The organism is Symploca atlantica LB2515 (assembly GCF_052546295.1).
In genome coordinates this window covers 3,664,803-3,722,473 of record NZ_JBQWMT010000001.1, presented here as the reverse complement: position 1 = coordinate 3,722,473, position 57,671 = coordinate 3,664,803, and the positions used below count along the sequence as shown (strand labels likewise).

Annotated in this window: 42 protein-coding genes, 1 other RNA gene and 1 pseudogene (2 of these 44 cut by a window edge); 20 read left to right on the top strand and 24 right to left on the bottom strand. The window is 43.5% G+C overall.

Annotated features, from left to right (window positions below):
- Window positions 1–404, bottom strand: the 5' portion of a protein-coding gene (locus ACT7WV_RS15450) for a DUF3611 family protein (RefSeq protein ID WP_445103730.1). It extends 163 nt beyond the left edge of the window; 404 of the gene's 567 nt are visible here — the first part of the coding sequence; the start codon lies at window positions 402–404; its stop codon lies beyond the left edge, outside the window.
- A 724-nt stretch (window positions 405–1,128) separates the two neighbouring features.
- Between ACT7WV_RS15450 and ACT7WV_RS15445 the strand changes: the two genes are divergently transcribed.
- Window positions 1,129–1,482 carry a PadR family transcriptional regulator gene (locus ACT7WV_RS15445; protein WP_445105663.1) on the top strand — a complete coding sequence of 118 codons (354 nt, stop codon included), beginning with the start codon at window positions 1,129–1,131 and terminating at the stop codon, window positions 1,480–1,482.
- 311 nt (window positions 1,483–1,793) lie between these two features.
- Window positions 1,794–2,342: a cofactor assembly of complex C subunit B gene (locus ACT7WV_RS15440; RefSeq protein WP_445103729.1), complete on the top strand. Its 549-nt coding sequence runs from the start codon at window positions 1,794–1,796 to the stop codon at window positions 2,340–2,342.
- 147 nt (window positions 2,343–2,489) lie between these two features.
- Here ACT7WV_RS15440 and ACT7WV_RS15435 read toward each other — a convergent pair whose 3' ends face one another.
- The gene (locus tag ACT7WV_RS15435; RefSeq protein WP_445103728.1) at window positions 2,490–2,807 is read right to left on the bottom strand and encodes a DUF3155 domain-containing protein; all 318 of its coding nucleotides are present in this window, start codon (window positions 2,805–2,807) and stop codon (window positions 2,490–2,492) included.
- Between the two features lie 390 nt (window positions 2,808–3,197).
- On the opposite strand from ACT7WV_RS15435, the gene ACT7WV_RS15430 reads away from it, so the two are divergent.
- Complete coding sequence (locus tag ACT7WV_RS15430; RefSeq protein WP_445103727.1) at window positions 3,198–4,727, top strand: GAF domain-containing sensor histidine kinase; 1,530 nt, start codon at window positions 3,198–3,200, stop codon at window positions 4,725–4,727.
- Window positions 4,728–4,798: 71 nt separating this feature from the next.
- Here the strand turns inward: ACT7WV_RS15430 and ACT7WV_RS15425 are convergent, their stop codons facing one another.
- Both ACT7WV_RS15425 and ACT7WV_RS15420 read right to left on the bottom strand, forming a co-directional pair.
- The gene (locus ACT7WV_RS15425; protein ID WP_445103726.1) at window positions 4,799–6,043 is read right to left on the bottom strand and encodes an S-layer homology domain-containing protein; all 1,245 of its coding nucleotides are present in this window, start codon (window positions 6,041–6,043) and stop codon (window positions 4,799–4,801) included.
- A 688-nt stretch (window positions 6,044–6,731) separates the two neighbouring features.
- Entirely contained in the window at window positions 6,732–7,154 is a 423-nt protein-coding gene (locus ACT7WV_RS15420; protein ID WP_445103725.1) for a tellurite resistance TerB family protein, read from the bottom strand.
- 1,518 nt (window positions 7,155–8,672) lie between these two features.
- Here ACT7WV_RS15420 and ACT7WV_RS15415 point away from each other — a divergent pair.
- Window positions 8,673–10,049 carry a transporter gene (locus ACT7WV_RS15415; protein ID WP_445103724.1) on the top strand — a complete coding sequence of 459 codons (1,377 nt, stop codon included), beginning with the start codon at window positions 8,673–8,675 and terminating at the stop codon, window positions 10,047–10,049.
- Window positions 10,050–10,126: 77 nt separating this feature from the next.
- Here ACT7WV_RS15415 and ACT7WV_RS15410 read toward each other — a convergent pair whose 3' ends face one another.
- Entirely contained in the window at window positions 10,127–11,410 is a 1,284-nt protein-coding gene (locus ACT7WV_RS15410) for a valine--pyruvate transaminase (protein ID WP_445103723.1), read from the bottom strand.
- Between the two features lie 363 nt (window positions 11,411–11,773).
- Between ACT7WV_RS15410 and ACT7WV_RS15405 the strand changes: the two genes are divergently transcribed.
- Both ACT7WV_RS15405 and ACT7WV_RS15400 read left to right on the top strand, forming a co-directional pair.
- The gene (locus tag ACT7WV_RS15405; protein WP_445103722.1) at window positions 11,774–12,124 is read left to right on the top strand and encodes a hypothetical protein; all 351 of its coding nucleotides are present in this window, start codon (window positions 11,774–11,776) and stop codon (window positions 12,122–12,124) included.
- A 6-nt stretch (window positions 12,125–12,130) separates the two neighbouring features.
- Entirely contained in the window at window positions 12,131–12,970 is an 840-nt protein-coding gene (locus tag ACT7WV_RS15400; RefSeq protein WP_445103721.1) for a Tab2/Atab2 family RNA-binding protein, read from the top strand.
- 105 nt (window positions 12,971–13,075) lie between these two features.
- On the opposite strand, the gene ACT7WV_RS15395 is transcribed toward ACT7WV_RS15400, so the two are convergent.
- The gene (locus ACT7WV_RS15395) at window positions 13,076–13,732 is read right to left on the bottom strand and encodes a DUF938 domain-containing protein (RefSeq protein ID WP_445103720.1); all 657 of its coding nucleotides are present in this window, start codon (window positions 13,730–13,732) and stop codon (window positions 13,076–13,078) included.
- A 46-nt stretch (window positions 13,733–13,778) separates the two neighbouring features.
- On the opposite strand from ACT7WV_RS15395, the gene ACT7WV_RS15390 reads away from it, so the two are divergent.
- A complete protein-coding gene (locus ACT7WV_RS15390; protein WP_445103719.1) occupies window positions 13,779–14,399 on the top strand; it encodes a heme-binding protein in 621 nt (206 codons plus the stop codon).
- A gap of 279 nt (window positions 14,400–14,678) precedes the next feature.
- On the opposite strand, the gene ACT7WV_RS15385 is transcribed toward ACT7WV_RS15390, so the two are convergent.
- From ACT7WV_RS15385 to ACT7WV_RS15375, 3 genes are all read right to left on the bottom strand, one after another.
- Window positions 14,679–14,819 (bottom strand): GNAT family N-acetyltransferase, encoded by a 141-nt coding sequence (locus ACT7WV_RS15385; protein WP_445103718.1) that lies wholly within the window; start codon window positions 14,817–14,819, stop codon window positions 14,679–14,681.
- 17 nt (window positions 14,820–14,836) lie between these two features.
- Entirely contained in the window at window positions 14,837–14,974 is a 138-nt protein-coding gene (locus ACT7WV_RS15380; protein ID WP_445103717.1) for a hypothetical protein, read from the bottom strand.
- 481 nt (window positions 14,975–15,455) lie between these two features.
- Window positions 15,456–16,958 (bottom strand): phytoene desaturase family protein, encoded by a 1,503-nt coding sequence (locus ACT7WV_RS15375; RefSeq protein ID WP_445103716.1) that lies wholly within the window; start codon window positions 16,956–16,958, stop codon window positions 15,456–15,458.
- Window positions 16,959–17,119: 161 nt separating this feature from the next.
- Between ACT7WV_RS15375 and ACT7WV_RS15370 the strand changes: the two genes are divergently transcribed.
- Both ACT7WV_RS15370 and ACT7WV_RS15365 read left to right on the top strand, forming a co-directional pair.
- A complete protein-coding gene (locus tag ACT7WV_RS15370; RefSeq protein WP_445103715.1) occupies window positions 17,120–18,556 on the top strand; it encodes a glycoside hydrolase 100 family protein in 1,437 nt (478 codons plus the stop codon).
- 659 nt (window positions 18,557–19,215) lie between these two features.
- Window positions 19,216–20,205 carry a sulfotransferase family protein gene (locus ACT7WV_RS15365; RefSeq protein WP_445103714.1) on the top strand — a complete coding sequence of 330 codons (990 nt, stop codon included), beginning with the start codon at window positions 19,216–19,218 and terminating at the stop codon, window positions 20,203–20,205.
- 152 nt (window positions 20,206–20,357) lie between these two features.
- Here ACT7WV_RS15365 and ribBA read toward each other — a convergent pair whose 3' ends face one another.
- Complete coding sequence (ribBA, locus tag ACT7WV_RS15360; protein ID WP_445103713.1) at window positions 20,358–22,028, bottom strand: bifunctional 3,4-dihydroxy-2-butanone-4-phosphate synthase/GTP cyclohydrolase II; 1,671 nt, start codon at window positions 22,026–22,028, stop codon at window positions 20,358–20,360.
- 213 nt (window positions 22,029–22,241) lie between these two features.
- On the opposite strand from ribBA, the gene argC reads away from it, so the two are divergent.
- Window positions 22,242–23,300 (top strand): N-acetyl-gamma-glutamyl-phosphate reductase, encoded by a 1,059-nt coding sequence (gene argC / locus ACT7WV_RS15355; RefSeq protein ID WP_445103712.1) that lies wholly within the window; start codon window positions 22,242–22,244, stop codon window positions 23,298–23,300.
- A gap of 230 nt (window positions 23,301–23,530) precedes the next feature.
- On the opposite strand, the gene eno is transcribed toward argC, so the two are convergent.
- Window positions 23,531–24,823 (bottom strand): phosphopyruvate hydratase, encoded by a 1,293-nt coding sequence (gene eno / locus ACT7WV_RS15350; protein ID WP_445103711.1) that lies wholly within the window; start codon window positions 24,821–24,823, stop codon window positions 23,531–23,533.
- A gap of 296 nt (window positions 24,824–25,119) precedes the next feature.
- Here eno and gloA point away from each other — a divergent pair, with 296 nt between their 5' ends.
- Window positions 25,120–25,548 carry a lactoylglutathione lyase gene (gloA, locus tag ACT7WV_RS15345; RefSeq protein WP_445103710.1) on the top strand — a complete coding sequence of 143 codons (429 nt, stop codon included), beginning with the start codon at window positions 25,120–25,122 and terminating at the stop codon, window positions 25,546–25,548.
- Window positions 25,549–25,872: 324 nt separating this feature from the next.
- On the opposite strand, the gene ACT7WV_RS15340 is transcribed toward gloA, so the two are convergent.
- Window positions 25,873–27,456: an alanine/glycine:cation symporter family protein gene (locus ACT7WV_RS15340; protein ID WP_445103709.1), complete on the bottom strand. Its 1,584-nt coding sequence runs from the start codon at window positions 27,454–27,456 to the stop codon at window positions 25,873–25,875.
- A gap of 193 nt (window positions 27,457–27,649) precedes the next feature.
- Between ACT7WV_RS15340 and ACT7WV_RS15335 the strand changes: the two genes are divergently transcribed.
- The 4 genes from ACT7WV_RS15335 to proB all read left to right on the top strand — a co-directional run bounded on the left by ACT7WV_RS15335 (window position 27,650) and on the right by proB (window position 32,210).
- The gene (locus tag ACT7WV_RS15335; protein ID WP_445103708.1) at window positions 27,650–28,222 is read left to right on the top strand and encodes a DUF3727 domain-containing protein; all 573 of its coding nucleotides are present in this window, start codon (window positions 27,650–27,652) and stop codon (window positions 28,220–28,222) included.
- Between the two features lie 649 nt (window positions 28,223–28,871).
- Window positions 28,872–29,948, top strand: a complete 1,077-nt coding sequence (mltG, locus tag ACT7WV_RS15330) for an endolytic transglycosylase MltG (RefSeq protein WP_445103707.1) — start codon at window positions 28,872–28,874, stop codon at window positions 29,946–29,948.
- A 317-nt stretch (window positions 29,949–30,265) separates the two neighbouring features.
- Window positions 30,266–30,829, top strand: coding sequence for a YqeG family HAD IIIA-type phosphatase (locus tag ACT7WV_RS15325; RefSeq protein WP_445103706.1), 564 nt, complete (start codon window positions 30,266–30,268; stop codon window positions 30,827–30,829).
- A gap of 265 nt (window positions 30,830–31,094) precedes the next feature.
- Window positions 31,095–32,210 carry a glutamate 5-kinase gene (proB, locus tag ACT7WV_RS15320; RefSeq protein WP_445103705.1) on the top strand — a complete coding sequence of 372 codons (1,116 nt, stop codon included), beginning with the start codon at window positions 31,095–31,097 and terminating at the stop codon, window positions 32,208–32,210.
- A 103-nt stretch (window positions 32,211–32,313) separates the two neighbouring features.
- On the opposite strand, the gene ACT7WV_RS15315 is transcribed toward proB, so the two are convergent.
- The 3 genes from ACT7WV_RS15315 to ACT7WV_RS15305 form a co-directional block, all read right to left on the bottom strand.
- Window positions 32,314–33,339 (bottom strand): helix-turn-helix domain-containing protein, encoded by a 1,026-nt coding sequence (locus ACT7WV_RS15315; protein WP_445103704.1) that lies wholly within the window; start codon window positions 33,337–33,339, stop codon window positions 32,314–32,316.
- 756 nt (window positions 33,340–34,095) lie between these two features.
- Window positions 34,096–34,463, bottom strand: a transfer-messenger RNA (tmRNA) gene (gene ssrA, locus ACT7WV_RS15310).
- Between the two features lie 82 nt (window positions 34,464–34,545).
- Complete coding sequence (locus ACT7WV_RS15305; RefSeq protein ID WP_445103703.1) at window positions 34,546–36,120, bottom strand: serine/threonine protein kinase; 1,575 nt, start codon at window positions 36,118–36,120, stop codon at window positions 34,546–34,548.
- A gap of 526 nt (window positions 36,121–36,646) precedes the next feature.
- Between ACT7WV_RS15305 and ACT7WV_RS15300 the strand changes: the two genes are divergently transcribed.
- Window positions 36,647–38,737 carry a serine/threonine protein kinase gene (locus ACT7WV_RS15300; RefSeq protein ID WP_445103702.1) on the top strand — a complete coding sequence of 697 codons (2,091 nt, stop codon included), beginning with the start codon at window positions 36,647–36,649 and terminating at the stop codon, window positions 38,735–38,737.
- 105 nt (window positions 38,738–38,842) lie between these two features.
- On the opposite strand, the pseudogene ACT7WV_RS15295 reads toward ACT7WV_RS15300, so the two are convergent.
- Both ACT7WV_RS15295 and ACT7WV_RS15290 read right to left on the bottom strand, forming a co-directional pair.
- Window positions 38,843–39,316, bottom strand: a pseudogene (locus ACT7WV_RS15295) (ATP-binding cassette domain-containing protein); the annotation flags it as partial.
- Window positions 39,317–39,360: 44 nt separating this feature from the next.
- Window positions 39,361–41,325 carry a BamA/TamA family outer membrane protein gene (locus ACT7WV_RS15290; RefSeq protein ID WP_445103701.1) on the bottom strand — a complete coding sequence of 655 codons (1,965 nt, stop codon included), beginning with the start codon at window positions 41,323–41,325 and terminating at the stop codon, window positions 39,361–39,363.
- 197 nt (window positions 41,326–41,522) lie between these two features.
- On the opposite strand from ACT7WV_RS15290, the gene ACT7WV_RS15285 reads away from it, so the two are divergent.
- Window positions 41,523–42,788 carry a lipid-A-disaccharide synthase-related protein gene (locus tag ACT7WV_RS15285; protein WP_445103700.1) on the top strand — a complete coding sequence of 422 codons (1,266 nt, stop codon included), beginning with the start codon at window positions 41,523–41,525 and terminating at the stop codon, window positions 42,786–42,788.
- A gap of 38 nt (window positions 42,789–42,826) precedes the next feature.
- On the opposite strand, the gene ACT7WV_RS15280 is transcribed toward ACT7WV_RS15285, so the two are convergent.
- The 3 genes from ACT7WV_RS15280 to ACT7WV_RS15270 form a co-directional block, all read right to left on the bottom strand.
- Window positions 42,827–43,777 (bottom strand): arsenic resistance protein, encoded by a 951-nt coding sequence (locus ACT7WV_RS15280; RefSeq protein WP_463424263.1) that lies wholly within the window; start codon window positions 43,775–43,777, stop codon window positions 42,827–42,829.
- A gap of 233 nt (window positions 43,778–44,010) precedes the next feature.
- Entirely contained in the window at window positions 44,011–44,271 is a 261-nt protein-coding gene (locus ACT7WV_RS15275; protein WP_445103698.1) for a hypothetical protein, read from the bottom strand.
- Between the two features lie 165 nt (window positions 44,272–44,436).
- Window positions 44,437–47,046 (bottom strand): GAF domain-containing protein, encoded by a 2,610-nt coding sequence (locus ACT7WV_RS15270; protein ID WP_445103697.1) that lies wholly within the window; start codon window positions 47,044–47,046, stop codon window positions 44,437–44,439.
- Window positions 47,047–47,415: 369 nt separating this feature from the next.
- Between ACT7WV_RS15270 and ACT7WV_RS15265 the strand changes: the two genes are divergently transcribed.
- Together ACT7WV_RS15265 and ACT7WV_RS15260 are read left to right on the top strand one after the other, a co-directional pair.
- On the top strand, window positions 47,416–49,380 hold the full coding sequence (locus tag ACT7WV_RS15265; RefSeq protein ID WP_445103696.1) for an AAA-like domain-containing protein: 1,965 nt from the start codon (window positions 47,416–47,418) through the stop codon (window positions 49,378–49,380).
- On the top strand, window positions 49,377–52,853 hold the full coding sequence (locus ACT7WV_RS15260; RefSeq protein ID WP_445103695.1) for a GAF domain-containing protein: 3,477 nt from the start codon (window positions 49,377–49,379) through the stop codon (window positions 52,851–52,853). The genes ACT7WV_RS15265 and ACT7WV_RS15260 overlap by 4 nt, the downstream gene beginning before the upstream one ends.
- Window positions 52,854–52,960: 107 nt before the next feature.
- Here the strand turns inward: ACT7WV_RS15260 and ACT7WV_RS15255 are convergent, their stop codons facing one another.
- The 4 genes from ACT7WV_RS15255 to ACT7WV_RS15240 all read right to left on the bottom strand — a co-directional run bounded on the left by ACT7WV_RS15255 (window position 52,961) and on the right by ACT7WV_RS15240 (window position 56,617).
- A complete protein-coding gene (locus ACT7WV_RS15255; protein WP_445103694.1) occupies window positions 52,961–53,569 on the bottom strand; it encodes a DUF3318 domain-containing protein in 609 nt (202 codons plus the stop codon).
- Between the two features lie 256 nt (window positions 53,570–53,825).
- Complete coding sequence (locus tag ACT7WV_RS15250) at window positions 53,826–54,332, bottom strand: hypothetical protein (protein ID WP_445103693.1); 507 nt, start codon at window positions 54,330–54,332, stop codon at window positions 53,826–53,828.
- A 715-nt stretch (window positions 54,333–55,047) separates the two neighbouring features.
- A complete protein-coding gene (locus ACT7WV_RS15245; protein WP_445103692.1) occupies window positions 55,048–55,944 on the bottom strand; it encodes an alpha/beta fold hydrolase in 897 nt (298 codons plus the stop codon).
- A 154-nt stretch (window positions 55,945–56,098) separates the two neighbouring features.
- Complete coding sequence (locus ACT7WV_RS15240) at window positions 56,099–56,617, bottom strand: hypothetical protein (RefSeq protein ID WP_445103691.1); 519 nt, start codon at window positions 56,615–56,617, stop codon at window positions 56,099–56,101.
- A 153-nt stretch (window positions 56,618–56,770) separates the two neighbouring features.
- On the opposite strand from ACT7WV_RS15240, the gene ACT7WV_RS15235 reads away from it, so the two are divergent.
- On the top strand, window positions 56,771–57,671 hold the 5' portion of the coding sequence (locus tag ACT7WV_RS15235; protein WP_445103690.1) for a histone deacetylase family protein. Its footprint extends 17 nt past the window's final position; 901 of the gene's 918 nt are visible here — the first part of the coding sequence; it begins with the start codon at window positions 56,771–56,773; its stop codon lies off the right edge, out of view.

Here is a 57,671-nt window from a genome sequence, read left to right as displayed (position 1 = left end):
ATGCCAATTACCGCTTGGGCACCCAAAATAGTAAATAACATACCTACTAAATTGACAATCAACCCCAGCCTGATCACTTGCAGGGTATCGGCTTTACTTGGTCGCGACGGTGCGCCAGGAATTACCAACTGTCTGGAAATGCGGGTGTAACGGAAGGCTAAATAAATTCCTACGCCTAGCGTTACTAGCCCACAAATAGCAAAAAAGATGCCTAATCCAATTCCCTGGACACTGTCTTTAGCAGTACGATTGCTGCCAAAAGCGGCAAATACCAGCAAAATTACCGCCGAAACAAAGGCTAGTACTGACTGGCTCCAGAAGGTAACCCAGCCGAAGGTGCGAAGCGTCAGGGCAACTCGCTGAAGTGCTGGGGGAAGTGAAGAAATGTCAAGCTGTTCTCGCATCGGACTTGGAATTTGTGATTAATAACCTATCTCCATTTCATTCTCTTTCATCTTTTCGAGTGAGGGAGAACTCTGGCTAGTGTACTTAAAACGGCGACCAACTACTTTGACCAGAAAAAGAAATGTGAAGTATTCAGTGCATTCCAAAAAGTTTTAATTTGCCCTAATTGAGATTCAGAAAACTACGGTTGTCTGGTAGCTGTAGCGCGCTGAACATCAGCTTTTAAGTAAAAATTTCCCCACTACTCACCGATTGTATCCCGATTTTGTAGTAGTACTCCTGAATACTAGTTAAGCAGACAAAAACCAGTTGGTAGCTCTGCAATTGTGATCGTCGGCTATCTTAGCAACAGAGAGATTTTCTCTATCTCCTGTATTGCCGAGGGCAGCTTGAGAGCAACGGGTAATGGGTGCATCTACGGTCTAGCTTCTCTTTGAAGACAATGTAGTTGCTGTTGTACTTGCCATTAAGTGACTTCGCTAGAATTGATCTTGATTATTCAGGAGCGTTGCATCAGAGGTCACCGAACAGGCGATCAAATAACGCACTCCTCAAGGCTTTTCAGCTATAAAGTTTGAGGACGATTGACCACCAACGGTCGCTCGTTTTTGATAGACATCAGCAGGTGCGTTTGAGTTTTCAGGGGTATTGAAGCCGTCGTTAGTTTCAGGAAAACTCTCCCATTCAAATCCGGTTGGCTGGGATATTCAGCGAGCTATGCAGATGAAATTTGAGGATATTTATCAGTTTTTTCAAGACCCTCCTCCTAACTATCTCAATAAAGAATTAGCGGTATGTTATGTTCTGTCTGTCCTATTGCAAGGGGAATCCTATGGAACCCTATTAATCCAACAACTGGAAAGGGATTACCCAACGTATCGACTCTCTGACACTGTCCTTTACAGTGCACTGAAGTTTCTCGAAGAGGCAAAGGCGATTTCAGGATATTGGAAAAAAGTCGAAGGACGAGGACGTCCCCGCAGAATGTATCAAATTCGCCCAGAGTGGCGTAAGCAAGCGACTGAACTTGCCAGTTTATGGCGAGACTATATGACCCAAGAGCGCCAAGCTATCTAGTAATTTCTAGTAGCCTATTGCTTGCCAAGGCTCTATAACGGGAAGGGTTTGTGCCACAGAACAGGGTTGTCAAGACATGTAACTGCTAAAAAAACTAAATATTTCCGGATAAATCTAGACTTTTTGTCCAGATTCACAGCTGACCGTGGATGAGCCTCAGAAGCGGTTAGTTGGTAGTCCGACCTCAAAATTTCACCGAAAACTCAGGTGAAATAGTTAACTCCTGGCTAAAGAGCAACTTTTTTTAGGCAGCCAATGGCTATCAAATTGTAAATTAGTAGCAATCATCTGCATGTCTTTGATAAAAATCCGTGAATACAGCTACTCTCCCCTCGATATTCCTTCTGACTCTTTTGTTGGCAGTAGGTTTATTTTTCTTCATCCGAGCCTCCGTGAAGGATCGAACGCAGCAAGTAACTCTTTTGGCTCAAGAACCAGAAGAATCACTTCTAATGCGACTACAGCAATATTTTGATCAGAGAGCCTACCGGGTGGCTGCAGTCGATGCTGCTACCCATCAAGTAACATTCCAAGGCTTTGTGCGACCTAGCTGGTTCCTGGCAATTTTTCTAACCCTACTGGCGGCTTGTGGCTTCTTCTGTTTATCGCTGGTTCTTTCTTTGCTTTACCCAACGTTAACTAGTGTTTTTCTAGGATTAGTTTTACTGGCACCTGCCGCTGGAATTTTTTACTGGAAAAAAGCGGGGCGTCTTGAGCAGGTTTTCCTCAAAGTTGAAAACACGCCCACCCAAGCAGATAATCAACAAAGTCTTCTGACTGTCACTGCTCACCGAGATGAACTAACACAACTAAAACAAGCTCTCCGCCTTGAACCCTGCCCAGAGTCTTTCACCCTCTAAACAGGTCTATAGGGGAAAAGTCCCTAAAACAATAGAGGCTTCTCCTGACAGCAAAGATAGTGAAGCTAAAGATTAGCCCTACTCAAACACAATGGTGTGAGTAGGGCTAAACGATGCCCCCTACAACCAGCTTTTATCAGCGATGTATTAACCGATATGAGCTGCAACTTTAGCTGTTTCTACAGGGGAATCAAGTATTCGCAGACTAGGAAATAGAAAATGATTTTCTTCAACATATTGGGCTCCAAAAAGCCCTTTCTCTGCCCAGAAGTAACGGTCTGTAGTGTGTTCATTGCGCTTTACTAGTAGTAGAGCAGGCGGATGTATGTTTGCCGATTGAATATACTTTCGCGCTGCCGTAACTGGTTTATCTTCGCCGCTTTCGAGATTATACTGAGGCACATGCTCTAGAATCTTACGCCCTTCTTGACGACGGCGACTTTTGCGCTTGCGTCTTCTTGCCAAGCTCTTTACCTCCTATTTGTGCTGACAGTTGTAATGCTAGTTACAAAAGCCGTGCAGAATTATATCTGCTTGAGTTCAAAATATCAAATCGACTCAATGGGCGTATGCAAATCCTAGAACTACATCAGGGAAAGCGTTTGACTCATGTAAGGCAAGTATAAATAAGAAAGTTGCTACACAAAAAGTTAATATAATTAACAATGGGTAATAAATATGGCATCAGCTAAACTATTTTACCCTGCTTCCTGAACTTTTGCAGTGCAGTTAGCTGCCTTGAAGATTTGAAAAAGGTATTTATGGTAATTTTTCCGACTGGTTCGACATTATAGAAGTGGAGCCAGTATTTGGTTTCTCTCAAGAGTGCTGCCAGAGATAAGTCATCCTAACCTCATGTACATTCGAGCCAGTTCAGAATTTTTTGCACTATGTCAGTCCCAAGTAACTGTATTAACCCAAGGTATGGGAGCTGCCTTGTGTGTTGTGTATCTCACAGAAGAACTGGTAAAAGGAGGTCAGACAAAGCTGATGCCTGTGGTGGTTTATCCCGAAGCAACTGCGGTATGGCCGGAGGATCATGCTGAACTAGCTTTACCCGAGCAAGTAGACAAAATTGATAAAATTCCCCGCCTATCAAAAGCAATACCCCTGCTTCTTCCTCAGCCATCGGATGACAACCAAGAAGAAGAAGAGGTTAAAACTTTACCAAACTGGCAGGAAAATTTATTGTCGCGGCAGCGCCAAATTGTAGTGCCTCTGATTGATGAAGATGTGGTGCTTGGTTTATTAGTTACCAGTCGCGAAGACCGCTCCTGGAATGACCAAGAAAAAGCAACAATTGAAAAAATAGCTCGGACTTTAGCGATCGCCTACATCTTAGATCAGCGTAGAGCTTGGTTTGAGCAACAGCTGGCTCAGCAAGAACTATACCAAGAAAAACAACGGGATTTGCTTCATGACCTACTCCATCAATTTCGCAACCCCATGACAGCTATCAAGACGTTTGGTAAGCTGCTTCTCAAACGACTACAACCAGGGGACAAAAACCAAGAAGTTGCTGCTAGTATTGTGCGGGAGAGCGATCGCTTACAAGAGTTGCTGCAACAGTTCAGCGCTAGCATCGACTATAACCAACAAGATATAGCTCCACCTGCTCTTCCGGCAGCAATTACGGCCAAAGTCTACCCTCTGCCAACCAGGGAAAACCATCAACTGACTTATCCAACTTGCAACTCCCAACAACCCACGACTATTGAAGAATTACCGATTCTTGCCAATAAGGTCATTTCCTTAGAATCGCTTTCGGTAACCGAAGTTTTAGAGCCGCTTTTAATTTCTGCCAGGGTGATTGCACAAGAGCAAGATTTGGAGTTGCGCTCTCAAATTCCCTCTGACTTGCCTCCTGTGATTGGCAACGCCAAGATGTTACGTGAAGCGCTCAGCAATATTATTGACAACGCTCTCAAATACACGCCAGCAGGTGGTACAATTAACGTTAGAGTTGGTATTGGTCAAAAAGCACTTCAAGATAAAACCATTACCATTAGCTCTAAGTCTTCTACCAAAGAAGATGATAGTACCACTCAAGGGCAAGACCTTGTCATAGCAAAAACATCTGAACGGTATCCAGATTACTTAGCAATCTTAATTAGCGATACTGGTGAAGGTATTCCACCTCAAGACCTAAACCACCTTTTTGAACGGCATTATCGGGGTGTCCAGGCCTCAACAGAGATTCCTGGTAGCGGATTAGGTTTAGCGATCGCTAAAGAACTAGTTGAACAAATGCACGGTGCAATTGAAGTCTTTAGCCCCGCCAAACCAAAACCAATTCACCAGAATTCGGAATCTGCAACCACTAATACTCAAGACAAAGCCAGAGAAGGAACGACTTTTATTGTCTGGTTACCAGCTAGACCTTGATTGTCAATAGAAGGTTAGCAAGTTAGTAGTTTAATATTTCTAACCTTATAACCTTCCAACCTACAAACTTTTTACTTAGGGTCAATCACCAAATCAGAGCTGAGAGTAACATCTAAATCTGTATCAGGTTCAATGGAAATCAATTCAACACTGTTGCGACCCAGAAAGCGTTGAATCAAGCTCAATGCTGCACCAGAACCAGCACCAATCAACAATTCCTCGGTAGCGATCGCTCTATCACCAGTAACAGCTGAGATCGCCGCCGCCGCCGCAGTACCTAAAGCCGCATTCTTTAAGAGCGTGACAACACTACCACCCTTACGAACTGTTTCAGTTGTAGTAATCAGCTTAGAAGACCCATTGATGGGAATTCGTCGACCATTGAGTAACAGCGTCTTGGCGACAAATCTAGCACCTTGTTCTGTGGAGCGCAGCTCGCCTTCAATTTGACTGCCAGCAGGAATTACCACTTTACCTTGAGAAGTGGTAAGGTTAGCATCAACTGTCAGTGTCAAGGGTACAGTCTCGTCTTTGGTGAGTAGGATTCTTTCGCTATCTCCGTACTTAACAGGTATAGAAACACCAGCAGGAATCGTTAAGGCTACTGGCGTCTGATTGACGATGTATTGAGAAGCGATATTTGGTGCTTGTCCGGCTTTAACGAGCGCCTGGTAGATAAATGCTGCTACCTCAGCCCGAGTTGCATTGCGAGTCGGATTTAGCAAGGAAGGAGTGGGATAGTTGACCACGACACTATTTACCGTAGCTGCTGCAATTGGAGCACGAGCCCAGCTAGAAATGTTGGAGGCGTCGTTATAGTAATTGAGAACGGTTGGTGTGGAATTACCTGTAGAGTAATCCAGTCCATTGGCTAGAGAAACTAAAACCTGCTCACGAGGAATATTTTGTTCTGGTCTGAAGACATTACCGGGATAACCAGCCAAGAATCCGCTTCTATAAGCTTCCTGAATCGCGGAACTTGCCCAGTAGCTTGATGGCACATCAACAAAATTAGTACCGCCACGTTCTACTGATTTTTGGAAATATTGATTAGCTTTACGCAGCATTGCTGCATACTGCGCTCTAGTTACTGAAGCATTTGGTCGGAAACTGCCATCAGGAAATCCAGCGATAATTCCCTTGTCCGAGAGTTCTTCAATAAAATCTTTTGCCCAGTAGTTAGATGATACGTCAGTAAAGTTAGTTGTTTGGGCAAAACTGGGAGCGGGGGCAACAAGCGGCGCTATGGCAGTAGTCGTTATTCCTAATGCTAAAAATGCAGCGGTTCCTGATTGCAAACGATAGAAGTTAAACATAAAAGGTGTTCTCCGAAAAAAGTTACCTTGTTAAGCGAATAGACACAATCTGGCTTTAAATGTTCCCGTAGGCTATAAGATTCTTGTCTTTAAGGCATTAAGCAAATAAATGCTTGATTTTGGCAGTTTACCGCTGTGTAAACAGAACACAAGCTCATTTTACAAGACGCCAGTGGCGGTCGATTAGTTGCCTATTTACCCACAGTCAGATGGGAAAGTGTCACAGGAGTATCTTGGGGTTAACTCATACTAAATGCGCTTAGATATTCCTTTATTCCGGAAAGTAGGGGAGAAAATTTTGTAGAAGATCTACTGAGACCAACTTGATAGCAAAATCGTAAATTATCTATCTCTCATGCCCAATTAAGTAGCTATATCAATTTGCTATAAGTACAGAATGGGAGCATAGCTAATCTTACTTCTGAGCTAGTGGTATTTGCTAAGTTTTGTGCAAGAAGTCCTGATGAGATAAGTTGCTTCTTAATCAACAAAACCTGCCACCCTTGCGTTGCATCTAACGACTGGTGACAGGTTTCTCAACTCTTGATCTGTTTCGGGGAATACGACCGACTTAGCTAAGAAAGTCGCGACTTTCTTGGTAACGGGAAGTACTCCAAGCACAGAGGAAGAGTAACTAACCAATGCACTTGGTAGTTTACTCCTCTTTACTCCCTTGTAATTTGAACGACTAGACTTGTTTGTCAACCCACTGGCGGTAGATTTTTTGAATAGCCTTGAGAACGCCGTTCGGACCCAACGGCTGGGAACCACTAGCAGGATCAAGAAGCTGCAAGCGATTTAAGAGCCTGGCTTCTTCTGTGTCAACATCGCTATCACTGTAAATTAAGGCGCTGATAGCATCATAAAGGCGTTGGTAATCTTCTTGACTAGGACGATCCCCTAAATATTCTTGTACCCAGCGATAACACTCATCAGCTTTCACTGCTCGGATTTCATTCAATAATGCTCTAATCTCTGGATCGTCAGCAATATCACTTTCCTCGGCAACTCGATGGAGGTATTCCCGTTCCTCTGGCTGAATTTTGCCATCTATCCAGGCAGCACCAATTAGGATTTTGACTAACTGTTTGACGCTAGAGTTTGCAAACATAGCTTTCTTATCTCAACTAACTCTCAAAGATGGACAATATAACCACACTAAATTTTTAAATTAGTGCTGTTTGGGAAGGACTAACCCAATTAAACGGTATTTTTTCGGTTTAATATTGCTATTACTAAGCTTTCATCAATTTTGCTGGCACTTGAGGCAATCACCATCCTCAGTTTTCAATTGATAAAGTGCCTGAGCTGCTTAGGGTAGAGATACAGTCTGCTACCAGAGACTCGACGACAATTTCTCCATGACTATCGTTCCCAAAACGGTAGATTAATCCCCTTGATCTCCTTAAGTGACAAAACAGGGTTAATACTCGGTCAGTTTCGAGGAATTGCCCTACTTCTTCAACTGTTGGGTTGAGAGTTGTTTAATCCACATTCCGCCCCCAACTGTCACAAGGGGCAGCTAGAGAAGCAATAAATCTGGTATTGAAGCCAGTAAAAAGCGATAAATAGAAGAAGATCTGGGTGGTTTAAGGAAAAATACTGATATGCAGGGTCAAAATGACTCCTTTTCAAGGCAAATTGCCCACTAAAAACCGCCTTGGAGACCCTTCAATACCAAGTCCTAACCTGTTGAAAGGAGCCAACTGATAGAGAAACTAACAGATCAAATAATAGCGTTGACAAGCTGCTGGAAAAAACTTTAATAATGATTTACACTGCTCAGTTAAGTTGGGAATCTCGGCAGTTTTGTCAACAGCTTCTATGTGAATTTTTGTAAAATAATGATACTTCGACTTCTTGAGAAGCTTCTGATCCGCCGTCGGCGGATCAGAAATACAGGCAAAGGCTTGACCGCTTAATTATCGTAGTTGTTTGTCCACTTAAAGGACTTCCTTTTGCAGATTTTCGGTCAAATTTTTCCTGTCAGATTCTCGGCATTTTTGGCTTTAAACCACCAGCCATCTTTGCTCAATTCCACCATAAGTTTTCTGAACTTTTTTATCATCATATCCTGTCCAATGGCTTGGCTTTAGCTCTTCTTAGCTTATATCCAGGATCAGCTGATTAGCAGCTTTTACTCTTAGCGGGACGCGACTTAACTAAGAGATGCTTTCTTTGGCTTGATTGTAGGTTTTCTTGGCTGTAAAAGTTACTATCTAAGACCATGATACTGTCCTAGTTAAGTTGTAAATTCAGCCCCCTGATAATTTCGGTAAATTGCTTCCGGTCTAATTCATTTCTATCCCTGATTCTCCTCGATCACTCTACATCTCTATCGGCGCTACAAATCAAGTCCATGATCAACGGTTTCCAGTCTGGTCTGTGGTCTCTTGAATAGCCGTAGGTGATTTTTATTCCACCCGGTTTTTCTTCTTTTAACGGTTAAGTAAAGAACACTCCCCAGCGATTTTTGCGGTCAATTTTGACGACCTGTCTTTTGACAGGTAAATGCCTTTTGGTCAATACTGCCCCTGTTTGTAGTCTTCGTTACCGTTAACTAGAGGTCTGTACATTGAAATTGAGTTGCTGCCAATTCAGTTTGGTACTTTTGGGAATTATTTTCACTTTGCCTATAACAGCCACTGCTAACGTGGCACAGGAATCGACCACAACTTTGCCCCAATCTACCAAAAACAACGCAGCCGATGGGTTAATACTCGAGCATCGGGCAGAATTGTTAGAACCAATTACTGCTAAGGCACTTGACCAGAGCTTGATTGATGAGCTGACTTACCCTGAATTGGGAAGTACTCTGAAAACAACAAGCACAAGCGATGCAGCAATCAACATCAGAGAAACTGACACTCCTAGTCTTGCTCACTCTTCGGATATTGATCTCGAAAACAGTCCAGTTACAGTGGTTACTGACGAAATGTCATTACTGCAACCGTTTACCCAACGCCAAGTTCAACCAGAAAAGACTATTTCTGCGGCTTGGTTCTCCACTGATAATTTGGACAATCATCACTTCATGGTTGCCGATGGTAATGGTGCTAGTGAGCCAGGTAAATGGACTTCAGCTCGACCTGATGGGCATGCTCCTATTAGTGTAATGGGAGAACACACCCACAGCAAGGGAGAGTTTATGCTGTCTTACCGCTACATGTTTATGGACATGGACGGTAATCGAGACGGAACCGACAGCCTCAGCGATAGCGAAGTCTTAGATCAATTTCCTGTAACCCCTGTGCGGATGACTATGCAGATGCATATGCTGGGGGCGATGTACGCACCAAGTGATGAGCTGACCCTAATGGCAATGGTGCCTTATATTTTCCAGGAGATGGATCATCGTACTCGTGCGGGCGTGCGCTTCACTACTAATTCCGATGGTTTCGGTGACATCCAAACCACGGCTCTTTATAAAGTTTTTGATCAAGATCGACAGCGCATACACTTTAACTTTGGGCTAAGTTTTCCTACTGGCTCGATTGAGGAGCGAGATGATACACCAGCCGGTGACAACCAGATTCTGCCCTATCCGATGCAGATTGGGTCCGGCACTTTTGACCTATTACCTGGCGTTACCTACTTGGGTCAAAATGATCAAGGCTCCTGGGGGGCACAGGCACTAGGAACGCTTCGCTTAGGAGAAAACAGTAATGATTATCGGTTGGGAAATCAACTACAGTTGACAGGGTGGATCGCTCGCAATTGGACAGATTCGCTTAGTACTTCGATTCGGCTAAAAGGTAGAACTTGGGGGAATATCGATGGGGCTGATGATCGCCTCAATCCGATGATGATTCCTACTGCTGACCCCGATAGACGGGGTGGTACTCAACTAGATTTGGGTCTGGGTTTAAATCTCTATGCCCCTAGCGGCAATCTTCGAGGCAGTCGGTTTGCTATAGAGTTTGAATTGCCCCTCTATCGCTCTTTGGAGGGCCCTCAACTGGAAACAGATTGGCAGTTGACAGCGGGTTTACAAGCCGTTTTTTAATCGGTTGCTGTTCTTCCCATTCCAGGTATTCCTGAGGAGTCATGGGTTGGGGTTTTGCTGTAACAATCATCTTAGAACTAAACTACAACGGCTGAACGTTGATATACTTGCTGTGTCACCAAAGCTAACCGCTGCATAGCCGTAGCAATTTCCTGGGCACTCGCCGTGAGGCTAATGCGGAAGCATTGATGGGTATGGATCCACTCTTCCTGTAAGCCGGGGAAGAAGCTGTTACCAGGTACAACAATCACTCCCACTTTCTTCAATTCTTGGTAAAACTCCCAATCAGTTATCGGTAAATCCTTTAACCACAACCAGGCAAAGATGGCTCCTTCACCACGATGTAAAAACCACGGCAAATCTTTGGGCATTGATTGGTCAAGGGTATGTTCTGCAATGCCAAACTTTTGCCTGTAGTGAGGGCGAATGATGTTAGCAGAGATCTGGGAAAGTGCACCGGAAGCGATCGCTTTTGCGGCAATTGCTTGTCCGTAGCGGGAGGAATGCAGGCACATATTTGTTTGGAATGATTGCAAAACCCCGACTAATTCAGGATCGCCAATCGCTACCCCAATGCGTTCTCCTGGTAACCCAGCTTTGGAAAGACTCAGGCAATGGAGAATGTTACCGCCAAATACTGGCGTCATTTCTGTAAAATTCAATGAGGGAAAAGGTGGCGAGTAAGCCGAGTCAATTAATACTGGCACATCCAGTGGTGCCGCCATCGCGGTAATTTTGCTGACTTCTTGATCTGTAAGGACATTACCCGTAGGATTACAAGGGCGAGAAAAAATAACGCAACCTACCTCTGGCGTAATGCTTAGTTGGCTGAAGTCAGGGCGGTACTTAAAGCGGTGCGCTGCTTCATCTATTTCTAGTGCTGGTTTGTAGGCAAAGAGAGCTTCGGGGGTGAGGCTGACTCCGCCGTAGCCAGTGTAATCTGGACTTAGTGGCAAGACTACTTGTTTGAGCTGACCACTGTTGGTGTAACCTCCAAAAATATTGGCGGCATAAAAGTAGAGGGACTGAGAACCTGGGGTAATTAGGATATTACGCTCATTTAGCCTCAGTCCGTAGCGTTGGTTAAATTCATTAGCGATCGCCTCCAGCAATGGCTGGTATCCCTGAGAAGAGCCATAGCGACACACCACCTCACTGTATTCTGAACTTGCTAGTAGTTGTGCTGTGCAATCGCGCCAGAGTTGTTCAACTTCCGGCAAAATTACCGGATTTCCTGCACTTAAATTAATAAATTCCTGTCCCTGACCGGCTTGTAGTGTTTCGATAATGTCCTTCATAATTGCCCGAACGCCAGTGAGTTTGGACATCTGGGTGCCGAATTTAGTCAGAGCAGGATTCATAGGTTTGATAGCGAGCTTAATGAATAATTGGTTAACTTTCCCTGAGGCGAACTGGGTCGTAAATTTTAGCTATTGGTTCGCTTTGTACTTGATCTATATTAGGATGCCCTGACCCTATTGACGATGCTCTGTCCCTGGAAAAACTGAGGTAATTAGTCCATAAATTGCCTAATAAATACAAATTACTCAAAAAACATGTAGAGATTCATTAAGTTTAATTTGATGACTTTGCGTGCTTTATATTTAAAAATAATTGCAATATTTAAGGCTTTATGAATGAAGCTAAAGTCCGCAATAGCTATTCAATATTGACGTTAAAGTAAATAACAGTAATTTTTATTACCAAGAAAGATAGGTTATGCCATGATTAGTGAAGAAGAACTAGTCAAAGAATTTACAACAGTGGTAGAACGTTTCTACCCAAAGGCAGGAGAATTGCTAAGCTACTGTTCTGTCAAAATCATTAAGTATTATTGTGGACGCCCTCGTCGGCTAATGCGATATATTGGCATTTACTGTCCCCAAAGTATTCTTAATACTGTAGAGGCTCAAAAAGATGTCTTTAGAGAAGTCGCACAACACCTTGGGCTGCTTGAGGTAGTTTGCCTGAATGCTACACGGTTAGTGCGTGATCCGATGTCCAAGCTCAAGGAAGAAGATCCACGGTTATGGCTAGAGTTACACTGGATCGCGTCACAAGGAAGTGAGCCTTGAATTTTGATGTGTATCTGGCAAGCTGATTTTTATCGACGTCCCTTGCAGGATGCTAGTGGGCAAGTGCTGTGGGAGTTACTAATTTGTAATGCCACGGACACCTTTACCTACGATGCTTTATGTCCCCAGCCGTCGGTGAATAAAGACTGGCTAGTTTCTCAATTGCAGCAGGCGGCAGGTGCTACTGGCTTGCCGAAAGTGATCCAAGTTTTTCGTCCTCAGTCTCTGAGTTTGCTGGTAGCTGCGGGACAAGAATTAGGCATTGAAGTGGAAGCTACAAGACGCACCACTGCTTTAAAACAATTGCTCAAGTTAAGGGCATCGCAATACCGCAACTGGGAAAATTACACTGGTGAGCCTGATAACCCCATCGCCCTAGACAAGCCGCCGCCGCTACCTTTGCCAGAAAATCTCTGGGGGGAGCGGTGGCGTTTTGCCACACTCCCGGCGGGAGATATCGAGGAGGTATTTGCAGAACGTCCGATTCCGATTGTACACATGCCAGAGTTTCTGTTGCCCCTCAATCTTGGTATAGCCTCAACTGTACCAGTGCCGGGTGTGGTGATTGATGGGGGACGGCAGTCGATGCAGTTAACGTGTTGGCTTCAGGAGGTTCAACCAGTAGCACTCAACTATATTGCTGGTGCTCCTGATGGACTAATTTTGGAAGCTGGACTAATTGATCGGTGGGTTGTAGCTACTTTTGAAGATCAAGAAGTAGCTGCTGCTGCTCAGATGTTTCAGCAGCGCCAACAGCAAACTCAGGGATTGCACTTTTTGTTAGTACAGCCTGATGATTCGGGTATGACTTACAGTGGCTTTTGGTTATTGCGAAGTGAAGATTGAAGCTAAAAAATTTTTCCTGTTCCTTCTTTTTGTAAGGGGAGGGTTAGGAAGAAGTCAGACTGTATTGCCCTAATCTGAGAACCGCCACACAGGATTTTGATATGATTACTGGCTCTGAAAAACTACTGACAGATTATTAGCTGGCATCTGGTAAGTATTCAAGAAAATGAGGTTTTGTGCTGCTGCTGCCGCTATCACCTCTTCGAGATCTCTTACTCCCCACTCCGGATTTTGAGTACGCAACGCCTCATCAAAGGCAGCATTACTTTGTGCCGTATGTTTTCCGCCTTGTTTAAACGGGCCATATAAATAGAGAATGCCATCTTTAGGAAGCAAGCGACCCGCACCCGCCATTAGTCCTAGACATGCTGACCATGGCGAGATATGAATCATATTGATATTGACAATAGCTCTCAGAGGCGAAGTCTCAAAATCAAAACTATTGGTCAATTGAGATGATGCCTCTTTCTCTATAGGCCAAACAGATTGATGAACATCCAGTTCCAGGGGTGGATAAAGATTATCAGAAGGTTGCTGAGTACGCCAAGCAGCGATGCTAGCACGTAATTGAGGATCTTGTTCCGAAGGCAGCCATTGACGCGGATTCAGTCGGGGTGCCAAAAATACAGCATGTTCACCAGTACCACTAGCCACTTCTAAAATGGTGCCAGCAGGGGGTAGTACTTGCAAAAGAACTTCCAGTATTGGCTGGCGGTTACGTTCTGTAGCCGGCGCGTAGAGTCGTGCGTCTCTCACATTCATAAATCTTTTTCTTTTAGAATTAAGATAAGTTTCTAGATGTTTCTGTGTGAAATTAGAAAATTTACTTTGGCCATTGGGAATTTTGGCAATTGCCGCGATCGCAATCGTTACTTATAATGCTATGGCTGCTCCCTTACCAGAAGGATTTCCACCTCCCACACCAGAGGGAGAAATTGAAGTCAAACAATATCCTACATATCGGGCTGCGACAGTCCGCTACACCGGAGAACTCTCTCAAGCAGCTTCTCGCGCTTTTGACCCCCTGTTTCAACACATCAGCTCTAACAATATCTCAATGACGGCTCCTGTAGAAACCCGTTATCCAGATAGTACCCTAGACGCCGCAGCCCTGGGTTCCTTGAGGGAACATGGTGAGGCTTCTGTTTCCTTTCTCTACCGCAGCACTGATGTTTACCCCAAAGAAATTGCCCAAGATATTGAGGTAGAAGAAATCTCACCAATGACGGTTGTCAGTTTGGGTCTCAAAGGCAGTTATGAGTACTCTAGTTATCAGGAAAATATTAAACGGTTAAGGGATTGGCTAACTCAACATCCAGGGTATACCGTTGTTGGCTCACCTCGCCGTTTTTTTTACGATTCCCCTTATATTCCCGAACCTCTCAAGCGTAGTGAAATTCAAATTCCGATTCGTCAGATAGACAACTAAACTACGGCTGATATGGAACCTACAGCGCTTTTCAGGTGAGTGATCTAAAGAGATCTCCGACTTTCCCAAGAAATCAGGGATCTTGCTTGGATATACTGTAATTCATCAACCTGAAATATGCTGTAATGGTGAGTTCAATCCATAAATATCTAGTGGTGGTGATATTCAGGAGGAATCTCACTTTCAGGATATGGTTGAATATTCCGAAAACCAAGCTGGTGATAAAGTGCCTGCGCTTCTTTAAGGCAATAAGCACAGTCCAAGGGTATCTTTGAGTAATCAAATTTGGCGAGCTTTTTTGATCAGGGTTGCCAATAAAAAACGACCTATTCCCTGGTGACAATACTCTGGTCGCACGTAGATCCTTTCAATCTCACAAACTTCCTCACCAACTTTTCTCAAGCCAGCGCAAGCAGCCATTTCCTTCTGATATTGTACTAGAAGTAAACATCCAGAGGGCGGATAAAATTTGGCAGTTCTAATAGGTCTTGCTCTAATACTGTACTAACGTCATAGCTGAGGTTAAATTCACCCCCCAGCATGGCATTATTCCAGTTGAGAGATTCCGCAAACAATTCTCTCAGAGAATAAATATAATATCTATGTTTGTCCGTCTCTACCTGAATAATAATGATCCGTCTTCTGTCACTTTCTGAAAAATTTTGACATTTCTGAATTCTAGAGTTCTTATGTAGTAGGTGATCGCAGACTTTTTCCTTCCTAGAAATTTATCAGAGCCGGGAAATTGCCAAAATTCGATTAGCCAACGCTGTATTGCTTAATGTACCTTGTTTATCGAAATTATTAATAATAGAAAAAACTGGAAAGCGACAGAAGAGAGATAATTCTTTCTCTAGTAGCTATTGCCGGGGCGAATGGATTACCTATTGACCCTGCAATAGTTACTATTGTTGTCCTCTATGTTGTCAAAATTGGACTTAAACTTTGGTGAATATACTGAACCTAAAACCACCCATAAATTTCCTGTTTGCCAAGATAAAAAAGAGGAATAAGCAGAATTAAACTAGTCTGCTTAGAGTTTAAAATTGCCCTTAGTCAATTCAGTATTTCTTTCATTTCTTGAGGTGTCACCAAAGTATTAGCACAAAGAATTCCCGAAGCCGCAACAGCAGGCACACCAATTCCCGGTATTGTGCTATCCCCTACCCGATACAAACCAGCAATAGGTGTTTGGCAACTAGGAAACACACCATTTCCCGCAGCAATAGCAGGGCCGTAAGTTCCCTGATAGCGACGCAGGTAGTGGGAATGAGTTAAGGGTGTGCCAATTAATTCTAAGACAATGCGTTGCCTGATATCTGGAATCACCTTTTCTAGAGCACGGAATAAAGGTTGCGATCGCTCTTTCTTCCTGTTTTCGTAACCCTCATCCCTGCGCCATTTTTCATAGGGTTCCAAGGTATAAGCATGAACGACATGATGACCTTCGGGAGCAAGATTAGCATCCCATACTGAAGGAATAGAAATCATGCAAGTATTACCAGGCTCGGTAATATCCTGATTAGCATCATGAACCACTACATGATGGCCTGTCAACTTTTCTAAACCTTCACCTTTAATGCCTAGATGCAGGTGCATGAAGCTATCAACCGCTGGAGTTTTTAAAGCTAATTGGCGGTAAGATTGAGGCAAGTCTTCTTTTTTTAACAGCTTATTATAAGTATCCCAAATTGTGGCATTAGAGATAATTATTGCTGCCTTAATTACTTCCCCATTGCGCAAGCGGACACCAATCACTTTACCTTCTTCGACTATTATTTGTTCAATATGAGCATTCAAGCGCAAATCACCACCCCAATGCTTCAAGCCACGCACTAAAGCCTCAATAATTGCAGCACTTCCCCCAACCGGATACTCAACACCAGCACGAGTGCGTTCTCCTAACATAAATGCTACTTCCGGGGCAATCGTTCCATGTGCCTTTAGTCCAGATAGAAGAAAGCATTCTAAATCAATCAGCCGCCGCACCCAAGAGTCATGCACTTCTTTGTCCATCACCTCCCCAACGGAACTTTGAATCATACCCAACTGAGGCAGTATTTTTAAGAGGGAAGGTAGATATTTTCCTACTAAAATAGGAACCAATTGCCAATCTGATCTTAGGGCAATTGTGGGAATCTCTTTGAGACTTTCATAGAGAGATAAGAGGCGCTTTTCAAAGCTTGCTAACTCCCTAGCACCTTGGGGCGTAATCTCAGCAACTGCTTCCCGATAGCGTTCAGCATCACTATAAACGGCAAAAGTGTCTTCGGGAAAGTGGTAATGTCCTAAAGGATCATAGGGAACTGCTTGTAGAGATTCTCCCAGAACATCGAGTACTTGACGCAACGGGTTAAGACTGGGACGAGAATCACCCAAACCACAGTAAAAAGAAGGGCCAGAATCGAACTGAAAACCCTGGCGTGTAAAACTGTGGGCCGCACCACCTGCGATTGCATGGCTTTCACACACCAACACCCGTTTACCGTAACGGGCCAATAGTGCAGCCGCAGTTAACCCGCCAATGCCACTACCAACAACAATTACATCAAGACTCATTGATGTTTTCCTCAATTCCTCTACGCCTTACTAGTATCTCTTCCTTGAGGGTTAACTGACATAGTTTGCTTTCTTATCAAACTGCAACTTTCTTCGTCAAATTGCTACTTTAGCCTCTTACTTTCAATAGAATATACCGAGAGTAGTGAGGAGAAACACTGATGAATCACAGGATGCTAGAAGAAGCTAAAGCAAGACTTAAACAATCAATTATGACCTATCAGCAAAAGCCGGTGGGTACTGTAGCCGCAAAAGAAGCTACTCCTAAGGAAGAACAACTTAATTATGGTCACTGCTTCATCCGGGATTTTTTCCCTTCTGGATTAGCTTTTCTCATGCAAGGAGAAAGAGGAATTGTCCGTAACTTTCTGGAGTTTACTTTAGGCTTACAATCTGACAAAACTGGATTAAAGTCAGGGGAGGGTTTATTTGCTGAAGTAAGACGTACCTGGCAAGGAAAAGAATTGCAAATTGATGGAATTCAGCTAGGAGAAGGTTTAATGCCAGCTAGTTTTGAAGTGACATCAAAGCAAGAGATTGAACCAGATTTTGGTCAACGGGCAATTGGTAGAGTGACACCTGTTGATTCTGGTTTGTGGTGGATTATTCTTTTAGGAGCATACGAAAAGGCTTGTCAGATTGACAACCATCCTGAGGAGAAAATTGCTCACCGAGAGGAATTTCAACGGGGTATTAAATTAATTTTGGATATTTGTTTAAGTAAGCGGTTTGACATGACTCCAACCATGTTAGTACCAGAAGCCTCTTTTATGATTGACCGTAGGATGGCAGTTTATGGGCATCCCTTAGAAATCCAAGCTTTATTTCATCATGCTCTACGTTCGGCTTGTGATCAACTGCTCATAGATGAAAAATACATCAAAATTCGAGAAATAGATAAGCGTTTATCTTTACTTACCAAGTATATTCGAGAACGTTATTGGCTAGACCCCAAGCGATTAAGGGCAATCTATCGTTATCAAACTGAAGAGTTTGGTGAAACAGCTTTAAATAAGTTTAATATCTACGAAAATTCTGTGCCAGAGTGGGTGTTGCCTTGGGTAGATAGAAAAGGAGGTTATCTTGCTGGCAACTTGGGAGTAGGTTGGATAGATTTTCGCTTTTTTTCTCAGGGCAACTTGCTAGCTATTATTTCTGATTTAGCTACCCCTGAACAGGCGCAAATGATCATGAATTTAATAGAAATGCAATCGTCGAAATTAATAGGTAATATGCCGATGAAACTGTGCTACCCAGCCTTGGTGAACCGTGACTGGGAGAGTGTAACTGGATGTGACCCCAAAAATATACCCTGGTCATACCATAATGGTGGTAGTTGGCCAGTCTTACTTTGGTCTTTAACCGCAGCAGCCCAGAAAACAAAGCGAGTAGATGTAGCGAAAAAAGCGATTCAACTTGCTGAGAAGTATTTGAGTGATGATCAATGGCCAGAATATTATGATGGCGAGGAAGGTGCAATTATTGGTAGAGAGGCAAGACTTTACCAAACATGGACAATTGCTGGTTATTTAGTTGCTAATTACCTGATTCAGAATCCAAACTATTTACAGTTATTTACTTTTGATAGTTTGGATTAAGAGAAGACTGTCCTTAATCAACATTACAACGTAATTTTTCACTGGGAATGGCTAAATCTACCGAACTAGCTATGATCCGCGAGGGATGCAGATTTGCCTTGTAAGGATTTGACTTGGCAATAAAAATTGTTTATGGTTGTGGGTGACGCAATTTTATATCAGAATTCCTGCAAGTACTCCGAGTGATAAGGAGTACGTTGGTGGTCTTTAGATTGGGGTCTCTACCTAATACTGATTAATGGTGCAATGCAGAATATTGTTGAACAATCTAATCAGTTAGTTGTGTAGATACCGAGAGCTTCTTTAGTCTGTAAATAGCCAACAGTCTTTACGTATCAATAAAGAGTTTGTATATGAAAACTTTCTCTTCTATCACTCTAGGTATTTAATCGACTTTTGATAGTTACTAGAAAGAGTTAGTTAATTAAAAAAAATAACTCTATAGAATGGTCTAAGGATACTTAAATCATTAAAAATACCATTGTCTTTTATTGATTCTGCGTATTTACTGAAGTATAAAGAAACAGTAAATTATTTTTTTACGAGAAAATTATTCACTGTTTCTTTATGAGTTTTTCCTGGCACAAAAAACATTTTCTTGAGTATAAAGTAAGGGGATAGCTACAACAACAAATAAAAAAAAGCCCAGAAAGAAAATTATGACAATGCAGATTGAACCCACAGAACAGACAAATAAAATCGATAAATCTTTAATCAGTCAACCAATTTTTATCGTTGGTGCTGAACGTTCTGGTACGACAGTTTTAAGACTGATGCTTGATCACCACCCTCAACTTGCTTTCTACCATGAATTTGAGTATGCCGTTGATTGGATAGCTGATAATGGTTGTTGGCCACAGCTTGAGGAGTATTACCAATTCTTAGAAACTGATCGTATCTTCCAAGCTAGTAATTTTGTCATTGATCACAATTTAAGCTATCCTCAACTGCTCAATAGTTTTCTGTGCCAAAAGCGCGATCAAGCTCAGAAACCCTTAGTTGGTGCTACCGTTCACCGCAACTTTGATAAGTTAGTACAAATTTGGCCTGATGCCCGTTTCATTCATATAATTCGTGATGCCAGAGATGTCGCTCGCTCCTGCATTGGTATGGGCTGGGCAGGCAATGTTTGGACAGGAGTAGAACGTTGGATAGAAGCGGAAATTTTGTGGCATAAACTTTGCCAAACAGTTCCAGAAGAACAGCGAATTGAAGTTAGATACGAGAACTTAATTTCAGATTCGGTTAACGCCCTGACCAATCTCTGCGAATTTATGGGTTTATCTTATAATCCAGCAATGCTGAGTTATCCTCAGACAACTAGCTACAGTCTACCTAATCCCAAATTAATTTATCAGTGGCGAAATAAATTATCTGCTACTGAAATGCAGTTAGTGGAAGCGAGAACAAGAGATATGCTCGTAGAACGGGGATATCAACTTAGTGGATTGCCATTGCTAAAAGTTTCTCCTCTCAGGGAGTTAAGACTCAAATTACAAGATTGGTGGGCGCGTGTGCAATTTAGAGTCGAGCGCCTTGGTCTGCCTTTATTTATATCAGATTACTTGTCAAGAAAGCTAGCAATTGAGCAATGGCAGAGACAAGTTAAATTGCAAATCAACGCCATTGAGGAAGCTCACCTTAGATAAAGCAAATCTTTGGGTAAAAGTGTTAGGTATTAGGCAAAACTAAAACCTATTACCTACCATTTAAAACCTTCATTGTCTTAAAATTACCATACACCAGTTGTCGGTATTTCTGGATATCAACCTCGGTCACCACTATTAAGCAATTGATAGCTTTACCTTTCAAAAGAGTAAATTTGTTGCGTAGTTAAATTATCACAAACTGAAGAAGGCCGCGCGCTTAGGGAAAAACTCTGTCGATCTAGCTGTACCTGTAAACTAGTCATGGGATCGCAACCGGGAGCCACCAAAAATTCCAGCCGTTTCAGTTGAGACCATTCACTCAAGGCATCTAAAATTTGAGCGATCGCCTGTACATAGGGATGATTACTTTTGTGATACCAATCTGGTGCTGCTAAATGGCTTTGGTCAAAACCAAGATGGACAATTAGAGAGGGTTTACCGAATAAAGCGATCGCGACAGGTCTTGCTTCTTCCTGCAACAATAGGTGATAACTATCTGCTAAATGCCGCAGTTTCTCTAATCTCTGGTAGCGCTCAACTGGTGGCTGTGGTGCATCTATCCAGTTAATCGCGATTGTCACTAAATAGGTTTGCAACAGCATGTGACCCATTTTCTGAGCTTTGGTTGCCAGATAGGTAGAATTGTAATCATTGGTTTCAATGAGCAGAGGCACCCGGTCTACCACTTCTAGACCATAACCTCTCAAACCGGCAATCTTGCGAGGATTATTGGTAACCAAGCGGATTTTCTTAACACCTAAGTCATTAAGTATTTGTGCTCCCATGCCGTAATCTCGCAAGTCAGCAGGGAATCCTAAGCGTTCATTGGCTTCTACTGTGTCTAGCCCCAAATCCTGTAAAGAGTAAGCCTTCAATTTGTTAACCAGACCAATTCCCCGCCCTTCTTGCCGCAAATAAACTACTACTCCCTGACCTGCATCTTCAATCATTTTTAATGCAGTTTCCAGTTGCATCTGACAGTCACAGCGCAGAGAACCTAAGGCATCTCCCGTTAGGCATTCCGAGTGCATGCGCACAATAACTGGGTTTTCTTTAAATTGAGCTGGTTCTCCCTTGACAAGTGCCACATGTTCTGTGTTATCTAAGGTATTGCGGTAAGCGTAAATCTGAAAATTCCCAAACTTACTGGGTAATTTGGCGGAGGTTTCTCGATAGACGATGCGGTCGTATTTGAGGCGATAACTGATTAAGTCAGCGATGCTGATGATTTTCAGCTCGTACTTTTGTGCATAAGAAATCAACTGGGGCAAGCGTGCCATTGAGCCATCAGGGTTTTGGATCTCACAGATGACACCTGCTGGGTATAAACCCGCGAGTCTCGGTAAGTCAACAGAGGCTTCCGTATGACCAGCCCGTTTCAAAACCCCTCCTTCTCTAGCACGGAGGGGAAAAATGTGACCCGGACGGCGTAAGTCTTCTGGCTTAGTTGCAGGGTTAATCGCAACCTGAATTGTCCTGGCTCTGTCTTCGGCAGAGATGCCAGTAGTCACACCTAGGTGCGGCGAGGCATCAATGCTAACTGTAAAAGCTGTTTGATTAGTATCGGTGTTTTTGCTAACCATTAAAGGCAAATCAAGGGCATCGAGGCGACTGCCCATCATTGCCAAACAAATCAATCCCCGCGCCTCTACCGCCATAAAATTAATCATGTCCGGTGTGGCAAACTGGGCAGCGCAGATTAAGTCCCCTTCGTTTTCTCGGTTTTCGTCATCGACTACAACCAAGACACGACCAGCTTTTAAGTCTGCCAGGGCAGAATCAATGGAGTCAAATTTAAACAAATCAGTTTCAGACGGTTCCACAACAGAATGCGAGCAACGAACCCGTAAAGTTTTCTAAAGCTAGCTTTGATTCAATTGTATCCCGTTTGTTTAAGTGCGGGGGTTGAGGATTTTATTAAAGAAAATTTATCGCGAAATGCCCGAATTTCTTCACCACGAAAGTACAGTTTTGGTACTAGAATGCAGCAAAAGTCAAACCTTTTTCGATTTCAGCACTCTTAGGAAAGGAATATCATGGGTGATTTAGAACGCCTGCCCGTAGGAATTGTGGGGGCTTCAGGCTATGGCGGCGTACAACTTGTGCGGCTCTTGATGGATCACCCAGGAGTCGAAATAGTCTATTTAGGGGGAAATAGCAGCGCTGGCAAGCCTTTTTCCGATTTGTACCCTCATTTGGGTCCTTTTTTTAATCTCACAATTGAATCGATTGATTTAGACGAAATCGCCAGACGCTGTCGGGTAGTATTTCTCTCTTTGCCCAACGGTTTAGCCCATCAAATGGCACCCACCCTGTTGTCCAAAGGATGCAAGGTGCTTGACCTCTCAGCTGACTATCGGTTTAGTAACCTGGAGACTTACAAAAAATGGTACGGCGGCGAGCGACATGACCAAGAGACCTCAGTCTCAGCCGTTTATGGCTTGCCAGAACTGTATCGCGATCGCATTGCTCAAACCCAGCTAGTCGGTTGTCCTGGTTGCTATGTCACCACTAGTTTGCTAGCACTCTCGCCGCTGCTCAAGCAAGGTTTAATCATGCCAGACACGGCAATTATCGACGCCAAATCTGGGACATCCGGTGGTGGACGCGAAGCCAAAACCAATCTTTTACTAGCGGAAGCCGATAACTCAATGACCCCCTACGGAGTTACCCGTCATCGACATACCCCAGAAATCGAGCAAATCTGCAGCGATTTAGCAGGTCACGATGTCAAAGTGCAATTTACTCCTCATTTGGTGCCGATGGTACGGGGTCTTTTGGCCACCGTTTACGCCACCTTGCGCGATCCCGGACTATTGCTCCAAGATCTGGTCACAATTTATACCGCATTCTATCGAGCATCCCCCTTTATCAAGGTTTTGCCCATCGGCACTTATCCCCAAACCAAATGGGCTTGCGGTACCAATCTTTGTTACATTGGTGTCGAAGTCGATAACCGCACAGATCGAGTAATTGTGATGTCAGTGACTGACAATTTGATCAAAGGTCAAGCTGGTCAAGCAATTCAATGTATGAATATCATGATGGGCTGGGAGGAAACCCTTGGCTTACCCCGGCTGAGTTTTTATCCCTGAAATGTGAGTTAGTTATCAGGTGGCTTCTCCCTCGTTTTTCAAGCGGGGGAGAAGCCGCCAAGAGAAAATTGGTGATGGCAAATAGAAAATGGAAAATGGAAAATGGAAAATTGAGACTATAAGCCAGATTCTGGTATGTACAGCTCAATTAACCATTTTCAATTAACCATTAACACCCGCAGCGATTAACCATTTTCTATGAGCAATTTTCAGCTAACCACCTTCAAGCTTTAGCTTTTTGGCCCCATTCCTACCTGTCCAGCATAGACAGCGCGATCGCCAAGTTCGTCTTCAATCCTCAGTAAGCGGTTATATTTGGCTACCCTTTCAGAACGGCACAAAGAACCCGTTTTGATTTGACCGGCACGAGTTGCTACAGCCAAATCAGCAATAGTCGTATCTTCTGTTTCTCCAGAACGGTGGCTAATCACCGAGCGAAAACCGTTACGAGTTGCTAAATCAATAGTTTCCAGGGTTTCCGTCAAAGAACCAATTTGATTGAGCTTAATCAAAATTGAGTTAGCAGCTTTTAACTCAATGCCTTTTTGTAACCTTGTCGGATTAGTGACAAACAAGTCATCACCCACTAACTGAATGCGATCTCCCAACTTTTGGGTGAGTAATTGCCAACTTCCCCAATCTTCCTCGTGTAGTCCATCTTCAATCGAAACAATGGGATATTGTCCTACTAACCCAGCTAGATAATCAACAAACTCTTCCGGTGAATGAGAAGATCCATCGTATACATATTGACCTTCTTGGTAGAACTCACTAGCGGCGACATCCATTGCCAAGGCAACTTGTTCCCCCGGCTTATAGCCAGCTTTTTCAATCGCTGCAATCAATAATTCCAAAGCGGCTTGATTTGACTCCAGGTTAGGAGCAAAACCGCCTTCATCACCAACTCCTGTCAGTAAGTTTTTCTCCTTCAAAACCTTACTCAGTGCGGCAAACACTTCTGCTCCCCAGCGCAGCGCTTCCCGAAACGAGTCTGCACCTAGAGGTACAATCATGAACTCTTGAAAATCCACATTGTTATCGGCATGAGCTCCACCGTTGATCACGTTCATTAACGGTACTGGTAGCAAATTGGAGAGTGGACCCCCTAAATAGCGATAGAGAGGTAGTGCCAATTCATCAGCAGCAGCCTTAGCGTTTGCTAGTGAGACGGCGAGAATTGCGTTTGCTCCTAAGTTCTCTTTGTTTGGGGAACCATCCCGATGAATCATGATCTGATCAACAGTAGCTTGATCAAGAGCGTCTACATCCAACAGTTCACGGGCAATTTTTTCCTTAATGTTCCGTACAGCCTTGAGTACTCCTTTACCTCCGTAGCGATGGGGTTCTTCGTCTCGCAGTTCGTGGGCTTCAAAGGTGCCTGTTGATGCGCCACTAGGAACTTGGGCAATACCTACAGCGCCTGTAATTAGACGGACTTCGGCTTCTACAGTGGGGCGTCCACGAGAATCTAAAATCTCCCTGGCATCGATCGCCTCAATCGCGGCTTCTGGCTTGTTTAGCATATATACTCCTCGAATTAGTACCAATGGCAATCGGTTTCAAGCTGGAGACAACTCTTAAATTGTCTCCGCAATGTCCTTGGAGAAGATATCTGTCTCAGACTCAGAGTTGCCTGAGAACAAAAATTATTTCCGCCTTTAGAATAAGTCTTTAGTTGAACACCGGGAATCATCTTTAAGGTGTCTTTTGAAATTCTCTCTCGTAACTGCCAAGAAAACTCTAATTAATGCACTACGTTGGGAGTGTCACAATGAGATCAGAAACAGGGAAAACTCAATAAGGAGTTAGTAATCAACTCATGCGAATGCTACATACAATGCTGCGAGTTGGCAATCTCGACGAGTCTATCAAGTTTTACTGTGATGTCCTAGGGATGCAGCTGCTACGCAAAAAGGATTATCCCAGCGGTGAATTTACCCTAGCTTTCGTTGGTTATGGTGATGAGTCTGACCACAGTGTGATCGAACTAACTTATAACTGGGGGACTGATAAGTACAACTTGGGGGATGCTTTTGGTCATATCGCCCTGGGTGTTGACAATATTTACGAAACCTGTGCACAAATCAGGCTACGGGGCGGTAAAGTAGTACGTGAACCAGGACCAATGAAACATGGTTCCACTGTAATTGCCTTTGTTGAAGACCCTAGCGGGTACAAGATTGAACTGATTCAACTCGGTACTCAGGGTTCTAGTCAGAAGGAAAAAGCTACTGCAGCGGGTAACTAGTACTCCCTGGCAGAAAATAATTATCTATCAAGCGTGTTGAAAGCCCTTACCGATCTTACTCTCGTGTTCTAGAAGAAAGAGGTTGGTAGGGGTTTTCTGCACAAGGCTTTCTCCAAAGCCTGATACGGACATCCACGATACTTACTGCTCTGCCCCATTAGCTGTAAAAAGAAAAAGAGCCACTTATGTGACTCTTTAAATTATCAGGGTGCATCTACTTATCACAAGATAGCACATAAGGGGTGGGGTATGTCACCCCTTATGTAAAAAAAACAGCAACCTAGTTATGAGTTCTAAGGGCGACCAGATTTTTACTGTGAAGGTTTAGGGAACTTTTCGGCTTTCTTGTTCTAGAACCATCGCCTTAGTTTTCAAGGATTCTGCCGAGAAATAGAAGTTTACTTCTTGCTCAGCTAGCTCAGCCACAACCGTCTGACCAGCTTTCAGGCGATGCATATAGTCTTCGAGGTCTGCTGCTACTTTGTCTACAAGTAAGTAGACCCCTAGCAGGTTGGGGAAAGACATTGCTACGAGTAGGACATCACCTAGGTCAATCACCAAAGTGGGGTTCGCCACAGCTCCCAAGAAAATGGCCATCAAGAACATTATTTTGTAGATGATCAAGCTCTTTTTGCCCCATAGATAATCCCAACTACGCTCACCGTAGTAACCCCAAGAAATCATTGTTGAGAAGGCGAAGAAGAAAACAGCGATCGCTAGTAGCAAGGGAAACCATCCGCTTACGGTTCCGAAAGCTGCTGAAGTTAGCTCGGCACCCGTAAGTTGGGCAAAGTCAGGATTTTTGTACACTCCGGTAACGACAATGACTAGAGCCGTCATATTGCAAATGATTACTGTGTCGATAAAAGGCTCCAAGAGAGCAACAATACCTTCCCGAACAGGCTCTTGAGTTCGAGCGGCAGAATGAGCAATTGCTGATGAACCAATCCCAGCTTCATTAGAGAAAGTCGAACGCCTCAATCCTTGAACTAAGACACCGATAAAACCACCTTCTACAGCTTCTGGAGAGAAAGCTCCTTGCGCAATAGTGCCAATGGCATAGGGAATCACTGTAAAATTGTTCAACAGAACCCAAAGAGAAGCTGCAATATAGAGAAGACAAAGTGTCGGCACAATAGTACCAGCTACGATGCCAATGCGTTGCATGCCTCCAATAATTACCAGTCCCACCAAGAAAGCTAGGACTAATCCGAAAAACCAACTGCGACCAACTAACCAAGGTATGACAGTAGCCGCTGCTGCGTAGGACTGGTTAGCCTGAAATAGACAAATGCCTCCAATTGCCCCACAAATACAAAATAAGGAGAACATTCGAGCTAACACTTTGCCAAGCTTTGGCTGTCCCACCTCGGCTAATCCTGCTGACAAATAGCGCATTGGTCCACCGAGGATAGTTCCATCTGATCTGAGTACTCGATATTTTTGACCAAGGGTGCACTCAACAAATTTGGTAGTCATTCCGAAGAAACCACCAATGGTCATCCAGAAGGCAGCACCTGGACCTCCTAGAGAGATGGCAATCGCGACACCCGCAATGTTACCGAGTCCTACAGTTGCCGATAGTGCGGTCGAGAGTGCCTGAAAATGAGAGATTTCTCCTTCTTCATCTGGATCATCGTATTTCCCTAGGATGACTTCAACGGCGTGGCGAAACGCCCTAATGTTGATAAATTTCATCCTGAAAGTCAAGAAAATGGCAGCGCTAATTAGCCACAGTACGATCAGAGGGAAACCGCCTATGCTAAGAAAGATGACTCGGAAGACGACATTGACAAATTGGGAGAAGACGGCACTAATGCTTTCTAATAAAGAGCTTTCAGCCACCTCATTAATTATTAGAGCTACCGGAGAAACGCAAAAGAGGATATTGTAAAGAATCAAAGCCATATAGCAATACTTCTTGACAAATATACAATATTAAAAAAATGGGGATTTAATCATTAATCACTGACTAACCTAAGACCCAAGTTATAGCGCCGTGATATCCTGAGTTTTGCGAGCTGCTTACCAGCGCTAAATTAGCTGGAAGCAGTTGGCTAATTTTCCTGTAACCCCTGAGCATTGATAGCAGCGTATCTGCATGTTCTCATCTAAATTTCCCGAAGAAAATGGTCAATCTGGTCAAAGTAGCGTAACGCTAACAGATGAAGCCGGACGATCTCTAACTTGTTACACTGAACACTCTCTGGAAGTTAATGGTTGCGAATACCTTTTGCTGTTGCCTGTAGACTCACCAGTAGAAATAGTTGCCTGGGACGATGACGAAGACTCAGATGAAGCGACTCTGCTCGAAGACGAAGCAGAAATTGATCAGATCTTTTCCATCGCCCAAGCGGTTCTAGAGGAACATAACCTTGCCCTCAAACGTACTGCTTTTACTCTCACAGTCGCTGGGGAACTGCCCGAAGTAGATGAGGAAGAAATCCTCACCGTTGAGATTGAGGATGACAATGCTGAGTTAGAACCAGATCAGTTTCAATTTCTTGCTAGTTTTTACCGTGAAGAACAAGAATACGGGATTTATACTCCTATAGACCCACTACTGTTCTTTGCCAAAAGAAACAAGGTCGGTCAATTAGAGCTCCTTTCCCCAGAAGAATTCCAAAAAGTGCAGCCACTTTTAGAAGATTTGCTATTTGACGAACTTGACTAGAGAAGGATAAATTGCCGATTTTTAATGGGTTCAAGTAAGGAGAATCAAGATTTTCGAGACTAGACTGCTGTTAGAGTATCTCAACCGATTGCTGGAGAAAATAACTCTGTCAGTTGATCATAAATATCAAGAGAATGAATAATTAGGATACAAAATTAACAGATGAGTCAAGGGTAAACTTCAACTTGAAATGCTATATTAAGAAAAATCTTAATAACAGGGAACTTCACCAAAGCTTAAAAGTTTTAAGTAACATCCTTTACTAACGAAAAGGAGAGCTTATTGCCAAACTTTTGGAGACAGCAAAGGGAGAAGATAGCAAAAATCGAGGAAGAGGGTATTGTGTACGTCTTGCTTCTGGCTTACCAGAAGTGAGGCGTATACATTTAAATCTGGCAGACTAACAGGAAACAAGTATTGGCAAACTTTAACAAATGAAGCAAAAAAGATTTCTCTGTATTTTTTGTTACTCATTTGCCAACTTCCTGAAAATTCGCAAGGAAAGTGTAGCTCAAGCAATATCGCCGAAAGACACTATTAGTAGGAATAGTAGGAAAAGTCTGGAATCTTCTGGCGGAAAGCGGCAAATACCCGCCCCGCTTTTCTGCCAATCCCCTAGAACAGGGTGGATCTCAAGCGGGTTTTTCTCATGAAAGCGAAGGGAAGCATTTCCAAGTGGTTGTATTATATTGCCCTCCTGCCAGCGACACTAGGCATTTGTTTGTGGCAGGGTTGGGAGTGGTGGAGTTGGGCGCAGTCACCAGCAGTTCTAGACCAATCGCCTAACTCGGTAGCAGAGCAAGCAGTGCAAATTCAGATACCTTCAGGAACCGCAGCTTTACAAATAGGTAATGATTTGGAACGGGCTGGCTTAATTCGTTCATCAAATGCCTGGAGACTCTGGACTCATTGGATGAGGCTCTTCGACAGTGAAGGTGGTTTTAAAGCCGGAACTTACCAACTATCGTCGGCTGAATCGCTACCGGAAATTGCCGAGAAAATTTGGCAAGGTGAAGTGATGCAGCTCTCTTTTACCATTCCTGAAGGGTGGTCATTGCGGCAGATGTCTACTTACTTTGAATCTCAGGGATATTTCAGTGCTCAAGAGTTTCTCTCCGCTGCCAATCAGATTCCTAGAGACCAGTTCCCTTGGTTACCGAATGACTTGCCTTACCTGGAAGGATATTTATACCCAGATACCTATAAGTTAGCCAGTGAAGGTGTTTCACCCCAACAAGTAATACAACAAATGCTCAAGCAATTTGAGCAGGTAGCACTGCCAATTTACCAACAAGGAAAAGATCAAACTCAGTTGACTCTTGCAGAGTGGGTAACCTTCGCTAGCATTGTGGAAAAGGAAGCAGTAATTGCTGAGGAGCGTCCTCTGATTGCTGGTGTTTTTGCAGAGCGGTTGCGCCGAGGCATGAGATTGGAAACTGACCCCACTGTTGAGTATGGATTAGGCATCAGGCAGACTGCTGATCAACCCCTGACATTTGCTCAGGTAAGGACAGCATCTCCCTACAACACTTATCTCAATCCTGGATTGCCACCGACTCCGATTGCTAGTCCAGGTTTAGCCAGTTTAAAAGCTGCTCTATCTCCAGAAGAAACCGATTACCTCTATTTCGTAGCCCGCTATGATGGCACTCACGTCTTCAGTAAAACCCTCGCAGAACATGAAGCTGCTACAAAGACTATCCGTCAACAAAGACAAGCCCAGTAATCAGTAAGGCAAAATACACGTCTGGGAAATTATCGGTTTCAGGATAGTAAACCTTCTGGCTGTGATCTTTCTGTACGTTACTGCCCCTTATCAGTTTAGTGACTTAGCTAGCAGATCGGCTTCTCCTGATTCTGAAAAGCAAAGCTCTTAGAGGTGGTTTAACAAGCCAATTTGCTTAGAGTTCAAGTTTGTTCGATTAATCCCTTTCCCTCAAGCTGGAAAAACTTCAGCAAGTTAGTTTTTGAGGGTTACCGGCAGAAAGTTGAGGTTAAAAGTTGAAAATTGCCCAAAATCTAGCAGAAAGCTAATAAATACTTATGTCTTTGGTATCAAACTTACAACCTGACTTAATTCTAGGCGGATCCATCTTGAATCTGACCCCAGATATCTTACAGCAAAATCAGCTTAAGGGTTTAGTACTTGATGTTGATGAGACTTTGGTGCCATTTAAAGCAACCAGAGCCTCAGAAGAACTTGTACTCTGGGTAGAACAAGTAAGATCGGCTGTGGCGATCTGGCTAGTGAGTAATAACCTCAGCGAAACTAGAATTGGCAATATTGCTAAGTCGCTCAATTTGCCTTACATTCTCGGTGCTAGCAAGCCTTCACGCCGTAAGTTAAAAAAAGCAGTTAAGGCAATGGAGCTACCCGTGGAACAGGTAGCAATGGTGGGCGATCGCTTGTTCACAGATGTCCTAGCAGGCAATCGATTGGGCATGTTCACCATTCTAGTAGAACCGATGGTAGATTCTTCCCTCAGCGTGCGCTCTCACCCGATTCGTGATTTTGAGGTTTGGATATCTCAAGCCCTGGGGGTGTCAGTCACCGCAGTGCAACAAAACTTAAACAAACCAGATAAATCGCAGGAAACCGAAATATAAAGAAAAAATTACGAAATACTTGGCTAACCAAAGTTTATGAGATGCTGAATACAGTTCAAATGGGGTCAGCAAATATAAAGACCCTAAATATAGAAAAACTCAATTCTGAGCCTGAGAGCGTCGAATTGCCTGTGTTTGGGTAATCGGCGCTCTTAGCTTTAGCTAACTTTCAAGATCCGGTATACTGACATACCGACTTATTACCCTTCTCCTGGCGATTAAAAGACGAGTCACTACATCTATTACGCCCTAAGACCAATAATTTATGACCAAGCAAAAGATTGTCGTAAAAGTTGGCACTTCCAGTCTTACTCAGCCGACAACAGGTCAGCTAGCGCTCTCGACAATCGCTATGCTGGTAGAAACTCTGACGCGGCTGCGTTCCTCTGGTCATGGTGTGGTACTGGTTACTTCTGGTGCTGTAGGAGTAGGCTGTGGACGGCTAGGATTAAAGTCACGACCCCAGACAATGGCTCTCAAACAAGCAGTGGCAGCGGTGGGTCAGGGAAGACTAATGCGGACTTACGACGATTTTTTTACTAGTTTGCAACAGCCGATTGCTCAGGTTCTCCTCAGCCGCCGTGACTTTGTACAGCGTAGTTGTTACGTCAATGCCTACGCTACCTTTAAAGAACTGCTCAAGTTAGGTGTCATCCCAGTGGTGAATGAAAATGACACAGTGGGGGTTGAGGAGCTAAAGTTCGGAGATAACGATACACTCAGCGCTCTGGTAGCCAGTTTAATCGAGGCTGATTGGCTGTTTTTATTAACTGATGTAGATAGACTCTACTCCGCAGATCCACGTCAGGTGCCGGATGCGGAGCCGATCACTTTGGTTAATAGCATTGAGCATTTAGCCGAACTACAAATACAAACAGGTGACTCTGGCTCCCAGTGGGGAACTGGTGGCATGGTTACCAAAATTGCTGCTGCCCGGATTGCCACTAGCGCGGGTGTGAGGACGGTGATTACCGAAGGGCGACGCCCAGAAACCATTGAAAAAATCTTACAAGGAGAACTTCTGGGTACTCAGTTTGAACCCCAACCCCGGACGGATAAAGCTCGCAAACGTTGGATTGCTCATAGCTTAGTACCAGCGGGAAAACTTTATCTTGATAGTGGAGCCGTAACGGCAATTTGTCAGGGGGGTAAGTCCCTATTAGCAGCGGGTGTTACAGAAATTGAGGGTGATTTTAACTCCTCAGAAGCTGTACAGCTATGCAACAGTAGTGGCGTAGAAATTGCCAGAGGATTGGTTAACTACAGTAGTGCCGAACTAAGGCAGATTCGAGGGTGCAAATCGGAAGAAATTCCCACTATATTGGGTTACGCAGGTGCAGAAACTATCGTGCATCGAGATAACCTGGTTTTGAGTAATTAATAAATATTGTTTAAGTCAGCGGTAGTAATTTGCTTGCTACTTAGCGAATCTTTCACCGATAATTGCATCACAAAGAACAGGAGAATCAACGCCGTGAAATTTGCTAGAACGGCAGTGATGCTTCTGGTGGAGCAATAGATGTTAGTCCGGGCTTAGTAATAGTTTCTTGGTGTTCAGCTTTTTGAGAAAATGATGACTGGGAGGGAGTGTCTGGTTCCTGATCAACAGAAACCTCTGAAACTGATTGGTTAGACATCCAACTTAGTCCTCCGATCGCGCCTGCGATCAGGGCTGTGTATCCTAGGTAAAGATGAACTGAATTCAGGGGTATTGAGCTCAGTTGAAATCCTGGTCTTGAGGTTTCTTGATACCAGGAAGGAGTTACTTTTTTGAATAGTTCGGCTTCCGGTAAAGAAGCAGCGAGGGCGACACCGTTGAGACCCAAGGCATTGCCAATCCGACGGATAAAACCGCGAACGTAGACATCCTCTGGCAGCAAGTCTATATTACCAGTCTCTAAAGCTTCGATATGATGAGCTGGTACAAGAGTTTGACTATGAAGTTGCTTGACGCTTAGGGACTGAGATAGGCGCGCTTGTTGCAATTCTTGGCCAATTTGACGTAGGAGTAGCTTACGTTCTTGTATTAGTTTACCCTCTTCCGGTTCTGTTTCTGATAGTTTGTTAGCTAATTTAGTATCTTGGAACAATTTACGGATTAGATTAGATGGTTTGTTTGTCTCGACCGAACTAGTATCTTCTTCAACAGGATTTGTATCGGGAACCGATTCTTTCTGAGCTGGATTATCTTCTACCATAGGAGGACAATCTAACTTTTCTTCTATAGTTTGATTAACTTTTTCAGAAGTAACAGGAACAATATGATATTGTCTAATAAATTGCTGAAAAGTCAACCTAATTGCTTCTCTTCCCACGGCTTTGACTAGGGTTTGACCAGTGATAGAAGCATCTCCTAAAATTGACTCTAAACCAGCCATTGTACGGCGGTAAATTTCGCTATTAATCAGTTCATTTTCTATCTGACGTAAAATAGAGCGCAACCCATCTTGAGAGATTTCAATGGTTTGGCTTTCGATAAAATCTTTATCATATGGAGATTGGTATACCATATAGCTTGCTCTAATTTCCGGGCTTGAGTAAGACTGCTTTAAGGGAGCCACACACTAACCTTTTCTGTCATCTAGTAAAAAATCCGGATAGTTATATTTAAATAAGGATATATCATGATTCTGCTGAAGATATAAGCAGATACTCCACGAAAAAGTTTGAATTACGCCTAATTTGCTGAATTGCTCATCGACAAAGGAGACAAGAAGCAAGTAAGAAAGATTGTAGTTTTTTCCTAACTATTTAACTCTTGGCTAGGGATGGAAATACTATCCAATTTGCCATTAATCTCAAGTTGCTTTTGTAGCCAAAGTTTTCAGTACTCTTGGGGCTACTTGATCTAGATATACCCGCAATCAAATTGCTAAATTAGCAAACCCACCCGAGTTAAAAACCCAGGTGGGGCTACAAGGCGGAATCTGTTTGAAGTGGAGCCTACGGGACATTTTACCCATACCTTTCGGTATGGAATGGACTATTCCTTTACCTAGTTATGTGCCTCAATAGGATGTGGCAACCTACTAGCTAGGTAGAAAGCATTTATGGAAGACTAAAGGAAACTAGCCTAGCTGGGCTAACTAACTCTTCCATCCGGTAGAGCCATAGATTATCATTAGATCCTTAGGCTTACTCAAGTCTCTAGCCAGCTTACCTCTTTCGAGTTCACCGGACGGCATTACCCTATCAGTGCTTGACTAACTTAGGCTTTACCGTTTGAGCTTTCTTTTCACTTACCCATCACTGGGCAAGGCGACTCCTGGGAATCGAACCCGTGTCCGCCTTGGGTATTGACCTATCGCTCATTCACAGGCTTAGCTCCTTTAACCCTCGGAGCGGGGACTACCCATTATCCCGGGTAACAGGATGCTTTGGTGAAGTCTTAGCTAGCGAGCCGACCAAAGGCAACTCACTAGTGCATCCGTTGGGGGTTGGTCTATAATCCTTAACGGAGTCAAACTATAGACGATCGAACCTGTAAGAGGCTTTTAAGCAGCGTAAGCTACCGCACGATCAAATTTTACGATGTTATTCGCAGTTACGTTTTTTTCGAGTCCGGTATTTGCGAGAGGAGACTCACTCTCGGCCTGAATCACGGTTCGGCTTTCGCCAACACGTCGAAACCATTAAGGCCCCATGTCTGATTCTTTTTTATTATAGTCAATAAATTAGCTAGTTGTCTCCAGTAGCATACTTCTCCTCCTCTTGTGTTACTGATTTTCCTCCTCGGCTGGCTCAGATTCGACCTGCTTCTTGGGTCTTACCCCTTCTAGTGGGGCTAGCGGGGGCTGAATTTCTTGTCTTCGAGGTGACTCAATCTTGGACTCGGAAGAGGCCGGTGTATCATTGGCAGTTGAAGGAGTTGAAGTCTTTGCTGGCGACTCAGAGCTATCAGAAGCAGCAGATGGTGGCGCAGCCGGCACAGCCGGCGCAGGAGCTTTCTCTACTGGCTTACGCTCAGAGGACTGCGGAGCTGGTGCTTGGTTTGTCTGTGCTGGCTTACGCTCAGAGGACTGCGGAGCTGGTGCGACAGCGGGCGCTGAATTGACTGGAGTTTTCGATCTTCTAGGGGAAGAGTTGCGAACTGGTGCCTGAGTTGGGTTAGCAGGACGGCTCTGCTGCTGTGTCGGCTCCTTATTTTCGGCAGGTTTTGCCTGCTCTTCGGCAGCATCGAAGTCCTTGTCAATTTCAGGCAAGACGAAGGGCGATGCTGAGGGTTCAGCCACCGGTGGTGTCTCTGGGGCCCGAGCCCTAGACAAAATAGTCCCGATGCCGGCTAAGGTAGCAGCCATAGCAGCAAGTGCGGCTATTCCTACTAACCAAATAGGCATGCCCCATAAACGAGGAGAGAAGCTAACATCAGCAGGCGACGCCTCTTTCTGAGCTGGAGGCTGTGCTTGAGGCATCAAAGGTACAGTTGCCCCAACATGAATAGTCGGGGAGCCAGTCGGCGTAGCATTTGTCTTCTCGACCTGAGGTTCAGGTAACAACCGCAGCCAATCATCCACAGTTGCAGGTCGGTAACGAGCTTCTACTGCCATACCTCTCATTACAGCTTGGTTAACGGCTGCACTCAGTTGCGGTTGTAGATCACGGGGAGCTGGCATTGGTTGGCGGTCGCGAATTACCGCCGGTGTGGGTAATTTTGCGGTTAACAGAGCATAAAGAGTGGCAGCTAGGCCATAGACATCTGTTGCCGGTGTGCGCTTTTCTTTATGTAAATACTGTTCAATGGGGGCATAGCCCTCAGAAACCATGCCTGTGTGGGTCTGAGTAGAGTTAGGTGTATATTCCCGCGCGATGCCAAAGTCAATTAACACTACTTGATTAGTGCCTTGACGCAGGATGATGTTCTCCGGTTTGATATCCCGATGGAGTAAGCCCTTTTGATGGACAACCTTTAAGGCTTCCCCAATTTGCCTAATGTAGTCAACGGCAGTGGCTTCCTCGAGGGGTTGCCCTTGTGAGACAAAGTTTTGCAAGGTTTGCCCCTCAACATAGTCCATAACCATGTACGGCAACCCAGCTTCCACAAAGAAGTCACTGACTCGTACAATATTGGGGTGAATACACAAAGCCAAGCGCCGTGCTTCGTCTTGAAACTGTCGCTGGAATCGGTCAAAGTCTGGGTGTAGGTGCAAAGACTCGTTAAGAGTTTTAATCACCACCCCTTGACCCAGATAATGATGGGTGGCTTTAAAGGTAACGCCGAAGCCGCCGCTTCCTAGTTCTTGCTCTAGAGTGTACTTGCCACCTTGTAAAGTTTTACCAACTAGCGAGTGCATACGCTGATACAGGTTTTGGGTTTTGGTTATGATTGGAGCCTAGACTAAAGATAATCTAAGTCAACCGTGCGACAAAGTCCCGTAAAAGCTCTACAAGCCTGAGTAAGTCTCCTTTAAGAAGGATTTTTGCTCATTATGTCTTGGGCCCGTAACTTTGTGCCTCTGCTTTATGTTAGGTCAACCTCAGCAATTCGGTTCTCCCCCCAGTTAGAAGGTTATTTGCTTTGACTTTAAGAGCAATCTGAATCATCGGCACAAGAAAACCTACAGGGGTCTTCAGTCGGGAAAACTTCAAATTCCGGATAGGCAAGCTTACGGCTGAAAAAAGTATCTAATCAGAGTAGTCAAAGCTTTGCGAGGTCATTAGCCAGGGTTGCTACTACTTCCTGAATAAAAACGGCGTGACTCGAAAAAGGGCGCGTCAGAGTAGCATTGCAGCGAGGCTAATCCCTCCAATCTGGCTATCTAGTCTATTGCCTGACTATGACAGGGTACATTACCAAGACCAGCCGTTGGGAAAGAGCGTATGTCAATATTAGCCTTAAGCACCAAAGCTGAACCAACACAGTTACTGAATGGACGATATCAGGTTGTAGAAGTCCTGAGCAACTTGGGGTGGGGTCAAACCTGTATTGCCATAGATAAACACCAGCAGGGTGATCCCCAATGTATCGTTAAAGAAATCCGACCCATCATTGACGAAGCCGATTGCTGGCAAGCTACACGACATCTATTCCAGCGGGAAGCACAAATACTTAATATCCTAAGTCACCACAGCCAAATCCCTCGGCTTTTACATTGCCGAGAAGTGGAGCAGGGATTCTATATAGTACAAGAGTTAATCACGGGAAAACCCCTCAGCGCAGAACTCTTTCCCCATCAACCTTGGACTGAAAGCCAAGTAGTACAGTTGCTGCTGGAAGTGCTGGAAATTCTGGAGTTTGTACATAACCAACAGATTATCCATGGTGCTCTTGGGCCAGATAATCTGATTAGACGACAAAAAGATAGCAAGATAGTGTTAACTGACTTTAGCGCTATCAGGCAGATACAGGAACCTTTAGTAGCCGTTCAAGAACAGCTTGGCTCGACGGTGGCTCTAGCTCCTTTAGGATATATGTCAATGGAGTTGGTTCGCGGTAGACCTCTTCCCTGTAGTGATATTTATGCTCTAGGCATGATTGGTATTCAGGCGCTGACAGGACTCCATCCCGTGGAACTAGAGGAAGACCCTCAAACAGGAGAAATTATCTGGCAACAACAGGCGAGAGTCAACGCTGATTTGGCTGCCATTCTGAGCCAGATGGTGCGCTTCCACTTCAAAGAGCGCTACCAAACTGCAACTGATGTCCTTAAAGCACTTCAGTTATTGGTGAAATCTCAGCCGTCTCTCAAATTAGCACCCTCCCGAGAAAAGTCACTAATCTACCGTATCCAGACAGACAGAAATAGTCTTACTGCCATCGAAGTAAAAGCATCAAGAGCTGTTCAAAAAAAGCTTACTAGTGCCTCTGGCGTTGCTCAGAAAAGGCGCAAACTTATTGGGATGGGGGCCGCCGGCGTTGCTACCTCTTTGGCGGTGGGAGCTGGAGGTTACTTTTTGACACTCCCTCCTAGTTTGTTTAATCCTCTTGACGGAGGCATAGTTACCCTAGCGCAGGCTACGCAAAAGTATCAAACAGGAGATTTCTCAGAAGCTCTCCGGCTGGCTCAGTCTATTAACTCAGATAGTGCAGCATACCAAAAAGCTCAAGCTGCGATCGCTCAATGGCAGCAAGACTGGCAAAAGAATAAAGAGCAATTTAAGGCAGTAGAAAATGCTTTTGCCCAAGGGCGTTGGCAAGATGTACTAAATTTAGCGAGTAAAACACCCAATATTAGCTTCTGGCAGCAGCAAATGCAGCCCATGGTTAGCCAAGCGCAAGCTAACCTAGAACAAGAAGCTCAACAGTTACTACAGCAGGCTTATAATCAAGCTTATGCCGGAGACTTCACAGAGGCATTAATCACCATTGAGCAGATTCCTCAAGGAACCAAAGTTTATACTCAAGTTCAAGGAAAAATCACCGAGTACACTCAAAAGCGACGCCTTAAGGCTGGCTATTGGTTACACCAAGCCTATAGTAGGGCTATGGTTCAGGACTTCACTGGTGCGCTGGTCTATCTGAGAAAAATTCCTCAAGATAGCCCCGCTTATGCTCAAGCTCAGCCTAAAATTGTCGAATATACAGAACTACAGCACACCAAAGCCAATTATCTCCTCCAGAGAGCTTACAATCGGGCAATTGTCAGAAACTTTACAGGCGCCTTAGAATACCTCAAACAAATTCCCGAAGCTACACCTGCTTATCCCACAGCTCAACAAAAAATTGTCGAATATACAGCAAAACAACGCCTCAAAGAGACTGCACAGCAAGCTGTACCCTCCCAGAGATCACTACAAAGAAACCTTGATCCGAGAAAATCTTTAATATCTGATTCCCTTGGAGACACAGAGTTAAACAGCGAAATTAGCATCGAAGATCCAGATTTTGAGACCATTTCCCTACCACGAAAAGATCTCAACCCTGGCAACCGCCTTCAAGAAGTCGCACCGCAAACGGCAGTAATTTTTTAAAGGTCGAAAATCCCGCTGTGCATGCCAATAGAACATGCAAAATTGAGACTATACACGAGATTCTGACTTATAGTCTCAATTTACAATAGTTTGCCCACTAACTACCTAATTTCTAATAACTTGTGCTTCACTACGATTGGGTAGAACCTCCGTTCGTGGCCCTTGAGCTTTTAATTGGCCCTCTTCAAGCAAAACAACCCAATCTGCACAATTGATCACGCCGGGACGGTGACTGATCAAAATAGTAGTTTTGCCCTGACGATACTGCAATAATTGCTTAAGCACTCGTGCTTCGCTCATGGGATCGAGACCCGCCGTTGATTCGTCCAAAATGAGGATGGGAGGATCGGTAAAGATAGCTCTAGCGATCGCTAGTCTTTGACGTTGCCCACCAGAAAGATTAGCACCAAACTCACCAAGAATCGTCTGATACTGTTCAGGAAGCCTGCTGATAAATTCGTCAGCCTCCGCAATTTGGCAAGCTTGAATAACCTCTCTGAGTGTGCCTTGAGGATAACCTAAGCGGAAGTTCTCTAAAATTGAACGACTCCAAAAGTGAGCATCTTGGGGAACAAGAACACTTGTTGTCGAAGGATTTGACTCTTAAATCAGTGACACCATCGCTAAAACTTTTGACCAATACCAAACTGAAGCTGGCTATCCCCCTGGTCATTAAAACCATAATCAGCCCGAATAACACCAATCGGGGAATTTACCCGCAAACCAGCACCATAACCAAAGCCTACCCCAGGCTTACCACGTACTACCCCAGGCTCCCCAGGTACAGTATCACCAGAACCTAAATCAGAAGCAAAGTCAGCAAACAACACAGCACCCACCGGCTTAAAAACAGGAATACGGTACTCAGCCGAGGCCAATACATAGCTGCGACCACTGCCAACTTCACCACTACCATAACCCCGCACAGAATTCAGACCACCCAAGTTAAAAGCTTGGTAAGGGGGCAAATCACCAATCGTTGTGCCACCCTGAAGATTAACCGCCAACACTTCTGGTTGACTACCACCAAACAAATTAAGCGGCGTGTATTGAGAATAGTTTGCCTGAAGCCGATTCATCAAAATATTGCCGCTACCCACCGGTACAGACTGTTGCGTACTGAAGCTGAGGAGAGAACCTTGAGTAGGATTAAGCCGATTGTCGCGCTGGTCTCTAGTGACCGCAGCTGATAAAGTAACCAAATCGTCAATGCCATTATCACTAAAGGAAAGACGATTACCTAGTTCATCTACGGGAGCCAAGTTACCATCACTATCCCGGATGCTAGTGCGAGTGTAGTTTACACCTACTGAGGTATCCCATTCGTTTAATGGTTTCGTCAGGGTAAGACCACCACCAAACTGTCTTTCGCGGGGTCGATCGCCATTAGCTAACTCAATATCACCGTCGAAAGTTCGGGAAATACTGCCACGGCGAAAGGCATTGACGTTATAACCCGGTCTATCGGGGTCACTGGCACGATAAGGATTACCGTAATTAGTTTCAAATTGTAAGTCGCGGCGGCTAATCTGGAGATTCAAGCCTAACTTTTGGTTAACGCCTCCTAAATTCTGGTCGTCGTAGCTAATGGTGCCGAAAATGCCAGTGTCATTGTTATAGCCAGCGCTAGCATTAACTCCACGAGCTAGTCGTTCAGTTAAATCATAAGTAACATCAACTTCCCTAGCATCACCATTGAGGGAAATATCAACCTTGTCAAATAATCCTAACTGATACATTTGCTTCAAGTCTTGTCGTGCCACATCCACACGGAACGCTTCCCCAGATTGCAGTTTTAACTCACGTTTGAGGAAATCTTCGCGGGTGCGTCCCTGAGTCGGTTCAGCTTCTGGATCGAGAAAGCGAAAATTAATGTCGCCAATGATGCCTTCAGCTACTTCAATTGCTACCTCACCGTTCGGTGTCGTTTGCATGTCTGCCACCTGTGCCAAGACATAACCGTTGTCGGTATACCATTGATTTAACTGCTGGACTGCTTGATTCAAGGCGGCAGGGTTGACAGGCTTTCCTAATTGTGAATTAAATAGACCCTGGGCAATCTCTGGTGAGAGAACTTGGTTTCCCAACAGTTGGATTGATCGCAGCACTACTGGTTCTACTTGGTAGACTACTTCCAACCCGTCTTGATTACTATTACTGGTTACACGGGCATCAGCAAATAAGCCAGTATTTAAAATCGCCTCGACATCTTTGTCTAACTGGCTTTGACTGGTAGAACCGCCAGGACGGGTGCTAACTGCACTCAAGATAATTTGCTGTAGTTCTTCCCCTGCGCCCACTACTCGAACGTCTGTAGCAGTAACAGTTAAATCCTCACTGTTAATCTTGACCGACTGAGGCTGTGCGACCTTTGATTGGACAAACCCTGGCTCTTCTACAACTACTGCGGTTGGGGTGCTGACTGCCGTTGAGAGTGTTGCTGGAGATGCCTCAACACTAATTACATGGTTTCTTACTCCCGTGTTCGGTGTGGTGGTATCCACTGCAGGAGAGGCAATTGCCTGTCCGGTTAGCTCCCCAAATGCTAGAGCTGTTAAGGTGAAAATTGCCAGAGTTTTGTATATCATAAAATTAGTCTTGAGAGTTAATTACTTAGCAAATATTTGGCTTTGTTTAACGTGACCAAGGCTCAAATCATCGGGTTCCGTGGGCTGTGACACATCTGTATCTGCCACATATAGTGACGCTGGAAAAGCTCCCAGGTGAGAGAATTCCTGGAACTCCGATAATCTGATTCACCCTAAGGAATAACTGATCACCGACTATGCAGCTGCTCTGCCTCAGCAATGGTCATGGAGAGGATGTAATTGCCGTCCGAATTTTGCAGGAATTGCAGCGTCATCCGGCTGCTCCAGAAATAGCAGCTTTGCCTTTAGTAGGTGAGGGACTAGCTTATAGCCAACTAGGTATCCCGATCATTGGCTCAGTCAAGAAGATGCCTTCTGGTGGCTTTGTTTATATGGAAGGGCGTCAGCTAGTGCGAGACGTTAAAGGTGGCCTACTCAAACTGATATCGGCTCAATTAAAAGCTGTACGCAGTTGGGGCAAAAAAGGAGGCGTCATCTTGGCAGTAGGGGATATTGTGCCACTGTTATTTGCTTGGTTGAGTGGTGCACCTTATGCCTTTGTGGGTACAGCTAAATCGGATTACTATCTCAGAGATGAAGCTGGTCTGCTGCCAAATCGACCCCGTTGGGAAGGTTGGTCTGGGTCTGTTTATTTGCCTTGGGAGCGTTGGTTGATGAGCCGTCGGCGTTGCCTTGGGGTTTTTCCTAGAGACAAACTGACTACGGAGAGATTACAGCAGTTATCTATCCCAGCCCTTGATTTGGGCAATCCGATGATGGACGGTATCTGGCCAGAAAATCCAGAGCCAATTTTTTATGACCGAGAGGCTGAATGGAAGGAAACACAACGAGCATTGGTTGTGGCTCTGCTGCCTGGTTCTAGAGTACCGGAAGCTTATGACAATTGGTCGATGATTATACTCTCAGCAGATACCTTGCTGGAAAATTATGCTGAGAGACCGCTACTGTTTCTCGGCGGGATTGCACCTGGGTTAAGTCTTGACCCTTTGCGGGAGGTTCTCGAAGGATACGGCTGGCGTCAGCAGCCGCCTCAAGGAAATCCCTCCTATCTGAAGCTCAAGGACGAAAGTGCTCTCATTTTTACCCTGAAAAACGCTACCTTGGTTTTGACCCAGGAAGACTATAACCTCTGTTTGCTGGAAGCCGACTTCTGTATAGCGACGGCTGGAACGGCAACAGAGCAATTTGTGGGCTTGGGAAAACCAGCCATCTCCGTTCCAGGAGATGGCCCTCAGTTTACTCCCGCCTTTGCAGAAGCCCAAAGCCGTTTGCTAGGGCCGTCTCTGATTGTAGTCGAACAGCCACAGAAGGTTGCTAATACAGTACAACAGTTACTGCGTGACCCAGATCGTTTACAACTAATCGCAGAGAATGGTCAGCAGCGTATGGGTGAACCTGGTGCTGCTGCTCGTATTGCTGCATGTTTGATGGAAAGGTTGTAGCTTATAAAGCCAACGACGGTAAGATAATCACCTGATGATTATTTTCTTCTAGGTCGCAGAAGAAGTAAGACCCGTGAAACGATAACTAGGACAGGTAATTCGATCAAAGATCCAATTACCAAAGCCAGAGAAATTAAGGGGCGTTCTGGAAAAGCAGAGGTAGCGATCGCTAAGGAAAGGGGTGAATTACGAGCAAGGGTTGTGCAATTAAAACAAGCCACTTCTTCGTAGTTAAAGTTAGCTAAACGCCCAATCAATTGACCTAACCAGAAGTTGATACCGAAGAACATTAAAACAGGTATCAGCATTTTCCAGAGTAACTCTGGTCGTTGAATAAAAATTTCTCCTTGTGAGGCAAACATAGCCGCAATCGCTACAGAAAGGAATAGCAATTGATTAGTTGCGATTTTGTTGATAAGGCGATGCCAAACAGTATTTTGGCGCTGAATTAGACGCTTTGAGATCAATGCCAACAGCATCGGAATGACTAAAACTAACACCACACTTTTAAGCAAAATGACTGGATCAATATTTACTAGTTTTTCTGCAAATATCAATAAATAAATGGGTAAAAGAATGACTTGCAACAGCAGATTCCAAGGAAGTAGAGCTGTGGCAAGTGCAACATCTCCGAGAGCAATGCTAGTGAAGATAAGATACCAATCTGTGCAGGGTGTGACCATCAACATGATTAGTCCTACCCGGAGATCGGGAATATCTCTCAAGAAAATTGCTCCAAGTGCCCAAGCAAGAATGGGAGTCCAGATAAAATTTATCCCTAAGCTGAGTCCTGTAACTTTATAGTTTTGAAATGCGTTGGTTAAGCGATCAAGTGAGATATCCAGAAATATCCCATAAAGCATCACTACGAGGGAAGGAACAATCCAATAGACGGCATTTTCAGAAAACCAAGCCAGTTGTCCCAATATTAAACCAATGAAAATAGCAGCCACGATCCACAAATAGTGGAGCTTTTCAGTCCTGCTCAAGTCAGAAACCTCCATGGAATCTAGAACAATGAATCAGGGAAATACTACATCCCAAAGGCTCTGGTATTTCAGGTTTATGGACGCGATCGCTAAAGGAAAATAGTTAATTGAAAATTGAGACGATCAGCCAGATACTGGTGTATATGACTCAATTGACTATTTGCTACTGCCCATGGTGTGTACCCACTCAAAAGTGCAGGAGCTTAGTAATTACCAAATTTGATGAGTTTTTTTTACAATGCTGGGGGCTGATTACGCTTTGCCAAATCTGAAGGTGGGCGATCGGTACTCCATGCCCACCAAACAGTACCACAGTGGCATTGATAAAACTCTTGCCACTTTCTACGGTAGTCTTCTGTTGTTACTGGGGAACGCCGATTAATCCAAACTAGCTCAGCTTCCAAAGAAGAAGCTCGGCAGTTGGGACAGCAGAACTCAAAAGCGTGAATAGCCGATGTTGTCCATTGAGGAGGGAAGGGGGTAAAAGCGTCCATAGAGAAAATGATTAATTGTTGCTGCGCGGGCAAATGGTTAATTGAAAATCGAAAATTGAGCTTTTACACCAGTATTCGATTAATAGTATCTATTTTCCCTTTTCCATTTGCTCTGAGCAATTTTCCCTTTTCCATTTTCTATTTTCCATTTTCCCTTAACAATGCTTACTTTTCTGTGAGCGTTTCAATGCCATCCCAGTCATTAGGTAGCGTAGTACTCATCCACTTCTGAGAGCGTTGTTGATGTAAGAGTGCTGCTTGATCATTGCTCTCAATTGCCAGAACTGCCTCAAACTTTTCTAAGGCACGAGCAAAATCTCGTCTCAGATAATATTGGCGTCCTTGTTCGTAGAGTTCGATCACTCGTTGTTTTGTTGCAGGAATGGGGTCAGAACGTCGCCCAACTAGCTCATAGAGGGACACAGGTTGAGTTTTGCCTTTGACTCTAACGATATCCAGTTCTCGCGCCCACAGCCAATTGGCACAGGATTGATAGGTATTGCCACTAACTATGATATCGCAACCGTATTGCTTAGTTGTTCCTTCGATGCGAGAACCTACATTGACATCATCACCAATCACGGTAAATTCCATGCGTCGGGAGTGACCAATATTGCCACTGATAGCAGTACCAGAATGGACGCCAATGCCAATACGGATCGCCTTCTTGTGTTCTTTAAGACGTCGGGCGTTAAACTCTACCAAAGAAGAGCGCATTTCTAGAGCTGTGCGTACTGCTCGGCAAGCATGATCTTTCTGAGGTACTGGGGAGCCAAACACTGCCATAATTGCGTCCCCCATGTATTTATCCAGGGTGCCTTTTTGGCTAAAAACTGTCTCAACCATGGCATTAAAATATTCGTTGAGCATAATCACCACGTCTTCTGGTGCCATGCCTTCTACTAAGTTGGTGTAGCGACGGATATCGGAAAATAACAGAGAAACCTCTTTGCGATCGCCTCCCAATTTAGCATTGCCGCTAGTAAGTAGCTGTTCTGCCAACTCTTGAGTCATGTAGCGATACATGGTGCTCTTGAGTCGTTTCTCATCAGAAATATCATCCATCACCACTAAAGCACCGTAGACGTGGGAGGAATCCCTAGTATCAGCAATTGAGTTAATTGATAAATGGACGCTGTTTAATTCAGAACCTCCTGAGAGCAAAGTTCTGTCTGGGTAATATTGGTGTCGTGCCTTGCGATCATTTCCCGCCAAAGCACGATGAAACCAACTGGGAAAGTCACCTTCTTCGAGTTTAATCACCTCCAAAATTGATTGACCTTTTAAGGTATCTTCTTCCCTCAAACCTAGTAATCTTTTGGCGCTGGGGTTAGCTGCGATAATTTCACCTGCGGCATTGGTAGAAAGTACTCCATTAGTCAAGCTGCGCAGGATATCTCGCTGCATTTGTTCCTGCTGCTGAATTTGGTCATACTGTTCCTGGATTGTCTCGTACTGTTGCTTGACCGTTTCAAATAGCTTAGCGTTTTGAATTGCCACACCAGCTTGAATGTTAAACGCCTGCATAAATTCTTGATCGCTATGATTAAAACTCGCTTTCCAACACTCTGGTGCCTGCGGCCATTTTGCTTGTTTGTCAGGTTTAATATCACCTGATTTTTTTTTGTTGACTAACTGAGTGACACCAATCAATTGATTATCGGCGTTAAAAATAGGCATACATAGTAAACTGCAAGTGCGATAACCGTTCAACTGGTCAAGTTTTTGAGCCACTTCTGAATCTGGATCATTATACAAATCAAAGGGAATATTTAGAGGCTTACCAGATTCAGCTACTTTGCCGACATAGCCTTTACCTACTGGTACTCTTAGTTCTTTAAAAGAGCCATCTCCTTGGGGTATTTTTGCCCACAATTCTTTAGCAGTTTCATCTAATAACCAGAGGGTACTACGGTCAGCATTCATTAATTTTTTGGCTTCATCCATTACCCGTTTGAGGGTTTCTTCTAGATTCAAGCTACTAGACGCGAGGGAGCGCGTAGCTTCTAGCAGTGCTTCTGCTGCACGCTGTTTCTGAGTTGCTACATAAAAAGAGCAGGAAATTTCTAGGATCAATCGAATTAAAGGAGAAAATTCTTCAAATAGGGCTTCATCTTCTTGGACAAAGCCTAGTAAATCAATTCTTTGTTTCAAGGGAATTTTTTCACTCAAGGCAGTCCCCGGCAGGCAATCGCTTTTTAACTTATTAAGTAGTTGAACAACTGCCACTAAATCTCCCTGCTCATTTAAAAGGGGCAGGGTTAGCATGGTGTAAGTACGATATCCGGTTTTTTTGTCTGATAATTTAGCGGCTTCAGACTCCGGATAGTCGTAAAAATCAAAGGGAATATTAACAATTTGCTTAGAAATTGCTACTTTACCCGCAATTCCTTCGTTAACAGGAATACGAATTTCTAGAGAACTATCACCATCGTCTTTAGCAATAATTGACCACAGTTCAGCTTTCTTTTCATCCAAAATAAAGACAGTAGTTCTATCTGCTCCCAGTAACTCCCCGATTTTCCAAGTAATGGCGCTGAGCATTTCTTTGAGAATTGAATCCAAATTTTGTTTCTCAAAGCTCAACATTGACAGAGTTTGATAGACCAGGCGGAGTTGTTTCTCAACCTCTGTTATTGCTAGTTTAAAGTTGTTTTTATTAATTTGTTCCAAAAAGCCAAAAAACTTTTTGGGCTGGCAAGGTAGGTTGGTAGATGGCAAATTCTTGATTTTTTTAGTTGCAAAAGAATGCGAGGCTGAGAGATAGCTATTCATGAACTTATATATAACAGTTTGCCTTACAATAAGTCGTGGAGTTGTTCGCTTTAAACTAAGAAGCAACCTATGAAGTTGACAGGTATGACTTTGATGTACTCTCTAGCGAAAATAAAGACTATAAATCGATTATGCTTTAAAAAAATTAAAATCTTTCTAGAATTTTTGGCTTCGTTAAATAAGCCATTTTCTTTCATTAAATTAAACTGTTCCTCTGTAATTATAAAAAAAATAGCTGAATTTCAGTTCAGATTTTTCAGGAATTTAGTCAAATAAAGTCAGTCTTTTGCTGCAAGTTTAGTAAAAATGTTCAGAAAATTCATTACAATAATGTTACTTTCGTAAAGAATTTTTGTACTGGGGTGTTCCATGACTGAGATAGAAGTCCAAAAACTCCTAGAACTAGCAGAGAATTGGATTGCCCAAAAGACCGACGAAAAGCTAGATGATGTTCAAAAGTCTATTCTGAGGCAGGCTTTAGCTGGTGAAAAACTCAAGGATATACAAGTTCCAGGCTACCAATCTAGTACTATACAACGAGAAATAGCCCCCAAGTTATGGCATTTGCTCTCAGAAACAACAAAAAAAGAGGTCAGCATCAAAAAAGTTCGCTTAGTTTTGGAGGAACTCCTAGAAGGGCGAAATGAAAGTCGAAAAGTCTCAAAAAAAACGCTAAATCTCCCTTTAGAACTGCCAGGAGGGCAGCTAGATTTAGCCTCTACCTTTTATGTAGGGCGTCCTGTTATAGAATCCCGTGCTTATGAGGAAATTGGCAAGCCTGGAAGTTTAATTAGGATTAAAGCACCCCGACAAATGGGCAAAACTTCCTTAACAGCTAGGCTGCTACATCAGTCCAAAAATTTGGGCTTTCGGTCAGTTGCTTTAAACTTTGAATTAGCAGATAATGAAGTTTTTAGTGATCTCAATCAATTTTTGCAGTGGTTCTGTGCTACCGTCACAGATGACTTGCAGTTACCCATTGAACTAGATACGCGGTGGAGTCAGTTTTTAGGTAGTAAAAAGAATTGCACCAACTACTTTGAAAAATATCTCTTGCCAGCAATCGGTACTCCCCTAGCTTTAGGACTAGATGCAGTTGACCGAATTTTTCCCTACGAGAAAGTAGCAGATGATTTCTTTGGCTTACTAAGAGCTTGGCATGAAAAAGCCAAACAAAGTGATATTTGGAAAAACTTTCGGTTGATAATCGTTCATGGTACGGAAGTCTATATCCCCCTTTCTAATGATCAATCTCCGTTTAACGTAGGGCTACCTATTGAATTACCAGAGTTTAACTCAACTCAGGTAGATGACTTAGCCCAAAGACATGGTTTAAATTTAACTTTTAATCAGATAGAAAAACTGATGGCAATGGTGGGTGGACACCCTCATTTAGTCAGAGTAGCTTTATATAAAATCGCTCGTCAAGAAATTGCCTTTGATCAGCTTTTGCAAGAGGCACCCACTGAAACAGGCGTCTATGCAGATCACTTACGGCTACACTTGTGGAACTTAGAACAACATCCAGAGTTAGCTTGGGCTTTAAAACAAGTTGTTGAAACTGATTCTCCGGTACAACTAAAGTCTGGCTTGGCTTTCAAATTAAATAGCATGGGGCTAGTGCAACTACAAGGTAACCAAGTAAGGATCCGCTACGATTTATATCGTCAATATTTCCGCAGTCAACTTAAAGGAGAATTGATGCAAACTTATCGATCAAAATCCCTAGTTGCCCAAACTGCTTTAGATTTCGCAGCTCCTAAAACTACGGCAATTTCTTTGTTAGCCAGCAAAGACGATATCGGAGATAATCGCCTCGCTGCTATTGTATTTACCGATGTTAAAGACTCTACTCAAAAACAGCATAAAAACCAAAGATCAACACTAACAGCAATTCGCCGCGACTTCCAACTGATGGAAAAAATGTGCCAGCAGTTTGAGGGTCAAGTTCTCAAATCCATGGGAGACAGTTTATTGATGTGTTTTGTAAGTGCAGTTAAAGCTGTAAAATATGCTCAAGAAGTGCAAAAAAGTCTAATTGCTGCCAATGCCAAATTGCTGACAAAAGGCACAGGCAAATATCAGGTAACAGCTTTAGAACATCGTATTGGTATTCACTTAGCAGATGTGTTTTTCAGTGGCGATGATGTTCAAGGAGATGGTGTAAATATTGCTGCTCGCTTACAGTCACAAGCCCAACCAGGCGGAATTTGTATATCATGGATCGTCTACGAAGCAGTCAAAACTCATCTAGATCTTAAAATTATTTGTAGCGAACACCGAAGCTTAAAGGGGATTCAAGAACCAATGCTGTTGTACCAGGTAGCCCCATGAACAGATTTCCTGATGCACGCTATGAATATAAGGTGGGAGGTAGTTTACCTGCTGACGCCCCTAGCTACGTCTGGCGACAAGCAGATCAAGATCTTTACCGCTGCTTGAAAGCTGGAACCTTTTGTTATGTACTCAATTCTCGGCAAATGGGCAAGTCGAGTTTGCGTGTGCAAACAATGAAAAGGCTGCAACAAGAAGGTATTGCCTGTGCTGCCATTGATTTAACAGAAATCATCAGTCCAGACATTACTAGAAGTGAATTCTATGGCAGTATTACTTATACATTAGCAGACAGTTTTAATCTCTTAGACAAGCTCGGTGATTTTGATACTTGGTGGTCTGAGTATGAACTACTCACTCCTATTAAGCGGTTGAGCAGGTTTATTAAAGAGCTACTTCTGGCACATTCATCACTGTTAGCCAAAAAGTTAGTCATCTTTATTGATGAAGTTGATAGCGTCCTCAGATTGCCCTTTTCGAGCAATGATTTTTTTGGCGTGATTAAAGCTTGCCATAACAATCGTGCTGACCAACCAGAATACAACCGCATCACTTTTGCCATCTTAGGAGTAGCTTCTCCATCAGATTTAATCAGAGAGCATGACCGCTCTCTACCTTTCAATTTTGGACAAGCTATAGAATTAAGTGGTTTTCAATTGTCTGAAGCAGCACCGATAGCTCAGGGTTTAAAAGATAATTTCTCTAACCATCAAGCTTTATTAAAAGCTGTTTTAAGTTGGACAGGAGGACAACCATTTTTGACTCAAAAATTGTGCCGCTTGATAGTCGATTCTGAGGTTTTTCCTCCTCAAGGTAGTGAAGCTGAATGGCTGGATGATTTAGTACGATCGCAATTAATTGAACACTGGGAAAGCCATGATGAACCAGAGCATTTACGGACAATTCGTGACCGCTTACTACGGAATGATTATAAAAATTTTGAATTATTAAAGCTTTATCGAGAAATTTTAATTCATGACGGAATAGCTACTGACGATAGTCCAGAACAAATGAAACTGCGTCTTTCGGGTTTAGTAGTGAAAAGTGACGTCAAATTAAAGGTTCGCAATCGGATTTATCAGTCTGTATTTGACCAGGAATGGGTTGAAAAGGCTCTAGCTGCTATAGAGTTAACTACTCCTCGTCTCGATCCTTGTGATACTGAATTCCTCAAAACGATTGATGAATTAGAAAGAAAACTTCTCGCTTCCCAATTAGCAAATGTAGCTGATGGTGAATGTTCGGATGAAGTTCTCTACGAAGCCTTGCGGGATATCACCCTAAAAGTAGGAGATCTCCTAGAAGCAGACCGTGCCACTATCTATTTACTCAATGAAGAAAGAACCGAACTATGGTCAATTGTTGCTAAAAATGATGAGGGCAAATTTCTTGATATTCAAGTGCGCGTTGGGGAAGGCATTGCTGGTCAAGTTGCCCAGTTTAAGCAAGTTATTAACATTAAGAATGTTTATCAAGATTCTCGTTCTTCCCTTGTTAAAGAACACGACAAAAAATATAACTATCATACCGATAATGTCTTGGCTTTCCCCATCTTAAATGAAGCTAAAAATGTAGTAGCAGTCATCCAGTTACTTAACAAGTTAGAGCAAGGAAAAAACGGGAGTAGTCCCTCTCACCCAGTAATTGCTCAACAGGGTTTTAACGAGCTAGATCAAGGAAGATTAGCAAGATTCGTTCCTTCCATTAGGCGTATTCTGGAAAGCTGCCAATCTTGCTATAGAACTACAAAAAAATTACGAGCAACCGCAGCACTTGCAGAAGCCACTCGTTCTCTTGATAAAAGCAGTTTAGATACTAAAGAAATACTGCGGCGAGTGATGGATGAAGCCAAAAAATTGATGAAGGCTGACCGCAGCACCCTTTGGTTGATAGATTATGATCGTGGAGACTTATGGACAGAAATTCCTGATTTAGGAGAAAAGCGATGCGAAATTGGTGTTGGCTTTGCTGGTCAAGTAGCACTCTCCCGTGAACCAGTAATTATTCCCTTCGACTTATATGAGCATCCCGGTTCAGAAACAGCGAAAAAAACGGATCAAGAAACGGGTTATCGCACTTGTAGTTTACTATGTATGCCGGTCTTGAATCCTGACGGCAAATTGCTCGGTGTGACCCAGTTACTTAACAAAAATAAGCCGGGTAAATTTCCCAACTATGACCCTACAGAATGGCCCAAACCACCTGACCAATTTAAAGCTAGCTTCGACGAAAATGATCGACAGTCTATGCAAGTTTTCAATGAACGGGCTGGAGTCATTCTCCAGTATGCCAAAACTCATGAAAAACTCAAGCAGCTAGCAGAGATTAAACCAAAAGAAGAAGTTTATAACACTCTAGCTATGTTGAGTAATGCTGTGGGTAACCACAGTGATGAAACTCTTTACAATGCCATTTACAGCATGCTGAGTTTTATTACTATATCAGTTAGCAAATCATTACAAGCTGCTGCTACAAATATTTTTATTCTTAACTCAACTGAGAATGAATTTTGGTCACTAATTGTAGACCCTGAGACAAATAAACTCCAAGAAATTAATCTTCCTGCTAATCACGTAAGTTTGTCAGAAATTATTGACTCTACAAATGCTAGAAATGCTCTTAGCCTAAATACCAATTCAGAGATAAATATTTCTGCTCTCATACAATTAGCGACTAACCAGCTTAGTCAGGATGCTATTGAGAACCTATTAATCTTACCTTTGCGGAATCAACAAGGATATTTAGTAGCAGTTATTGAACTAATCAACAAGTTAAAAAACGATTCCTCTATTCAGCTTTCCCAACAAATTGACCCCAAAGGATTTACACAAGTAGACCAAGAAAGATTAGAGCAGCGTACTGAGTCAATTTTACCAATCATTGAAGGTTTCCAATCTTTTTATCGAGAAATTAAGACGATTCAGGGAGAACGAGAAATAGATGCGCTCTGGTCAGCAATTAGTTCAGTGAGCCAGAGTTCTCGGAGTACTAAAGAAATACTTCGTAAGGTAATGCAAGCAGCAAAAAAACTCACCAATGCCGACCGCAGCACACTCTGGTTGGTGGATCGTAAGCGTGGTGATTTGTGGACGGAACTTCCTGGTATCAAAAAACGGCGCTGTCAAATCGGGGTTGGTATTGCTGGTCAGGTAGCCGCTTCCCGTAAGCCAATGATTATTCCTTTTGACTTATATGACCACCCCGATGCTCTTAATGCTAAAAAAACTGACCAAGAAACTTTATACCGTACTTGTAGTTTATTATGTATGCCAGTTTTGAGTTTTGATGGTGAATTGCTGGGTGTCACACAATTACTCAACAAACGGAAACCGGATAGTTATTCAGAATACAACCCTAGTGATTGGCCGCAAGTTCCCGACTACTTCAAAGCAAGTTTTAATGAAAGAGATCGAAGGTATATGGAGATATTTAATAATCAACTGGGTGTTGTTCTGCAAAACGCTAAGTTCTAGATGCAAACTAAAGGTCAGTTTTCCAGGAGTCAATGTGTCAGCAATAACAGTTTCCTCGTTTCTGAAACTTGACCCCTGACCTCGATGCCATGCTAATTTAGTGGATGTTATTCTTGCCTGACAGTTTCAGGGACACCCACCGTCGAAAGTCCTGCAAGGGTTCTCAAATTTTGAGAGCGAATCAATTCCTGGAAGTTCAAGCTAGAACGCCCTTCAATCTGGGCAACAGTTTTAATCGTAGCTAAAAGGTGCTGGGCAGCTTCAGTTTCGCTGTAGCCCCGTCTTTGAGCAATTTTGACAGCGGCAGCATCGGCATTAAGTTCTGACTCCGAAGAGCGATTGCCACGCCAAATTTGCGTCCCAGCGATCGCGCTTAATCCCGTAGCAACCACAACGCCGACTGCATCCGCTTGCGCGATTTCCACTATCCCTGCTAACAGCCCTGCCAAGGTGACTGCTTGATAAACATCTGGCTTAAACCACTTGATACCCACTTGCCAACCGACAGTCCGTAAAATCAACAAATCCCGCTGAGGTTTCGGCAAGCGACGCCACAAATCAAAGTTGATATAAATAGGTCGCTCCCCAGACCAAGGCATAGGGAAAGGGCTTTCAATTACTGTAGTCTGTTGCGGCTTGCTCACAATTTTCGTCAGCATCCGCCCAGAAGCAGGCATAATGTCAAGCAAACGGCGAATTTCAGGCTCTGGATTCATGGGACTAGTAGTAAGGGATGAGAGATGATCACTTGAAAGCAGGGGGAGTGGAAAGGTTTTTAACCTTCCTGCCCTGTGAACAAACTATCCCATTCAAAACTCAAAACTCAACACTTCTCGGCAAGAATCTTGAGGAGAGTACTCCACCACCAAATATAAGGCTTTTCCTTAGTCAAATAAATTATAATAATTAGCTATCTTGCAGTTGTCATAATTATCTATCATTAGGTCGCAATAGTTTGCCTTCTTAAGATCTTCAACATTTACTAAAGCAGCGCACAACCTCCGGCTCGAAAAGTACAACTTTTTGGAATTCTGGGAATTGTCCCCTATGGAGACGCACAGCAACTTGCCCCAAAGTTTCACTAAAGAGAATCTGCTTGAATAAAAGTTTGTCAGTCAAGGACATTATATGGATAGCAGTAGCTGCTTCTCCCTCCCACCCAAAACCTACATTAAGTTGTAGATGATGCATTTCATGAATGCAGCGGAACATCATGTTAATTTCCGGTCCAAGCAGCTCAGAGTTATTTCCTTGGGTGCTGATCATTAATTTTCTTTGGTAGAAATCAGCATATATATCCTCTAAACAAAGCTCTGAGCCTCTAAAGTAAGGATCGAAGTCAACATACTGAAAACTCATTCCCTGTAATTCTATTTGAGCTAAATCAACAATAAATTGACTAAATTCTCTAGCTACCTGAGTCGGAATTTTATAATTGGGAGCGGCGATGTAATACTCGGCTATATCTTTGATTTTCATGCAAGCTCTTTAATTAAAATTTCTATAGAAAACAGAAGAGAAATAAAAGTGTGACGCTTCAGTGTTGATCTTTCTTTCATCCCTGAGCAGAATTAATAACTCCATCTAATTTTGCAGTTTATCTGCTTTAATTGCTTCGATATAATTACGTATCTTTTTTTATTAAGCTTCAGTAAACAAAAACCGTAGATCTACGGATAAAAATCTATTTTCTTTCAATGAAGATAATTGCAAGCTAATTAAAGTAACGCCACTTACAAGACGAATTAAAAATTGAATTACTGAAAATAATGATTTTTGCGAAATCATATATTTCCCCTAATATTATTAATAATTAGAGAGTATGGGTAAAGACTTAATCTATTTGTTGATCTCATTAGTATTGCTATCAAGATCAGTGATCAATTATTTTTTGTGACCAGAAAATATTTAAGATTTAACAATTCTCCGCTGAAACTAATTAAAGACCAATGACTTATTATTTTATATATGGCAGCAAAAAATTATTTGAAGCTGGTTAATTGCTCCGATTTAACAAACGCTATCTATTTGCGAAGAATGGTACTGTATCGTACACAAAGAGACTGCTTTAAAATTAACTTGGCATAAAAAATAGAGATGTCCCCTAGGGATATCTCTACAAAATAAGCTAGAATTTCCTAACTTTATATTTAAGACTTCTCAATCTAAGTCAATGTTTTTAGACACTGATCTACTAATTAAAATGGTGCCTTCCTAGCCAATCAATAATTTGTCGGTTTACTGCTTCCGGTTTCTCGTCGTGAGGACAGTGGCCCGCCTGAGGGATGCCAACAAATTCAACATCTTGTCCTCTCTCGCTGGGCTGTTGGTAAATAGTAGCACCAGAAACTGGTGTCCAGGGGTCATCTTCTCCCCAAATTACTAGTAAGGGGAGCTGTAGCTTTGGTAATAATTCTCTAGGAGAAGGGCCAGGAGGAGCACTGAGAACTGAGGCAAAAACCTCTTGAGCACCTGGATCACAGGAAGGATTGTAGAGTAATTCTACTAGTTCTTCAGTAATGGCTTCCGGGTCGCGGTACACTTGGCTCAAAGTGCGGCGGATACGATTTTTTTGGCGAATGCGGTCAAATAAGAATGGGCCGATAGTTCGAGAACTCACTAACTTACTAAAGGTTCCCATCACCAATCGCAGTGGTAGATTCAGTTCATCGGGACGGTGATTGAGTCCACCAGCACTGTTAATTAAGACGCCGCCAGCAGCAATTTCCGGGTAATCTGTAACCACCATCAGACTTAATAAACCACCGATGGAGTTACCGACAAAAACGGTAGATTCCCCAATCTGAGATTCCCAGAAATCCTTTAACTGCTGTTGCCATAGATCTAGGGTGTAATCTAGTGGTGGTTTATCGGAGCCACCAAATCCCAGAAGATCAAGAGCAAACACTCGGTAGCCTGCATCTGCTATTGCGGGTATATTCTTGCGCCAATGCCCCAAAGAAGCCCCAAAACCGTGAATCAATACTACAGGTTTACCAGTACCCATGACGGTGTATTGAATCTGATGGTCTTGCCAAGTCCAAAAGTGTTTTTCTAAACTGTTTGCTGCTATCAGCTGTTGTGTAGTCACGGACTATTATTAAGATTAGTTAACTATATCTAGTTTAGTCCCAACTACTCCCTACTTTTCCCCAGAACTAAAAGTCTTTTCTTCCCTGGGCGGTCAAGTAGGGATGGTTAATGGTTCATTAACTGTTCAATATTCCTTTTTCGATTTTTTATTTTCAATCCGGTAGCTGCTCTTTGAGCTGGGCTATATTATCTTGACTCAGGGTAAGCTTGACTTCTAGTTGTTGCTGCTTGTCTCGCACAATGAGTATCTGGTTTTCGCCAGTACTGGAACTTTCCCACTGAGGATTGGTGATTTCAATTTTTTGATAGACGACTTCCGGTATACCAACCCGGAATACAATGTCTTTTTGAGATTGGGGATAAATGTAGAGTTGCAGGCTTTGGGTATCAAATTCCAGCTTGTGGGGTGTGGTGCTGCGTTCCTGATCTGAGTCAGGTTTGCGCCAGTATAGCGTGATGCCGCGTACTTGAGGTGTTTGTAACTTAAATATTTCGTCGAACCGCTGAGCTTCCCAGTCAATTGCACTAATATTGTCTGATTGGGGAATTAGTCGCTGTCTCCAAGCAACTTTTTTGTTGTTGAAGCTTTCCCACAACTTGCTAATTTTGGCTAAGTTACCACCATTTTCGGGATTATCGCTATTCTGTTGCCAGATAATTTTGGGTTGCATAGAGTTACCATCGCTGGTTGGAGCTTTTTTTCTAAATTTTAGACTTCCTAGTTAAGCTCGCTCCAATTTAGATGCAATTTACTGGTTTTACGTCTATTAGCATGGAAAGTCTGTAGAACAGCATTGAACCTTCTCGCTATCAACTCCCCTAAGATGGACTTGCCAATCATCTACCACCCTGACTACGTCGCACCACTCCCAGAGGGGCATCGTTTCCCCATGCCCAAATTTGGTAAACTCTACGAACTGCTTTTAAGCGATCGCATCGCCACTATCGAGCAATTCCACACCCCCCAAATTCCCCCTAGGGAGTGGCTAGAATTAGTCCACACGAGAGAATATATTCTGGCTTATCTTGAGGGGACTCTCGACGGCAAAGCCCAGCGACGTATTGGTTTACCGTGGAGTGAAAGTCTCGTTAAGCGTACCTGCACAGCCGTAGGCGGCACCATCCTCACTGCCCAACTAGCACTAAGTAAGGGTTTAGCTCTAAATACCGCTGGTGGCACCCATCATGCTTTTCCTAGTTATGGATCGGGTTTTTGTATATTTAATGACTTAGCCATTGCCAGTCGTGTCCTTCAACATCTGGGATTGGTTAATCAAATTCTGATCATTGATCTCGATGTTCATCAAGGAGATGGCACTGCCTTTATTTTTCAAGGTGATCCAAGTGTATTTACTTTCTCAATGCACTGCGAAGTTAACTTCCCTAGCACCAAACAACAAAGTGACTTCGACGTTCCCCTACCCCCAGGCATGGATGATGATGCCTATCTACAAACACTAGCAGCTCACCTACCGAATTTACTCTCAGAAGTCAAGCCAGATTTAGTACTTTATGATGCGGGAGTTGATCCTCACGCAGGCGATCGCTTAGGTAAGTTAGCTCTAACAGACACGGGTATCTACCGCCGCGAGATGCAGGTTTTAAGTACCTGCGTCAAAGCTGGCTATCCGGTCGCCAGCGTCATTGGTGGTGGCTATGCCAATGACCTCGATGGCTTAGTTTACCGACACTCCTTACTCCATCGCGCTGCCAGTGAAGTCTATT

What these genes read in the sequence shown, in the direction of transcription:
- ACT7WV_RS15285 (WP_445103700.1), top strand. Translation starts at nt 41,523, where the DNA reads ATGCAGCTGCTCTGCCTCAGCAATGGTCATGGAGAGGATGTAATTGCC.
- ACT7WV_RS15255 (WP_445103694.1), bottom strand. Translation starts at nt 53,569, where the DNA reads ATGAATCCAGAGCCTGAAATTCGCCGTTTGCTTGACATTATGCCTGCT.
- gloA (WP_445103710.1), top strand. Translation starts at nt 25,120, where the DNA reads ATGCGAATGCTACATACAATGCTGCGAGTTGGCAATCTCGACGAGTCT.
- ACT7WV_RS15260 (WP_445103695.1), top strand. Translation starts at nt 49,377, where the DNA reads ATGAACAGATTTCCTGATGCACGCTATGAATATAAGGTGGGAGGTAGT.
- ACT7WV_RS15410 (WP_445103723.1), bottom strand. Translation starts at nt 11,410, where the DNA reads ATGAATCCTGCTCTGACTAAATTCGGCACCCAGATGTCCAAACTCACT.
- ACT7WV_RS15325 (WP_445103706.1), top strand. Translation starts at nt 30,266, where the DNA reads ATGTCTTTGGTATCAAACTTACAACCTGACTTAATTCTAGGCGGATCC.
- ACT7WV_RS15240 (WP_445103691.1), bottom strand. Translation starts at nt 56,617, where the DNA reads ATGCAACCCAAAATTATCTGGCAACAGAATAGCGATAATCCCGAAAAT.
- ACT7WV_RS15340 (WP_445103709.1), bottom strand. Translation starts at nt 27,456, where the DNA reads ATGGCTTTGATTCTTTACAATATCCTCTTTTGCGTTTCTCCGGTAGCT.
- ACT7WV_RS15265 (WP_445103696.1), top strand. Translation starts at nt 47,416, where the DNA reads ATGACTGAGATAGAAGTCCAAAAACTCCTAGAACTAGCAGAGAATTGG.
- ACT7WV_RS15370 (WP_445103715.1), top strand. Translation starts at nt 17,120, where the DNA reads ATGAATCACAGGATGCTAGAAGAAGCTAAAGCAAGACTTAAACAATCA.
- ACT7WV_RS15420 (WP_445103725.1), bottom strand. Translation starts at nt 7,154, where the DNA reads ATGTTTGCAAACTCTAGCGTCAAACAGTTAGTCAAAATCCTAATTGGT.
- ACT7WV_RS15250 (WP_445103693.1), bottom strand. Translation starts at nt 54,332, where the DNA reads ATGAAAATCAAAGATATAGCCGAGTATTACATCGCCGCTCCCAATTAT.
- ACT7WV_RS15445 (WP_445105663.1), top strand. Translation starts at nt 1,129, where the DNA reads ATGAAATTTGAGGATATTTATCAGTTTTTTCAAGACCCTCCTCCTAAC.
- argC (WP_445103712.1), top strand. Translation starts at nt 22,242, where the DNA reads ATGGGTGATTTAGAACGCCTGCCCGTAGGAATTGTGGGGGCTTCAGGC.
- ACT7WV_RS15290 (WP_445103701.1), bottom strand. Translation starts at nt 41,325, where the DNA reads ATGATATACAAAACTCTGGCAATTTTCACCTTAACAGCTCTAGCATTT.
- ACT7WV_RS15385 (WP_445103718.1), bottom strand. Translation starts at nt 14,819, where the DNA reads ATGGCTGCTTGCGCTGGCTTGAGAAAAGTTGGTGAGGAAGTTTGTGAG.
- ACT7WV_RS15430 (WP_445103727.1), top strand. Translation starts at nt 3,198, where the DNA reads ATGTACATTCGAGCCAGTTCAGAATTTTTTGCACTATGTCAGTCCCAA.
- ACT7WV_RS15365 (WP_445103714.1), top strand. Translation starts at nt 19,216, where the DNA reads ATGACAATGCAGATTGAACCCACAGAACAGACAAATAAAATCGATAAA.
- ACT7WV_RS15375 (WP_445103716.1), bottom strand. Translation starts at nt 16,958, where the DNA reads ATGAGTCTTGATGTAATTGTTGTTGGTAGTGGCATTGGCGGGTTAACT.
- ACT7WV_RS15395 (WP_445103720.1), bottom strand. Translation starts at nt 13,732, where the DNA reads ATGAATGTGAGAGACGCACGACTCTACGCGCCGGCTACAGAACGTAAC.
- ACT7WV_RS15270 (WP_445103697.1), bottom strand. Translation starts at nt 47,046, where the DNA reads ATGAATAGCTATCTCTCAGCCTCGCATTCTTTTGCAACTAAAAAAATC.
- ACT7WV_RS15300 (WP_445103702.1), top strand. Translation starts at nt 36,647, where the DNA reads ATGTCAATATTAGCCTTAAGCACCAAAGCTGAACCAACACAGTTACTG.
- eno (WP_445103711.1), bottom strand. Translation starts at nt 24,823, where the DNA reads ATGCTAAACAAGCCAGAAGCCGCGATTGAGGCGATCGATGCCAGGGAG.
- mltG (WP_445103707.1), top strand. Translation starts at nt 28,872, where the DNA reads ATGAAAGCGAAGGGAAGCATTTCCAAGTGGTTGTATTATATTGCCCTC.
- ACT7WV_RS15400 (WP_445103721.1), top strand. Translation starts at nt 12,131, where the DNA reads ATGTGTATCTGGCAAGCTGATTTTTATCGACGTCCCTTGCAGGATGCT.
- ACT7WV_RS15275 (WP_445103698.1), bottom strand. Translation starts at nt 44,271, where the DNA reads ATGGACGCTTTTACCCCCTTCCCTCCTCAATGGACAACATCGGCTATT.
- ACT7WV_RS15305 (WP_445103703.1), bottom strand. Translation starts at nt 36,120, where the DNA reads ATGCACTCGCTAGTTGGTAAAACTTTACAAGGTGGCAAGTACACTCTA.
- ACT7WV_RS15335 (WP_445103708.1), top strand. Translation starts at nt 27,650, where the DNA reads ATGTTCTCATCTAAATTTCCCGAAGAAAATGGTCAATCTGGTCAAAGT.
- proB (WP_445103705.1), top strand. Translation starts at nt 31,095, where the DNA reads ATGACCAAGCAAAAGATTGTCGTAAAAGTTGGCACTTCCAGTCTTACT.
- ACT7WV_RS15425 (WP_445103726.1), bottom strand. Translation starts at nt 6,043, where the DNA reads ATGTTTAACTTCTATCGTTTGCAATCAGGAACCGCTGCATTTTTAGCA.
- ACT7WV_RS15405 (WP_445103722.1), top strand. Translation starts at nt 11,774, where the DNA reads ATGATTAGTGAAGAAGAACTAGTCAAAGAATTTACAACAGTGGTAGAA.
- ACT7WV_RS15315 (WP_445103704.1), bottom strand. Translation starts at nt 33,339, where the DNA reads ATGGTATACCAATCTCCATATGATAAAGATTTTATCGAAAGCCAAACC.